The following is a 52,448-nucleotide window of genomic DNA, read 5'->3' on the forward strand; positions in this document are numbered from 1 at the left end:
ACACGATACCACCGACACCGGAACCAAGTGCGATTCCGACTTGCAGAGCCGAGTTATTAAAACTCTGGTGCACGTCTGATGTAACCGGATCACTTTGAATAATATATTCCTGTTGCGCAGGTGCCAATGCCCAACTCAATCCGCCCCAAACCATCATGAAGATGATGAATAATGGAATTGAAAATGTAGAGTAAGGCAGGGCGAATAAACTGATAGCGAACGCACCCAAAATAATTAAAATGCTTTTCTTGGAACCAAGACGTGTTGCCAGTCCGCCACCGAATGCTCCGCCTGCAACTGCAGCTAATCCAAACAGGAAGTAGAACACACTAATCCAATAGGGACTCAGATGCATCGTGGTCTCCAGGAATGGTGTGAAATATGCATACACTGTGTAATGACCAGCCAGCATGAACATCGTTGCCATATGAGCAAAGAAGATCTTTTTATTTGCCAATGCTTTAATTTGAACAGAAAGCGGCTGCACTTCGCCAGTGGGAATCTTCTCAAGGAACTTGGCGATCAATACAATCGAACCAACCGTCAAAAATGAAATACCTAGGAATACAGTTCGCCATCCAAAAGCATTTGTTATGACAATCCCAATCGGTACACCTAGTACAAGTGAAGAACTAATTCCCATATAAATATAACCAAGTGACTTTGCCCGTACTCTAGGCTCGACCATACGCGCTGTAATCGTTAGTGATAGAACAATAACGAGTGCCGCACTGGCAGCTGTCAAAATACGGGCTGCCATCATTAAACCGAAAGTCGGACTAAAATAGGTCAGAACGTTTCCAACTAAAAATACAAAAAGTGTGATTAAATATAATTTCTTGCGCTCTACTTTTGCGGTCAGTGACAATAACACGGGTCCTGCTACCGCGTACACGAGAGCGAATACTGTAATGAGTTGTCCGGCTGTTGCGATTGAAACATTCAGATCATCGGCAATGACAGGCAAAATCCCGCCGACCACCAATTCTACCAGTCCCACCGTAATAGCAGACACTGCCAATAATAAAACACGTAAATCCAAAACAATTCCTCCTACCAGTGTCTCTACACTGTTTTTTTGAATAGAAAAATCCTGATTACAAAAATTACTTTGTAATCAGGATTTAACGGTTCCTGGTAGAGACCCTCGAACCATATTATCGAGGTTATACATGTTGATTCCGTAATGAAATTTTCTATTGTTCAATTTATCATGGAATGTGAAATATGGCAAGCTGGACAGTGAGTAACCTGAAAAACAGATTTTATTAATCGATATAGAAATTACTTTCGTTCTGCCTAGTAGCATGGTTTTAATGGTCTCAAGTTGTAAAAGTCCTCATAATCAAGTATACTTTTCCCGATAAACTTGTGCGAATCATTACAGTGATAAAGGATGGATATACATGACATTTGAAGAAATATTGCCACGTTTGAAGGATGGAGAGAAAGTCATCCGTAGTAACTGGGGCGGAGCGGAATTATACGTGAAGTTAGTAGGAGAGAGCGAGCAGGACGGCAAAAAGTTAAACCCTTATTTCGTGATTGACGTAACCGGTGAAGGGTACACCATGTTCACACCAACTGTTTGTGACTTACTGGCGGAAGATTGGGTAATCGTAGAATAATACATTGAATCGAAGCTCATGAGCCATCATGGGCTTTTTTATATAGGAGGATATTATGAAATTTGAAGAATATACAGGGAAGACAGTTCTAGTGACTGGAGCAGCTTCAGGTATTGGACGAGCACAAGCTATAGCATTTTTAGAAAATGGAGCAAATGTCTTTGCGTTTGATATACAAGAAGGAAATCTCCCGACATTACAAAAAGAGTATCCGTTACAGTTCGCCTATGCGATTGGTAGTGTCAGTGTAAAGGAAGATGTAACACGGGCTGTTCAGGAAGCATGTAACGTGTTTGGTACAATAGATATATTATTAAACACAGCAGGGGTTCTTGACGGTTTTGCAAAAACACTGGATACCGACGAAGCACTTTGGGAAAAAATCATGGACACGAATGTGAAAGGTACATATTTAATGACAAATGAAATATTGCCACAGATGATCGCTCATAAGTCAGGTATTATAATCAATATGGCATCCATTGCGGGCCTCGTGGCAGGTGGTGGCGGGGCAGCCTATACTGCATCCAAACATGCTATTGTCGGGTATACGAAACAACTGGACATGGATTACTGCCGTGAGGGGATTCGTGCGAATGCGATTGCACCAGGAGCGATTCAGACACCGATGAATCAAGCGGATTTTGCAGGAGACGGTGAAATGGCAAAGTGGGTAGCAGAGGAAACACCTGCAGGGCGCTGGGCACAGCCGAGTGAAGTGGCGAACCTAACGTTATATTTAGCCAGTACCGCTGCTGATTATATCCATGGAGTGGTGATTCCGATTGACGGCGGCTGGATTGCGAAATAAAGCTTTTGTATTATAGTGAACTCTGTTATAATACCGAAGCAAGCAAATTCTGTTTGCACTACGGCACTTTTGATTGAGCGATAGGCTCTTTCTTCCTTTGGTCGTAGTTATTACTGGAATAGCAACTAGGCTATTTCATAAAGGAGAAAATAAAATGAGTATGTCTTATGTAAAAGATTCACCTAAGAGTAAAAGTACGGTGAATGAACTGACAAAAACAGCTCTCGTTGCAGCTTTGTATGTGGCGGTGACGTTTGTATTTGCAGTTATCAGTTTTGGCGCAATCCAATTGCGTTTGTCAGAGATGTTCAATTACCTAGCTTTGTATAATAAACGATACGTGATTGGTGTCACGCTAGGTGTCATGTTCGCAAACTTTATGTCCCCCACTTGGATACTGGATGTGCCGATTGGTTCTATGGCTACGTTAGTCGCATTATTAGTATGTCGTGCGCTGACAAAGAAAATTAAAAATGATATCGTCAAAATGGTCATCACTGCTATTGTTTTTGCATTGTCTATGTGCGCCATTGCTGCTCAATTGACAATTTTACTAGGTTTCCCATTCTGGGCTACTTGGCTGACAGCGGGAATCGGTGAGTTATTATCCATGACAATTGGCGGGATTATTATATATTCGTTGAATAAGAAAATAGATTTGTCCAAATAAAAGAGAGAGCATATTCGCAGATTTTGTGAATATGCTCTCTTTATCATTTAAAAATCAAATTTCCGTGAGATTACCACGTCTACGCATCACCTCATAAGTAATTACAGTTCACAAAACAATTCGGAGTTCGTTGTAAATCACTATACAAGTTATGTTAATTGTTATTTCGTGAGACCCCAATCATCTTGCTTGACTAGATTTATTAGCGAAATGGATGTGTCATTACGTTTAAATGCATGCAATGAGGACAATATGAGAGTAATAAGATAATTTCTTGGGAGGAAAGCCAATATGAAAAATGCTGTATTTCTGGATCGAGATGGTGTGATCAATGAAGTGTTAACGCATCGTGTGAAATTTGTGAATGAACCTAACCAATTATATTTTTTGCCTGGAGTAGCAGAGGCGATTAAGCAATTGAATCAAGTATTTGATTACATATTTGTTGTGACGAATCAAGGCGGTGTTGGTCTTGGTTACATGAAAGAATCTACATTGAAATCCATTCATCATCATATGATTGCAGAGCTTGCAAAGGAAGGTGCCATAATTGACAAAGTCGCTTATTGTCCGCATAAGCCGAAGTCTGGTTGTGATTGCCGTAAGCCACATAGTAAGCTGATAGAAAATCTTGCCATGAACTATAATGTAAACTTGTCCACATCTTATATGATAGGCGATACGGATACTGACATTATTGCCGGAAAAAGAGCAGGAACTAAGACCGTCTTCCTAGGTACAACAGATCCAATAGCCGATGCAGTATTTCCAGATTTACTTCATGCCGTTCCCTGGATCATAGACGATATGGCGAAGTGAAAAGTAAAGAAACTATACTTCTCAACTAGTTGGTCAAGCTTTACATATGTAGGCGGACAATCGGTAGAGTGACGAGCCCTATTGCAATCCGCAAAATCACATCGATAGCCAATTGATTGCTATTGCACTAGCTCCGAATGCCGGTAATAAATGCTCCAAAGATATTGATATTTGAAGCATTTTATTATCTGGCATCATCGTCTTCTTTACAAATCAGCATATATAAATTCCGTGTCAACGTTCAAGCTTTTAACATTATAATTCTATAGAATAATACTAGTGATAAAGTATTATAATATGCTATAATTGTTAGAAATAATACGGAAGTGGTGCTAATTACTCTTATTTTGTACGATATACATAATTGATTAGAACTATTATAGAGACAATAGAATACATGTGTACTAGTGAAAGGGGGCTGCTTATGAGGAAGTTAGTAATATTTGTGATGAGTATAGTATTTTTACTCATTATACCTGTAGGATTATGGTTTTTGAAGGACAATCAACCGATGAAAGTGGCTATTATAGATAAATCAGCAGTAGAAAATTTACATACAAAACATCTTGGGGTTAGCTGGGTATTAAACTATTCAAAAGTAAAAGCTTCGCATAACAAACCATTTGATCCTGCGCGGGACTATTATGGCGGATACACAGCAGTAGAAGGAAAGGGTATTTCCGAGTTGAATCCACTACCACAAGATTATGGGAAGAAAGATATTATTTACTTGGCAAATACAGCCAGTTTTGATGAAAATAAATTAGATACGAAAAATTCTGCGCTCGCTACATACGAAGAAAATCATGGTGGACTAAAAGAAATAGAGTGGCAACGAATAGTGAAAAGACTTAATTCGAAGAAGCCTTCCATGTTGATAGCGGAGTATAATTCATTTTCTGCACCTACTTCAGAAAAAGTACGTACACGTGTCGAAGATCGAATGGGCTTGAAGTTCTCTGGTTGGAGAGGTCGTTATATGGAAGAACTGGATCCACAAAAGAATGCAGAGATGGAAAAAATTCTTCCTAAACAATCAGCACAGTGGACATATAGTGGACCTGGTTTTGTGTTAATGAATGATACTTCAGGGGAAGTTCTTGTATTGAGAAAAAATGAAGAGCTTTCAACTGATGATATTCAGCTAACATTTACGGACAACGGTACGAAAAGATTAAATGTCAAGGGTTCACATCGCTTTCATTCCTGGTTCGATATCGTTACGGCGGAGCAAGGCGAATCATTAGCGGTATATGATTGGAATCTTACTGAAAAAGGAAAAAAGACGTTAGATAAGAAAGGAATCCCTACTCAATTCGATGCGGTAATTCGTCATACATCCGGCGTTTCCGAAAGTATGTATTTTTCTGGTGATTTCAGTAGTATGGAAAATGTTCCTTCTATATATCAAGTAAAAGGAATAGCGAACGTCTATAAAGCTATTCAAAGATCTTCTGAGAAAGCATTTTTCTGGTCTGCTTATGTACCGATGATGCAGGGAGCGCTTGCACAGTTCGGACAAGTAGAGGCAATTGATGAGAAGAAGCCAAAGCAAGAAGGAGTACAAATGAATTCACGAATGAATGGTAATCATTTGGAAGTTCTAACCGATGGCAAATGGACTCCGATGATTGTCAAAGGTGTGAATATTGGAATGGGGAAACCAGGAGCATTTCCTGGCGAAGCTGCCATTACAGAAGAAGAGTATTATAAGTGGTTCGAAGCGATTGGCGAGATGAACGCTAATACTATTCGCGTTTATACGCTTCATCCACCTGATTTTTATCACGCATTAAAAGCGTATAATGATGTACATGATACACCTATATATGTCATGCATGGTGTCTGGATCAATGAAGAAAAACTGGAAGAGTCATTAGATGCCTTTGAGAAAGAGAACTTGAAAGACTTCCAAAAAGAAATGGTCCAACTTGTCGATGTCATTCATGGAAATGCTACTGTACCACCGCGTCCAGGTCATGCATCCGGCGTATACGATGCGGATATTTCCCAATGGGTCACAGCATGGATGATCGGCATTGAATGGTATCCATTCATGGTGGAGAATACGAATAAGTTACATGCTGATTTAGGAGAATACAATGGGAAGTATTTTGAAACAAAAGGCGCCGCTGCATTTGAATATTGGCTGGCGGAACAAATGGATATTCTCGTCTCGCATGAAGTGAGTAACTACCAGCAGATTCGACCGATGAGCTTCGTCAATTGGGTCACGACTGATTTGCTGACACACCCATCTGATTCTTCAAATCAAGAAGATATCGTATCTGTTGATCCAAATCTCCTCTACACTAAGGGGGAAATGGACAAGGCTGGTCAATTTGCTTCGTATCATGTGTATCCATACTATCCGGATTTTTTAAACTATGAGAAAAAATATCGTGAGTTTATAGATTTCAGAGGCCAGAAGAATAACTACGCTGGCTATTTAAAAGATTTGCACGAAGCACATCGAATACCGATTCTAATTTCAGAATTTGGGATTCCTGCTTCTAGAGGAAAAGCGCATGAAAATCCATTTGGCTGGAATCAAGGATTTATATCAGAGGACCAGCAAGGAGAAATATTGACGCATTTATATGAAGATATATTGCAAGAGAATTTAATGGGCGCACTAGTATTTTCATGGCAAGATGAGTGGTTTAAACGAACATGGAACACGGCAGAATATGATAATCCAGATCGTCGTCCTTACTGGTCTAACACACAAACGAATGAACAAAAGTTCGGTCTGCTCAGCTTTGATCCGTTGAAAATAAAAGTGGCGGGACATGAAGAAGAATGGACAGGAGAACCGTTGTATAAGAACAAACAAGGTACGCTTGAAAAAATGTATGTAGATCATGACGAAACCTTCTTGTATATTCGGATAGATTACGATGAATCCAAAATAGGTGAAACTGACGTAGTGAATATTCTCTTTGATACGGTGCCAGGACGTGGGAATACACGTGCTAGTAGAATTGAAGATATTCAATTCACTAATGGACTGGAATTCATTGCTAAAATTAACGGTGCCCAATCAAGAATGTTGATTGACCCGCATTATGATCTATTCCACCATGATTACGGTAAGGATGTAGGATATATTCCGAAAAAGGAAATGAAAGATCAAACGAACCAATTCATTCCGATGCAGTACGCGTTAAATCGTAAATACTTTGTGGCGAACGAAAAACGCACGATTCCATTCAGTTCATATGAAACGGGAAAACTTCGAGAAGGAAATGGAGATCCTGACTCAACTGAGTATGATTCGTTGGCAGATTACCATATGCGTGATGGCATGTTGGAGCTGCGTATTCCGTGGATGTTGTTACAAGCGATGGATCCAAGTAGAAAAGAGTTTATCGAGAATTTGTTGGCTGATGGTACCAGAACAAGCATTCACATCGATGAACTATTTATCGGAGCCGTTTTAACATCAGAAGATGGCCAAGTACTGGAGTCATTTCCTCAGCTACATGACATGAAGTTGGATCCAATGAAAAGTTATACATGGGATAATTGGCAAGTTCCTATGTATGAAGAACGATTGAAGAAGTCTTATTATTATTTGCAAGAGGCATTTAAAGCAAAGTGAAATAAAAGTTAGATAAAGAACAGAAGTCTCCATGGAGATTTCTGTTCTTTTTCGTATAGGGAAATTAGATTAGCAGAAACATATAGGTATTTTCAAATGAAATATTCAAAAACACCTACTCTACCACTTGTCAAAATTACATAATATGAGCTGAAAATAACTGAACGTTTCTATAGTTTTATGATATAGTATGGAATGCATTTAAAATTAAAAGAGTCTATTTAACGGAGGAAGTTATGTCGGATCTAAAGTTACCTAATAAAAGATTTAGACCCGAGATAGAAGGGGTACGAACGGTAGCAACATTATTGATCGCAATTTATCATATATGGTTTGGTAGAGTGTCTGGTGGAATCGATGTGTTCTTCGTTATTTCAGGTTATTTGATGACGTTATCCATCATCTCGCGTATAGAACGAACAGGATCAGTAAATTTTATCGAGTATTTTCTGAACTTAGCGAGAAGGTTATTACCCCAAGCGACAGTAGTCTTGATTTTCACTGGAATTTTTGCTGTCATTCTTCTGCCCAAGTTTGAATGGGGAGAAATAATAACGCATATGATGGCTTCCACATTTTATTTTGAAAACTGGCGGCTAGCATTAGATTCTGTTGACTATTTGGCGCAAGATAATATACCTACTCCATTTCAACATTTTTGGTCACTTAGTGTGCAAGGTCAATTTTATCTTATCTGGCCTGTTCTATTTACGTCTATTTATTATATCGCACGAAAGCTTTTGAAAACGCCAGTATACAAGACATTACTTAGTTCGCTTATCATCGTGTTTATATGTTCATTGGCTTTTTCCGTCTATCAAACAAATGTTAACCAGCCTTTTGCATACTTCAATACATTCACACGGATATGGGAATTTAGTATTGGTGGCATTTTTGCTCTACTATCGCCATACTTATTTTTCAATAAAAGATTAAGCGTAGTCTTAGGATGGGTTGGTCTAGCAATTATCGGACTTACTGGATTTTTATTTCCAGTATCAACTATATTCCCTGGCTATTTGGCATTGATTCCTATTAGTGGAGTACTACTAATATTAATTGCCTCGGAAAGTATCACAATATATGGTGTAAATCGATTTTTATCGACAAAGCCTCTGATTTATCTAGGGAGTCTTACATATGGTGTATATTTATGGCATTGGCCGTTGCTGATTTTCTATCGTACGTATATGGAAACAGAAACAGTGCCTATAGGAGATGGGATATTACTGTTAATGGCGACCTTTGTGTTGTCCATGATTTCTACCAAATTATTAGAAAAAACTGTTCAAAAAATAGGTGGAAATCAGAAGAAAGGGAAACTACTCGTCGTATTGTCAACTATGGTAGTACTTGCATGTAGTTCAATATTTTCAATTTCTGCTTATATTGAAAAGGCGACTGCTAATTCGGATCTTGTCCATGAACAAGATTACCCTGGTGCTCAATCAAAAGATTATAATATGAAAAGCGTATCCTATGTAGAACCGATCCCGTCACCTTCAGAAATCAAAACAGATCTTCCGGTATTTTATAATGATTTGGAATGCCAGTCGGCTAATCTAACGGAAGTCAGAAAATGTTCTTATGGTGTATTGGAAGGTTTTGATTTCACGTTGGCGCTCGTTGGTGGTTCACACTCAGGTCATTGGTTCCCGGCTTTAATAGAATTAGCGGAAGAAATGAATTTTAAAATTGATTTATATAGTCATGATGGTTGTCGTTTTACAGACGAAGACCCCAAGGGAAACTTAACGAAAGCTTGCATTCCCTGGAATAGTAATTTAATTGATACGTTAATAGAAGATCCACCTGATTTGGTTTTCACAACAGCGACAGTGAATAAACATCCAAAAGTACCTCGAGGATTTGTGAATCAGTGGAAAAGACTTGAAGGAATTACTACAATTTTTGCGATACGGGATAATCCTCGTATGCAAGAAATCATTCCTGTTTGCCTTGAACAAGCAGACGATCCGTTGGAGTGTTCCGTGCCAAGAGATCAAGCCATTGCGAAGGAAAATCCGTGGGAAGTGACAGAAGGTATTCCATCGAATGTATTTTTCGCAGACTTAACAGACTCTTTTTGTGATGAAACGACTTGTTATCCTATCATTGGAAATATCATTGTCTATCGTGATGATAATCATATTACTGCAGAATATGCAAAAACGTTAGCACCTGCATTAAAAGTGCCTTTGCAGCAAGCATTCGATAACTTAGGAAAAAAACATGCGCAATGATGAGTAATCGGTTTGTCATGGATTTTGTATAGTTCATATAGATATGGGAAAGCTATCATGTAGAAAGAAAACTTCAAGAAGGAGTGTATATGATGGCGAAGAACTATCCAAAACCGAATGATTCTGCAGACAACAAAGAACGATTGAATAAGACGATCAGTAATATGGAAGCAGCAGAAGATGCAATGAAGTTTGCAGAAGGTAAAGAGTTCGAACAAATCAAAAAGAAAAATGAACGCAGAGCAGAAAGGATCGAAGATTTAAAAGAAGAAATTAGTGAAGAAGATAAGTCGCGTATCAATGGTTATTTATAAATAAGTCAATACGACAAAAGGTTGGCCCTCACTTCTAACAGTGGGGGTTTTAGTTGTTTGTCATGGTATATATAAGCAAAAAAGAGGAATCAGTTCAGTGCGCTGTATAGAATAGAAACATCTACAATATTTTAGGGATTTTCTATATAAGGGGAGAATAAAAAATGAAAAGAATAAAAAAGGTTGATGAGTGGCGGGAACTGCTTGAAAAGTCGGATGAGCAACCATTCCTTTTATTTAAATCAAGCATGACATCTGTTAGTAGTTTAGCAGCTAAAAAAGAATTGGATGGACTTCGCACGGAATTGCCTATTTATATCGTCATTACACAAGTGAGTAGAAAGCTTTCGGCGGCCATTGAATCAGATTTAAGTGTTGCGCACGAAGTTCCCCAATTATTGATTTTAAAAGATAAACGAGCTATCTGGCAAGCTACTCATTATCAAATCAAAGAACAAATTTTATTGGATGCAATAAAAGAATACGTCTAAGAAACGGATAAATTTCAAATTAGTATTTCTTAAGACATCCGAAAAGGTGCATGGACGTTTTTAAATACATTGACGATAAATATTAGAATGGAAATCGCTAATGCGCTGCCGCCACCCCACACACAGATTTGAATCAAGATCATGGGCAGGCCGAGTGCTGGCTGTATGATTAACATGCCTATTAATAATACAGGTAATCCGATGTTATAAAGCCAAAAGTGCGATTTGCCTAGTATACTGTTACCTGCTTGAGGATAGATGGTATAAATTACTCCAATCATAGCCGTCGTGAGCCACCCGACCACATTAATATGTGCATGCGTTGCGCCCCATTGAAGTTGAATCGTAGCGTGCATATATAGTCCAAAGCCCACGCCAATTAAGAAATAGATAACTGCTGCTTTAATCCATCTTGCTCCCATCCATAATCAGCTCCTTTACATATAGTACGTTTGCTCTCTATCTATTATGTATTTACTAATACGTGAAATTAAATTGTTCAGTTAAATGAAGCTGTAACGACTGCTTATAGAAAATTAGTAAGTAGCAAAAGGAGATCTTATAATGGGAAGTTTATTTCCGAAAATATATGACATAGCCATGAAACCAGTAGAAGCAACTCGATTTAAAAAAGTTCGAACGGAATTAATCCGTAATGCACAAGGGAAAGTACTAGAGATCGGTTCGGGTACCGGTATCAATTTTCCCTATTATCGACAGGCAAGCCACGTAACAGCGATTGAACCGAATCCGGAGATGAGTAGTAGAGCGATGAGAAGAGGGCGCAATGCGCATGTGCCCATTACTTTATATGAGGCAAATGCAGAAACATTACCATTTGCGGATAACTCATTTGACACGATAATTTCAACTTTAGTATTTTGTACAATACCAGATCCACTACGTGCATTAAAAGAAATCCAACGTGTGAGCAAGCGGGATGCCACGATTTTATTTTTCGAACATGTCAAAATGAAGCAGCCTACTCTTGCGAAAGCACAAGATGTATTAAACCCATTATGGGAAAAAGTCTGCGATGGTTGCCAATTAAATCGAGATACTCTTTCATTGGTTTATGATTCTGGTATATGTGTAGAAGAAATTGAATCACTCTATGGTGGTTTGTTTTTATCTATTAAATGTAAAAAAAGAAGTAGTTACTTTCGAGATGATTCGCACATACACGGCTAAATCAAATGGCTACACAACGAATGTCCTACGGTTGCTATTGCCTGTATTGAAGCTAAAAGGAAGGAAGTGAGAGAATGAAAAAACTAATTATACTCGCCCTAGCAACGGTATTCCTACTCGCTGCATGTGGAAAGAATAAGGTCGATGAATCTGCTGCTGAAGAGTATATTAAGAAATCAAAAGAAACGATCACGTTATTCAATGAAGAGAAGTTTGATGAAATGCGTTCAATGTTTGATGCAACGATGAAAGATGCGTTGACCGTCGAGCAATTACAAGATGTGTCAAACATTGTAAAAGAATCTGGTGAATTCGTTAGCTTTGAAAAAGAGTCTGTCGCTAAAAAAGAGCAATACTTTGTTGCAACGATTGCTACTAAGTACAAAGAAGATAATAGAGTATACACGATTACATTGGATGAACAGCAACGAATCGCAGGGTTTTTCGTGAAATAATGAAAGCAATTGAAAGAACAGGCGACGGGATGCATACCGTCGCTTTTGGTAGCCCTTATCCTGACGGTGGCCCTATTGCGAAGTGGAAATATCTTTCACAGTGGCAGCCTATTGTTGTTGATCGAACGAAATCATTTTCATCCAACTTTTCCTGTGTGCTGTTATATAGGATGTACGCAGAAAAGTAACGGGAATTAAAATGTATGCTGTTTTCCAAGTGTGATACAGGTCAATAAAGGGTAATTGATTACAGAATGAGCAAGAACAGTTGGAGGAGATGGAGTATGGTCAAAGAATATGATTTGCTTGTGATTGGAACAGGCAGTGCAGGTTCTATTGCAGCAACAAAATGCAAGAAAGAAGGCTGGAGCGTTGCCATTATCGATGATCGTCCATTAGGGGGGACATGTTCTCAGCGAGGTTGTGACCCAAAGAAAGTATTGGTAGAGGCTGCTGAACTCATTGACTGGAATGAACGGATGCATGGAAAAGGAATTGAAGAAGATAGCAAAATCAATTGGCCAGAATTAATGGAATTCAAACGAACGTTTACTCGGTCAATACCTAAAGATACGGAAGAAAAATATGAGAAATTAGGAATTGACATGTATCACGGCAAGGCGGTCTTTCAAAGTGAAAACGAGTTGAAAGTCTGCTCGGAAGTATTAAAAGGGAAATATATTTTAATAGCTTCAGGTGCAGAACCTGTGAAATTGAATATCGAAGGTGAAGAATATTTGACGCTGAGCGATGAGTTCATGGAATTAGAGTCACTTCCCAAAAAGATTATTTTTATAGGTGGAGGATTTATTTCATTCGAATTTGCGCATCTTGCCGCGAGGGCAGGATCGGAAGTGCATATTCTGCATAGAAGTGAAAACGCTCTCAAACATTTTGATCAAGATTTGGTAAAAAAGCTGATTGAACGTACTGAAGAAATTGGTGTTCATGTGCATGTGAACACACCCGTAAACGGAATTGAAAAGTGTGGCGATTCATTTGTAGTTAAAGGGGAACAAATGAATCGTCAAGTAGAGTGGAAAGCAGATCTTGTTGTACATGGGGCAGGACGCACACCTGCATTGGATATTGATTTAGAAAAAGGAAATGTACAGCGTGATAAGCAAGGCGTATGTGTCAATGAATACATGCAGAGTGTCAGTAATCCACATGTATATGCAGCTGGAGATGTCGCTTCAAGTGACGCGCCTCCTTTGACACCCGTCGCAACAACGGAATCACATGTTGTCGCTTCGAATCTTCTAAAAGGGAATAATAAAACGGCAGATTATCCAGTCATCCCATCTATTGTATACACTGTCCCCAAATTATCATCGGTTGGAATGAGCGAACAAGAGGCAAAAAACTCCGGTTTAAAAATATATGTAAAATCACAAGATACCACCGAGTGGTTCACATATAAACAGACAAATGAAGGGGCAGCGGCATTTAAAGTAATTATCGACCAAGAGAAAGATGTTGTACTCGGTGCACATTTCTTAGGTGGAGGAGCCGATGAACTGATTAATCTCTTCGCGATGGCTATTCGATTCCAAATTCCGCTCATCGAATTAAAGCAAATGCCATTCGCATATCCCACAGTAGCTTCTGATATTTCGTATATGTTGTAAGTTAATCGTAAAAGCTCTCTATCTGATAATTGGATAGAGAGTTTTTATTCGGCAGTAAATAGACGAATATTTTGTAATGTACTATGAAATTGACTCTTCAAACCTCGCCACGTTATCCTGTAGAATGATACCGATAATAAATAAAAACCTAATGAATTATATAGTAGACGGGAGGAAAAGAGACGATGATCAAGCGGGCATTAACTATCGCTGGTTCTGCTGCACGTGGAGGAGCAGGAATCCAAGCAGATTTGAAAACATTCCAGGAGTTTGATGTATTCGGTACAACAGCAGTCACAGCGATTGTGGCAAGAAACCCACGTACTGGACAAAGTATATTTCCTCAATCTTGGGAAGCGATCGAAGCGCAATTGGTGACGATAGAAGAAGATATCGGTATAGATGCAATGAAGACGGGTATGTTGTTTACAAAAGAAATTATTCTCAATGTAACGAAATGGATTCAGCAATCGGACATTCAACATATAGTAGTAGATCCAGTGATGATCGGAAAGATGGGCTCTGCGTTATTGAAAGACGATGCAATGAAAGCGATGCAAAATCAATTGATTCCTCTTGCCACGATTATTACGCCAAATATGCCTGAAGCTTCTTACTTATTGGGTGGAATGGAGTTGACATCTGTAGTGGATTTAAAAGAGGCTGCACGTCGGTTATTTGAATTTGGACCGAAGTTCGTATTAGTGAAAGGTGGAAGGTTGGATGGACCGGCAGTGGATGTGTTGTATGACGGCGAACAGTTTTACCTACTCGAAGCTCCAAGAATTGATACGCTGAATACGAATGGTGCAGGTTGCAGTTACTCTGCTGCCATTGTGGCAGGTTTGGCAAAGGGACAAACGGTGCAAGCTGCCGTGATTGAAGCGAAGAAGTTCATTACGGCAGGCATTCGCCATTCCCTGACATTCAAACAAGGTGTGGGGCCAACCTATCACGCGGCGTATGGTAAGTACGACGAGATGAGTTGTACGGTAACTATTGAGCGAGCTTGCGTTCAGGAGTGAGCGTAAATAAGAGGATGTTATAGAAGTAGTAACACTTCTATAACATCCTCTTTTGCATCGATTAATTTTGATATTGAACATTGTATAGTGATTGCGGATTAAAGTTCCCGTTGAAACGCTTCGGAACAAAAATTCCATATCCAACGCTATTACAAATAAGTAGTAATCGCATCAATAGGAAGACGCGTAGAACCGTAAGCAGGTGAAGCAGCTTTTCCAAGCGCGATCAGTACTAGTGGCTCGTAGCGTGACTCAAGTTCAAATGACTCAGCAAATTGTTGCTTATCAAACCCACCCATTGGTACAGTATCGAACCCTCTTGCCTTAGCAATCAACATGAGCTGCATAGAAACTAAACCCGCATCAAACGTCGCGATATTACGTCTCACTTCAAGTGGAGCATTCGGATAAGCTGCTTTAGCATTTTGAATCTGAATCTGCACATTCTCTTCATCTATATTTCCTGCAGCTAAATTGGAAAGATAGATCTCATCAATGTTGTGGTACATTTCTGTATCACCGATGACGGCGATAATAGCGGATGCAGTTTCGATTTGTTCTTGATTGAATGAAAAGCGATTGATTTTCTTTTTTAACTCTTGATCTTGTATAACAAGAAAACGCCATGGCTGTAAGTTGCTTGAGGAAGGAGCGGAAATCGCCTCCTCCAGCATAGACGTAATATCGTTTTTATCGATTGTATAGTTCGGATCGAACTTTCTAACAGATTTCCGTGCATGCATCACTTCTAGTAATTCTTCGTAATTTTGTGACATAATGACAAACTCCCTTAAAATATATTGACAACTACTTACTAATAGTAAGTTCTTTATAAGATTACTATTAGTAAGCTTGTTTGTCAAACCTAGATGTGATAAAGTGAAAGGAGTATAGGATTGGGGTTTTGCTAATGAAGAAAAATGAAGAGTTTGTTCAGTCGTTAAATCCTAAAGGTCAAAAAAGCTGCGATAGTTTCCATAACACAATCGAATTTATCGGGAAGCGTTGGATGGGAATTATCATTTATCATTTATTAGACGGACCAAAGAGGTTCTTTGAATTATCGACAGAGATCGAAGGGATATCAGATCGTCTTCTAACGGAGAGATTGCGTGATTTGGAAGCGCATGGCTTGGTCATTAAAAAACAGTCCGATCCAAAGGTTAGGAAAGTCGAGTACGAACTTACACCAAAAGGTAAAGAATTAGAAGATATTATTCAGGCCATTTTTGAGTGGGTAAAGAAAAATGGTTGCTGTTATGAGGAGTGAATGAATTGATTAGAGAACAAGCGAAACACTTTAGCGGGATTCCGTTATCGATATTAGACTTAGCCATGATCAATGAAGGCAGTCATGCAGGACAGTCATTTAAGAACAGTGTAGATCTTGCGCAACATGCAGAAGATTGGGGATTCAATCGTTACTGGTTAGCTGAGCATCATAATATGCCAGGAGTTGCAAGTTCCGCTACATCTATCATCATTGGACATGTAGCCCAGATGACAAAAGATATTCGAGTAGGTTCTGGCGGTGTCATGTTGCCGAACCACGCACCACTGGTCATTGCCGAACAGTTCGGTACACTGGATGCTATGTATCCGGGGCGTATTGATTTGGGGCTAGGCCGTGCACCTGGAAGTGACCAGGCGACGGCGTATGCACTTCGCCGTACATTACAAAGCGGTGGAGAAGACTTCCCACAACAAGTGGAGGAATTACGTACGTACTTTGCAGGTAATCCGACTGATCGCGTTCGAGCATTTCCAGGGGCAGGGCAGAACGTCCCGATTTGGTTGCTAGGTTCAAGCGGCTTTAGTGCTCAATTATCTGCTGAACTCGGTTTGCCATTTTCTTTCGCCAGTCACTTTGCACCGCAGTTTATGATGCAGGCACTGCAAATTTATCATCAAAACTTCCGACCGTCAAAAGATCTTCAAAAGCCTTATGCGATGATGGGCGTTAATTTAATCGCGGCGGATACGGATGAAAAGGCACAATACTTGGCTACATCCATGCAGCAACAGTTCTTAAATATCCGTCAAGGTAAGATGGCGCAATTTACACCTCCAATTGAAGACATTCATGCGGCATGGTCACCATTTGAGCAAGAAGCCGTTGCGCAGCAAAGTGAGGCGCCATCTGTCATTATTGGTAGCCCTGAAACTGTGAAACGAAAGCTAGAAGAGTTCGTGGAAATGACAAAAGCGGATGAGCTGATCATCAGTTCAGGAATCTTCGATCATAAAGAACGACTTCGTTCATATGAAATCCTAAGTGAAATAATGAAGTAAAAGAAAAAACATCCGCCTTGCAGGAAAAAACTGCTTGGCGGATGTTTTTTGTTCTTACTGTGCTTCAATTTCTTGCGTTAGTTTCTCAATTTCATCTATTAACTCACCAATATATGAAATCGTATCGCGCAACGGTTTGTCTGTTGTGATGTCGATTCCCGCCATTTTTGCAAGTTCAGCTGGTTTTTTTGAACCACCTGCACGCAGAGTATTGAGCCAGTCTTCAACAGCTGGTTTTCCTTCTATTAATACGCGTTTTGCCATTTCAGTAGAAATGGTCAATCCTGCACTATATGTGTACGGATATAAGCCCATATAATAGTGAGGTTGACGCATCCAAGTCAGTTCTGCACCATCATTTATTTTCACGCTATCGCCCCAGAATTCTTCGAGTACGCCGCGCTTCAAATCGTTCAAGATAGTTGCATTGACATTTCCGCCTGCATCCACTCGTTCGTACACTTTACGCTGGAACGCTGCTTCAAGTAAATGTGTCACGAAGTTATGGTAATACGTTCGTGCCACAATGGAAGACAGTACCCAACGCTTGAATTTCGGATCAGCGGAATTCTTCAATAAGTGATTGGCCATCAGCATTTCATTCATCGTAGAAGGCGCTTCAATAAAGTACAGTGACGATTCCGAATTAAACAGGTTTTGCGCTCCATGAGCGTAGTGGAAATGACCGGCATGACCTAATTCATGCGCTAGTACAAAGACGTCTTCCATGCTGCCTGTCCAAGAGATCAAGATAAATGAACCGTTGCCATAAGGACTCGCACAAAATGCACCTGTGGATTTCCCTTCATTTTGTGCAAAATCAATCCAGCGTTCGGAATAGGCACGGTTCACCATGTCAAGATAATTATCTCCCATAACAGCAAGCGCATCATTCATATACTTCTTCGATTCCTCCACTGTAATGGAAGGTTCATATAACGGATCAATCGGCATTTTTAAGTCCGCAAACGTTATTTCGTCGAGATTATAAATTTTCTGAAGGAGTTTTGCATACTTTCGCATATGTGGTGCGAGTTCTTCCATAATCACATCGATTTGACGATTATACATAGAACGATCCACGTCTTGTTCCATCAATAAAAAGTCAATAACAGAGTCATACCCACGTAAGTCAGAAGTCGTTTTCTCCATCTGCACATGCATGTCATATGTTTTGGCGGTTGTGTGTTGATATTTACGCAATGTATCGCTGAATGTTTTAAACGCAGCACGTCTTATCAATGTTTTTGGTTCGGACTCCCATTTCCCTTCAAATGAAACATAGCTCAGTGGATAGGTTTTTCCATCTGTAGTGAAGTCAGGGAAGTCGATGTCGGCCATTTTCGTTGTATTATACATCGAATAAGGTGCTTGGAAAGAAGAAGAGAATGCAGCGAGTGTCTTCTCTACTTCAGGATGTAATTGATACGGTTTTTCCCGAATAATTTTATCGAATACAGTTGCATACTCCCCAGACTGTTTACTAGCTTGATGCAAAGTCTCTTCGGAAAGCGCTGTTAACTCACTCATCATGAAGGAAGTTTGGCTGCCGATTTTTGCGGCAATTGAACTCCATTTACTCTCTCTCATTTGCGCCTCATCATTTGTTAAATCCACACTTGCTGTCAGCTCAGCATAACTAGAAATCTTGACGAGCTTTTCTTGTAAACTGCGATAGGCATCCAATGATAGTATAGCCGAAGTTGAATCTATAATCGTGCCTTTATAATTTTTCTCAAAAGCGGTTGCTGCCGTTTCAGCATCTTTTACTGCTTTCTCGTAGTCCTGTTCATTTTCAAATAAGGTTTGTAAATTCCATGTTTCTTGTTCGTTAACTTGTGCACGTTTAGGTAAGCTTTTCGCCAATTTGAATCTCTCCTTCAAGTCGATTATTCGGTTGTCGAATTAATAGTATAATACAATGAATGTTCAGAGTACAAAATTACGGTTTATTGGAAAGTATGAATTCCATTAGCCAATCAACTTGTAAGGGGCCATTGACAACTTCATAATAAAGACGGTCATTGTGGATTAAAACCCCTTCCTCAACCAATACAGTCATACGATTTCCACTCTCATCATGTAGATCGATTGTGAAGAGCGGTTGATCATCAAATAATTCCAATGTATCGGGATCCACCCGCTCATAATCATAGGCTTGAAGAAATTGAAGTAAGCGGTCAACTTCTTCAACTTGGTCTACTTTCCAAGTAACGGCTTGCTCATTTTGCAGACCGGGTTGCCGAAAAGTGATGAATGAATAAGGAGATAAACCATTCAGTTGTTGTTCTTGCAATCGCTCAAAGGGATGGGAGGCAGCTTCGTCGATTGTCTGAATCATGACATAAAATCCTCCGGCCACTAGTAATGCCAAGATCACTCCACGTATTTTCATACTATTCTCCTCCTTCCATAAAATATCGTTTCTCACTAGTATATGAATGTAGTCAGGAAGATACGCACATAACTGGCCGTGCTACGAACGATATTTCGTTTTAGGTCGATATTTCAATATTCGGAATGTATAATAGAGAGACTTCATCTGAAAGGGAGGCAATAAATATGAAAGAATATGTTACACATGCGATTCAGGACAGTTATGCGGATGATTTTTCTTGGTGCTATGGTTGCGGACGACTCAATGAGGAAGGAAATCATTTCCGAACTGGTTGGGAAGGAGAGCAAACCGTTACGTATTCATTACCACCTAAAAAATATACGGCAATTCCAGGATTTGTGTATGGTGGATTTCTTGCTTCATTTATGGATTGCCATGGCACAGGATCTTGTGCACTTGCGCTACATCGAAAAAACGGTCATGAACCTGGAGACGGGTCTGTACCGCCACGCTTTGTGACAGCTTCCTTGCAGATTACATACAGTAAGCCAACTCCACAAGGGAAAGTATTGAAAGCAATTGGAAACGTCACCGAAATTCATCCGAAGAAGTGGAAAGTTGCTGTAGAAATTTATGCTGAAGATGAATTATGCGCCACTGGAGAAGTGGTGGGAGTCGTCATGCCTACTACATTTACAAAGTAAAATAGACAACTAGATAAGGTGTGAACAGATGGTATGAATAACTCATCACAAACTGCCGTAGCGAATCCGGTATTTCCCATCATGATTGCGATTGCGGTCTGTCACTTATTTAACGATACGCTACAGGCAGTGATTCCAGCAATGTTGCCGATTTTGGAAAAAGAATATCAATTTAGTTATAAACAATTAGGCTATATTGTTTTTGCTCTAAATATCGTAGCATCTTTACTACAACCAGTTGTTGGGTATCTTAGTGATCGTAAACCCAAGCCGTTTGCGTTGCCGATTGGTATGACATGTTCTTTAATTGGAATGGTGGGACTCGCATTAGCACCAAGCTATTGGCTGATTATTGTATCTGTTATGTTGCTCGGTTTAGGGTCGGCGGTCTTTCATCCTGAAGGTTCTCGCGTGTCGTTTTTGGCAGCGGGGGACAAGCGCGGACTTTCTCAGTCGATCTATCAAGTAGGAGGTAATTCGGGACAAGCACTTGCACCTTTGATCAGTGCTTTCGTTCTCGTTCCTCTTGGCCAAATAGGGGCAGCCGTTTTTGTATTAGTAGCCGCTGCTGGCATTGCTTTACTAACTCGTATCTCGCTGTGGTATAAGAAACAGCTGAATGAAGAGCGTTTAGGTATGCGGAAGAAAGTATTATTAACAACGATGGAAAGTTTGTCAAAAAGACAAATCACCATTGCGCTAGTATTATTAATGATTATTATATTTGCGCGTTCATTCTATGTGACGAATATTACGAGCTTCTATATTTTCTATTTGATTGAATACTATGGCATGACGATTCAGCATGGCCAGTTGTATATTTTCTTATTCTTAGCTCTAGGCGCCGTCGGAACGTTTTTCGGTGGACCCATGGCAGACAGAATAGGAAGAAAAAAAGTGATCGTCTTATCGCTTGTCGTGCCATTACCACTTAGTGTATTGCTTCCGTTTGCTCCCGTTTGGGGAATCATTTTATTATTACTAACGATCGGATTTTTTATTATGCTGAGTTTTTCTGTCACGGTGATTTACGCGCAAGAACTCGTGCCTTCTAAAATTGGCACGATGGCGGGACTAACTGTAGGATTAGCGTTTGGAATGGGTGCCATCGGTGCAGTTGCGATCGGAACGCTTATTGACTCGATTGGTATTTATCAAACGATGATTATTACGTCATTCTTGCCATTCATTGGTCTGGTTGGATTAGCTTTACCTCGTGATCAAAAGATTACATCAGCTTCATAATAGTAGGATCATCATGAAAAGTAGGTGTGCGGAATGAAAGTAGTCAATAATATGGCGGAATTAATCGGAGAGACTCCGCTAGTAAAAGTACGGACGCTCGGTGAAACTACTGGCGCTGAGGTTTATGTAAAATTGGAGTATTTCAACCCAAGCCGCAGTGTAAAGGATCGCGCGGCTTATCAAATGCTAGTAGAAGCCGAAAAAACGGGTGTACTAAAATCCGGTGCCACAATTATTGAGCCTACGTCAGGCAACACGGGAATTGGCTTGGCCATGAATGCTGCAGCAAAAGGATACCCAGCCATTTTTGTTATGCCGGATAACTCGACGATTGAGCGCATTAACTTAATGAAAGCATATGGAGCGAAGGTTGTCTTAACACCTAGCTCAGAACGTATGCCAGGTGCGATCGCTAAAGCGAATGAAATCTCAGAGTCCATCGAGAATAGTTTTATTCCGATGCAGTTTGAAAATCAAGCAAATCCTGATAGTCATCGCCATACGACGGCTGTAGAAATTATAGAAGCCATGCAATCAATCGATCGTAAATTGACGGCCTTTGTCTGTACGTCAGGAACGGGTGGTACGGTAACAGGAACAGGTGAATCATTAAAAGAACATGATCCAGCTATTACAGTTCATGTAGTTGAACCTGCAGGGTCACCGGTATTATCAGGTGGCAAACCAGGGAAACATAAACTGGTAGGTACAAGTCCTGGATTTATTCCAACTGTATTAAATACCCATGTCTACGATGAAATTTTCCGTATCGAAGATGATGACGCATATACAACCGTCAGACAGTTCGCAAGAGAAGGTGTTTTGCTCGGGCCATCAGGTGGTGCATCTCTCTATGCAGCATTACAAGTGGCTAAACGTTTGACTCCTGAAGATACAGTCGTTTGTATTGCGCCAGATTCTGGTGAACGATATTTATCAAGTGATTTATTTCAATAATATATGCTAAAAAACCTCTTCCCACATCGGGTAGAGGTTTTTTGGCGTAGGATTTCGGAATATACGTGATGGAAAACTATTCCCTATAGTGTTTGTTTTCTTACTTTTAAATAGATTGAAAAAATAATCAGAAAGCCTATTGACAAAACCTACGTAAATGGTAGATTATATATATACAAAACATATAAAGTTAGTAGGGATTAAAACCATAATGAAACGCAAACTACTTACGAGGGGGAATCAACATGTATTTGGAAATTGAAGGCATTGAAAAGAGCTTTCCCCATAAGGAAAAGGGAACGGTCAAAGTACTAGATAATATCAATCTTGAAATAGAAAAAGGACAGTTTGTTTCCATTGTAGGTCCATCAGGTTGTGGAAAGTCCACTATGTTGTATTTGATTGCGGGACTGGAAAAAGCTGATCGTGGGAAGATCAGCATTAACGGAAAAGAAGTGAAAGGTTCAGGATCGGATCGAGTAGTCGTTTTTCAAGAAGCTGGATTATTTCCTTGGTTGACAGTACTCGATAACGTTACATACGGTTTACTTCTAAAGGAGATGTCGAAGAAAGAGGCCGAACAAAAAGCTATTGAAATGCTGAAGATGGTTCATTTAGGGAATTATATCGATTCCTATCCGCATGAATTATCAGGAGGAATGAAACAACGTGTATCCATCGCACGTGCGCTTGTGATGGAGCCCGATATCTTGTTAATGGATGAACCATTTGCCGCGTTGGATGAACAAACGCGCATGGTTCTTCATAAAGAGTTATTGGATATTTGGAGAAAAACGAAAGTAACCGTTCTTTTCATTACACATAATATTCGTGAAGCGGTATTACTATCGCAAAAGATTGTCGTGTTTGCGACACGTCCGGGGAAAATTAAAGCAACTTTCAAATCAAATGATACAAAAGATGGTGTCATGCCGAGTGACGTGACGTTGCAACTGGAAAAGCAAATTTTAGCTGAACTACAAGAAGAAATAGAGAAAGTGTTGAAGGAGGAGATGGGCGATGACTACAGCTTTAAGACGAATAGTGTTTCTCGGGATACTAGTGGCGATATGGGAAGTCACATCTAGGCTATCGGATTTACCCGATTTTATGTTTCCGAGTTTCACACAAGTCATGTCGACGTTGGTTTCTGGTCTCGTCTCCGGTCAAATCCTCATTGCAATCGGTGCAAGTCTTAGCAGATTGTTAATCGGATTCACGATTGCTTCTATACTTGGACTGGTGCTTGGTTATTTGATTTGGCGATACAAAATAGTGGAAGACACACTTGGTTTTCTTGTCACAGCTTTACAGTCTATTCCAAGTATTGTCTGGTTCCCACTTGCGATCATCTGGTTCGGTCTCAATGATTTTGCTATTTTATTTATCGTGACTTTAGGGGCGACTTGGACGATGATCGTTAACGCAACAAGCGGCTTTAAAAACGTACCCGTATTATATCAGCGTGTCGCCAAATCATTAGGATCAAGCGGTTTTCATTTTTTACGGACGGTGATCTTGCCGGCATCCGTACCACAATTGATCTCTGGTTTACGCATCGCTTGGGCATTCTCTTGGCGTGCGCTCATGGCTGGGGAATTACTAGGTGCCAGCGTAGGTCTCGGTCAACTACTAGAATCGGGCCGCGCACTTGGTCAAATGGATTTAGTTATTTCTGTCATGATTATTATCGGTGTGATCGGTACGATTATGGATAATGTTTTATTCTTGCGTTTGGAACGCAGTGTTGAAAGAAAATGGGGAATTCGGGCGTGATACGCTCTAAGAAAAGGGGATCATTATATGAATAAGAAACTATTGGGTGTATTGTTTTCTGTAATAGCCATTGTGGGAGTTTTGTCGGGATGTGGAAAAACAGACGTAGCCAGTGCGGATAAAAATGAAGTAACGATCGGATACTTCCCGAACTTAACACATATCGCAACAATTGTTGGACTGGAGAATAATTATTTCGCAGAAGAGTTCGGTGAAGACATCAAAGTTTCGACGAAGACGGTTAGTAACGGTGGGTTATTCATGGAGGCAATGGCTTCTAATTCCATAGATATCGGAACGGTTGGTCCTGGACCTGTCATCAACTATTATGTAAAAGATCCAAAGTATCATATTGTTTCTGGAGCAGTAAACGGCGGTGCGGTATTAGTAGCCAACGGTAAAAGTGGAGTTAATGAATTAGCTGATCTAGATGGTAAGAGAATTGCGATTCCCGTAATTGGCAGTACGCAAGATGTAATGTTACGTAAAGCGTTGAAAGACGTAGGTTTAAAGGCAAAAGCTAACGGTGGAACAGTGGAGTTTTTCGCCTCTGCACCAGCGGATACAGCGACATTATTTATTCAAGATTCAGTAGACGGCGCAGCAACACAAGAACCATGGGGATATATTTTACAAAATCAGGCGAATGGTAAACTGATTCTTGACTGGGAAGACTTTGCTTGGGGTAAAGAATCTACGAATACAGTTGTCGCAACAAGCGATGCGTTTTTGAAAAACGAAAAACTATCGACTGCTTATTTGACAGCTCACGCAAAAGCAGTTCAATTCATTCGGGATGAGCCAGAAAAAGCACAACAGCTAGTGGTGAAGCATATCAAAGATCTGACTGGAAAAGAAATTGCCCGTGATGAATTAGAAGCGGCGTTCACACGAATCGAAGTTACAACAGATGTAAATGAGGACGTATTGCAAGAGATGGCTGATATCAGTCAAGAGGCAGATTATATCAAGACGAATGAAATTGATGGATTGATTGATTTGGAAGCCATTAAAAAAATTACAGCAAACTAATAGTAAGCGAGTATCCATTGTGGATGCTCGTTTTTTTAATTCCGTTTCGTTTGATAAGTTGCAATAAAACAGGATATGCTAGTATACAGATAGAACATAATTTCGCTAGTTGAAAGGATGAAGACCGTGCTGGCAGATTTATTGAACGAATCAAAACGTACTATCGTCTATACAGGAGCTGGGATGTCGACAGAAAGTGGGCTACCTGATTTCCGTTCCGCTAAAACGGGCATGTGGGAAACAGAAGATCCTGCCAAAGTGGCAAGCATAACTGCTCTCAATCAGCAGGTAGACCAGTTTTTTCAGTTTTATAAACAACGGGTCATAGCGGCAAAAGAAACAGGACCGCATAAAGGGCATGATATTTTAGCTAAGTGGGAAAAGGACGGCCTGATCCATGGAATTATTACGCAAAACGTCGATGGTTTCCATACGATGGCGGGGTCGAAAAACGTTATGGAACTTCATGGGACACTTCGTAATGTCCATTGTGAAACTTGTGGAAAAGTATACGGTAACGAACGCTACGAACAAGATGCGTTTTATTGTGATTGTGGCGGTACGTTGCGTCCATCAGTTGTCTTATTCGGAGAAATGCTGCCCGAAGAAGCATTTATTCAAGCGATTTTTGAAAGTGAGAAAGCTGATCTTTTCATTGTACTAGGTTCATCATTAACCGTTACACCTGCGAATCAATTTCCGCTCATCGCAAAAGAGCAAGGCGCGAAGTTAGTTATTATTAATATGGAACCTACAGAAATGGATCGCTTTGCCGATCTCGTTATCAATGAACGCAAAATTGGAGAAATATTGAATGAAGCAAACCAACAAGTAGATAGGTAGTAATTTGAGATAGAAGAATGAGCGTAATAGACAAGTAATTTTCATACCACTTTTCTAATACGCTACTCTTCTTGTCTCCATTTTTATAGAAGAAGAGAGGGGAAACGACTTGAAAATTTTCCATACAGCAGACTGGCATCTCGGCAAGCTCGTGCAAGGAATCTATATGACAGAAGATCAGCGTTATATTTTACAGACTTTTATAGAAGAAATTAAAAGAGAACAACCGGATGCAATCATTATAGCAGGGGATCTGTATGATCGTGCAATTCCGCCAACTGAAGCGGTAGGTTTGTTGAATGACGTTCTACAGGAGATTGTAATGGATTTGAAAATACCTGTCATCGCTATTGCAGGAAACCACGATAGCCCTAGCCGCCTTCATTTTGGAAGTACGTTCATGAAAGACCAAGGGTTATACATAACAGGAGAATGGTCCCCACACTTGTCACCGGTAAAGCTCCAAGACGAATATGGTGATGTCTATTTTCATTTAATACCCTATGCGGATCCTTCGATTGTCCGTCACTTGCTCGAAGATGAGTCGATTTCCAGTCATCAACAAGCTATGAAGAAAATTATCGAGCGTATAGAGAAGTCTATGGATCAAGGCGCTCGACATGTGTTTGTCGGTCATGCATTCATCACTACGCATGGCGAGAAAGAAGAAAATACTAGTGATGCAGAACGGCCATTATCGATTGGCGGGGCTGAATATGTTTCTTCAGATTTGTTCGAGCCATTTCATTACACAGCCCTTGGTCACTTGCATCAGGCGCATTTTGTAGGCAATGAAACAATTCGTTACTCAGGTTCACCATTAAAGTATTCCATTTCGGAAGAGAATCATCAAAAGGGATACCTCATTGTGGAGCTCGGAGAAAAAGGCGAAGTGGAAATTGAAAAAAAGCTACTGACTCCGCTTCATGATGTGAGAACGGTTGAAGGAACGATGGAAGATCTATTAAAGATGCCTCACAATGAAGACTATGTGTTCGTCAAGCTGCTTGATACGGTGCCAGTCATTCAACCGATGGAGAAAATTCGTTCCGTTTTTCCGAACGCTATGCATGTAGAACGTAAACTTTTTGCTTCTTCGACAGACAGTCTTGGTGGAACAGTGACTGTTGAGAAAAAAGAAGATGACCAAGCAATGTTTGATTCGTTCTTTAAAGAACTTCAAGGCGAAGAAGTAGACGAAGAAACGAAAGAGTTATTCGCTGAAGTTTTGTGGGACGTGATGAAGGAGGAAGACCGTGCATGAAACCAATTATATTAACCATGACAGCATTTGGACCGTATAAAGACAAGGAAATTGTTGATTTTCGTGATTTGAAAGAACATCGTTTATTTGTCATTTCCGGAAAAACGGGTGCAGGGAAAACTACGATCTTTGATGGCATTTGTTTCGCATTATATGGACAGGCAAGCGGAGAGGATCGTACAGATACAAAAGCATTGCGCAGTCAGTTTGCGGATGACGACATGCAGACAACTGTAGAATTGACGTTTGATATCCATAACCGTCGATTCCGTGTCGTGCGTCAAATACCTTACAGAAAAAAAGGCAATAAATCGGATACATTGGGCCGCTGCGAATTATTTGAAGAAAAAGATGAGCGATTCGTTCCGGCGGTAGATCGTCAAATTGTTACGGAGGTAAATGATAAGATTGAACAGTTACTAGGCTTTACGCATGCACAGTTTAGTCAAATCATGATGTTGCCTCAAGGGGAATTTCGCAAATTCTTAACATCCGATACGGGAAATAAGGAAACCATCATGCGGAAAATCTTTAAAACAGAACCGTACCAAAAAATTGTCGAACGGTTAAAAGTGAAAAAAGAAGAAGCGAATGCTGAGTATCTTCGCGAAAAACAGTTGAGTGAAACGATTCTTCATCAAATACCAGCGAAGTTACCTGTACGTGACTCTTTATTATTTACAGAATTAAAATCAGAGTACCCAAACTACCATCAGCTCGTATTAGGTCTTCAACAAGAACATGCATATCATGAAATACAATCTAAAGAAACACATACAGAATATACTAGACTTTATAAAGTTCATAATGAAAAACAACAAGAATTGCATGAAGCCCGTTCAATTAATGAACAATTTTCCAAGCTACTGCAACGCCAAAAAGAACTGGAAGGATTGCAGGCGAAGCAAGCAGAGATGAAAACTCTCGAACAGCAATTGCAGCAAGCAGAACGAGCCGCGAGATTAGAAGATGTAGAACAACAAGTGAAGTCTAATGAAATAGAGTGGCAGAAAAAAGAGCGAAGTCACTCTGAAGCTGTCACATTTCTTGCTGATGCAGAGGAAAAGCTAGTGTCCGCAAAAGCTTCTTATGAACAGGAACTAGCTAAAGAAGCTGAGCGAAACGAAGTAAAAGAACAGGTACTTACGTTGAAAAATTTACTTCCAACCGTATCTGGACTCACCGCGCAACGTCAAGAGTTAGAGTCACTTAACAACACAGTAGATCGAGTAGAGAAATCCTTGCTAGTGAATCAGCAAGCAGCAAAGCGACAAAAAGAATCCATTACTGTGCAGAGAAATGAAATGATTGAATTGGAGACTTCATTAGAAGGATACGAACAGTTAGTGGATCAACTTTCAACTTGCAAAGCCGTCGCAAAGCAAGTGGCTACATACAAGCAACAACTAATACAACGGCAGGAATTTGAGACAGATTTTAACATAGCTAATCAACAAATAGAGCATTATACTGCTGTCTATCAAGACCTTGAGAATCGTTGGATTAATAATCAGGCGGTAGCCCTTGCTGCTTCACTTCATGATGGAGAGTCTTGTCCAGTTTGCGGTAGTATCGACCATCCAGCTAAAGCTGAAGTTGCAGAATCTGAACACGTATCGAAGCAACAATTAGACACGGCTAAGCTAGAGTTAACGAATAAAGTACAGACCTTCCATACTAAGCAGGCGCAATTGCAACAACTCCAGCAACGTATTGAATTAAGTAAAGCTGAATTAGATGAGCAACAAGTAGATTTGAATCGTGATTATCAAGAAGAACAAGCAAATCTGACGGAAGAAGTAGCTGTCCTTAGAAATAAGCGAGAGGTATTGAAGCAAAAGAAAGACCAACAAAACCAAGCGCAGAAGGCCATGGAAGAACTTACCGAAGAAATGAATACATTAGAACAGCAGCGCAATGAATCCAAAGCAGAGCTTGAAACGAAACGTGCTCTCTATAACTATGCGTTAACAAAGGTACCTGAAAATCTACAGGAACTATCCGCATTGCAACAACAAATTACATCTAAAGAAACAGCCAGTCAACAACTTGAAAATGCTTGGAAAACCATCCAACAGAAATTACAAGACGCCTCGACTGAGAAAATAAAATGGGAGTCCCGAGAGATTCTAGAGAAGAAGTCGCTAGCAGATATGAGAGAGAAAGTAGACCAAAGTTCAGCTATCTTTACAAAAAGGTTGACAGAAGAGGGCTTTACCTCGCAAGAAAATTATATGCAAGTGAAACTGCCGCCTTCAAAACGTCAGGCTATCCAGCATCAACTTCAAGTATTTGCCCAAACGCTTCATACGCTACAATCATCCGTAGAAGAACTCAAAAAGACTGTAGAGGGTAAACAGCAAGTGGATTTGGAAGTCATGGAGCACCAGATAGAAGCAATGAAAACACAATACGAAGAAGCGTTTGCGTTGTCCAATCAATCAAAAGCACGAGAACAAGCAGCACAGGATCTGTATACTGAATTGAAAACTAGCAAATCTAAGGAAGCAGAGTTAGAAAGAACTTATGGAAAGATTACGAATTTCTATGATCTAGTCCGTGGTCAAAACCATTTGAAGATTTCCTTTGAGCGCTATATTCAAATCGAGTATTTGGAGCGCATCATTCAAGCCGCGAATATTCGTCTACGTGATCTTTCAAATGGACAGTATGAACTCGTCCGTAGTGATCGTCAGGAAACTAGAGGGAAACAAAGTGGCTTAGGTATAGACGTCCATGACGCGTATACAGGGCAGACGCGAGACGTTAAGACGTTATCAGGCGGTGAAAAATTTAATGCCTCATTATGTTTGGCACTGGGTATGGCGGATGTCATTCAAAGCTTCCAAGGGGCTGTTCGTATGGAGACGATGTTTATTGATGAAGGATTCGGCGCGTTGGATGAAGAGGCTATTCAGAAAGCGATAGATACTCTAATCGCTCTTCAGCAATCGGGAAGAATGATCGGCATCATTTCCCATATCGATGAAATGAAAGAAGCGATCCCTGCGACATTGCAAGTAACCAAGTTAAGAGAGGGTTACAGCAAAACGAACATTGTACTGAGTTGATGTAGCACGGACAGTAGTGAAGCACAGCTAAGCTACTGTGAAATGGAAATCCCCAACTACTACCTATCATTTCTAAGTCGTTTAGTATTTAGCTTCTACGTCTAAACTGATCTCAATCGAGGTCAGTTTTTTCTATTTAAAAATTCTATTGCAGATCTTGATGAATAGTCTGTAAGTTGGCAATATAGACAACAGTTAAATGATTTGACTAGCTGTTGATTTTCTAAATTGGGAAGAGTAATATAAGGGAACGTGATATATTGCATACAAATTAATACGGTTGACTTTGGGAGGAATTTTATACATATGGAGAAGAAACTATCATTTTCATCAAGTCTCGTTATTGGAGTTATGCTATTCGCATTATTTTTTGGAGCAGGCAATTTAATTTTCCCTGCAGAGCTCGGACAGCTCGCTGGAGATCAAACGTGGAAAGCTATGGCCGGTTTTTTATTCACAGGTGTAGGTTTGCCTTTTCTAGGTATTTTAGCTATTGGTTTTTCTGGCAAGAAAGATTTGCAAGACTTGGCAAGTCGGATTCACCCGGTATACGCTGTTCTTTTTACAGCCATACTGTACTTGACGATTGGCCCGTTTTTCGCAGCGCCACGAACAGGAGCTGTGGCATTTGATATTGGTGTGGCTCCATTTTTAAATGGGTTTTCAATTGATCTCGCTCGTTTTTTATTTACATTGGCTTTCTTTGGCATTAGCATGTGGTTATCATTGAACCCTGCTAAAATCGTCGATCGAGTCGGTAAATTTTTGTCACCACTCATTATTATTATATTAATTGGCTTAATTGGAATGACGCTTCTCAGTCCGATGGGAAGTGCGCAAGTATCGCAAGCACCTTATAAAGAAACACCATTCTTTACGGGTTTTCTTGAAGGGTACAATACGATGGATGCATTGGCTTCACTCGTATTCGGCATTATTGTCATCAACGCATTGCGTGCGATGGGCATTACGAATAAAAAGCAAATATTGGCTTCTACGGCTAAGACAGGATTTGTGGCAGCCGGATTTTTAGCCATTATATATATAGGTATTGCTTATCTAGGTGCCACATCGGTTGATCTATTTGGCTATCTTGATGGTGGCGGTTCCGTGTTAAGCGAAACTTCCTCTCATTTATTCGGTACGACGGGACTAGTGTTGCTTGGTGTCGTGATTATGCTTGCCTGTCTTACAACGGCGATTGGGCTACTCACTGCATGTGGAGAGTACTTCCATTCGATCATCCCAAAAATCAGCTATAAACTTTTTGTAGTATTCTTTTCAATATTCTGTTTGGTCGTAGCCAATTTCGGGCTAGCGAATATTATCAATTACTCGCTTCCTGTACTGGTTCTACTGTATCCACTGGCCATGGTATTAATCTTGTTGACGTTTACCGGCCCTTTATTCCATCAATCTCGCTTGGTATATCGAACAGCAACTGTAACGGCATTCCTTGTCAGTTTCGTTGAGGCGCTCGTGAAATTCTACTCACTAGTTGAGAAGACCATGCCGAATTGGCTTGCGACTGTGCATGAGGCCTATACAGTGTACATCCCATACTATACAGAAGGTATCGGCTGGTTAGTTCCTGTCTTGATCACGACTTTCGTAACAGCTATTGTGGCGGTAATAAACAATAAAAGAGTGCAAGATCTCCACGTTATCTCCACTACTGAAAAATCATAAAAAAGGAGTGGATCCGGAATGGCCAGGCCTTGTCGGTTGTCATAAGGTTGGCCGTTAAGAACGACGGATTTCAGTAGGAGGTGCTTCAGCCTCTTCTATAGGAAAAGTCAGCTGTTCTGTGGTCTACTGGTCAAAGTAATCTTCAGATTGCACATAAAAATCGTCCTTTCGTAGAGAGTTTTGGTGACTTTATTCTACTAGAAAGGACGTTTTTTTTTGTAATTTTTTATCCATCATACCGAGTGGATTGGAGTGGAAGGCGGCGACTCGGGGAGGATCAGGCCGACAGGTGAGACACCCAGCGAGCAAAGCGAGGGGTGTGGCTCACCGCGGGCCCTCCCGAACGCGTCCGCCTGTAACGGAAATGAATGGGGGAAAGAGGATTCTTTATTTGTTTCAAAAGAAAGGGCTGCCACAGAAAATCAGTTTTTACTGACTTTCTGGACAGCCCCTTTTCCTATCTATTTATGAATCCGCTTTTTCAATCGAATGAAACTCCTCGATGGCGCGTAACCAATTTTCCCTCATAACTTTGGTAACTTGCTCACCATTACGCTTACTCATTAAATCTATGATCTGGTCATGTTCTTCAATCGACTGCTCCGTCAATATAATGGAATTATGAAAGAAGAGTCTACGCACGTGAGCTTGTAGCGAGACAAGCATCGAGGAAATGTATGGATTATTGGCTGTGTCCACAATGATTTGATGGAACTTTTCATCGGTTTTCAAAGCTTGGAAATAATCTTCTTTTTCAACTGCTAGCGCGAATTTCTTATTCGTTTCTCGCAATTTCTTAATAATACTTTCGGTTAAATTGGGTATGGAAAGTTCAGCCGATAATGCTTGCAGCGCAGCGAGTGGAGGGAGCAAGTCCGAAATAGACTCACGATCTACGTCCGTCACTTGTGTTGCTTTACCTGGAAACATTTGAACAAATCCTTGAACTTCTAATAATTGTAGTGACTCTCGTATAGGCGTACGGCTCACTCCAAGGGCTTCTGCCAATTCAACGTCATTTAGTTTTTCACCGGGCTGTAGAGTTCCATCGATAATCCATTTCTGAAGTTGACTAAATGCATTTTCCTTAGCAGTCTTTCGTATGGGTTGTGCGTGGTTAGTTGGTATAGGCAAATTATCACACCATCTTTCTCCAAAAGTAGTCTTCACACCATGTTTATTTCACTAATTGCTAATATACAATATACTACAACTTTTTCCTGTTGTTTAACAGTATTAAGCATGTTGTAAAATAACGATTAGGAATTACTATAAAATTGAATTAAGATGATATTTAAAAAGTGTTGTGATAAATGCAAAAAGTCCTTGTAGTTTCCACCTAGATTTGATAGATTAATGTCTATACGTGATTTGCTTTTTTAGTAGATTTAATTTTACGAATCTTTAAAAAAAGGTTATTGCAAATCTGGTAATTGTTTGGTATCGTTTACATGTGTACTACAACAAATATTTATTCGAATACGCTGTAATATATTATCAATTCATGTTGGTGATGAAAGCGGTTTCATTGAAACGGGGGGAAAAGGAACTAATTTACTACGTTATATAAAATAGAAAGGGGATTAACTAATGACTAATCAAGTGGCACGTGGGAAATCCACAATGGACTATGAAAAGCTTGTTCAATCAGAAGACTTTAAAGGTCTGGTAAAAAGAAAAAAGACCTTCGCTACACCTTTTGTTATTTTCTTCTTCGCAGCGTACTTTATTCTTCCACTATTAACTGGTTATACAAAAATTTTAGAAAAACCTGCAATTGGTGCAATGACATGGACTTGGGTTTATGCATTCTCCATGTTCATTATGGTATGGGTATTCACGTCCGTATACATGAATAAAGCAAAACACTTTGATGTTGAAGTGGACAAGATTATAGAGAAAAATGTTTTAAAATAAGGGGGTTGTGTTCATGAGTTGGATTTCATATGTTATATTCTTCGCAGTAATCGCGCTGACGCTCTACATTACATATTGGGCGGCAAAGCAAACGACTACGGCAAGTGATTTTTATACTGCTGGTGGTTCATTAACAGGCTGGCAAAATGGTATGGCAATTGCTGGTGACTACTTATCCGCAGCATCTTTCCTAGGTATCGCAGGTGCGATTTCACTTAACGGATTTGATGGCTTCTACTACAGTATTGGTTGGTTAACGGCTTATCTCGTGGTGTTATTCTTAATTGCTGAACCACTACGTAACTTAGGTAAGTTTACGATGGCAGATATGATCGGTGCTCGTTTCGGCGCTAAGAAAGTGCGTGGAGCAGCAGCGTTGAACACAATTACTATCGTAATGTTCTATATGCTTGCACAATTAGTTGGTGCGGGTGCTCTTATTAAATTATTATTCGGCATCGAGTATTGGATGGCAGTTCTAATCGTTGGAACGATGATGTTAATCTACGTTCTATTCGGCGGAATGACTGCGACAAGCTGGGTACAAATCGTCAAGGCTATTCTTTTGATGTTAGGTACAATCATTATTTCCTTCTTGGTTCTTATGAAGTTTAACTTCAATTTCATCGGTATGTTCGAGACAATGAAAACTGCTACTCCACATGGTGAAGCATTCCTTCATTCAGGGGTTGTTTATACAGACACAATTGGACTTATTTCAGTATTAATCGCATTAGTTTTAGGTACTGCTGGACTTCCACACATCTTAATGCGTTTCTTCACGGTTAAAGATGCGAAAACAGCACGTTCTTCCGTTATTTATTCTGTATGGATTATTGGTATCTTCTATGTATTGACGATCTTCCTTGGATTTGGTGCAGCTAAATTCGTTGGATCAGACGCAATCATCGCAGAAAATGCCGCTGGGAACATGGCAGCACCGATGCTTGCTGGAGTTCTTGGAGGAGACGCACTTGAATCCTTCGTTGCAGCTGTTGCTTTCGCGACAATCCTAGCAGTTGTTGCAGGTCTTGTACTTTCAGGTGCTTCTGCAATCGCTCACGATATTTACGGACAAATCTTCAAAAATGGTAATGTAACTGAGAAACAACAAGTTGCAGCAGCTCGTTGGGCTTCTATCGCAATTGGTGTTGCTTCTATCCTTCTTGCACTTGGTTCTGAAAAGTTGAACGTTGCGTTCTTAGTATCACTGGCATTCTGTGTTGCTGCATCCGCAAACGTACCCACTATTCTGTTAACAATTTATTGGAAGAAGTTCAATACGACAGGTGCTGTTGCTTCCATGTTGACAGGATTAATCGTTGCACTAGTTCTGGTTGCAATCAGCCCATCAGTAATGAACCCAGTTGAAGGAGCTACTCTTATCACTGGTAATCCGATCTTCCCATATGCTAACCCGGCTATCGTATCTGTACCTGCAGGATTCCTTGCTGCATTCATTGGTACACTTGTTAGCTCTAAGCGGCATGAGAAAGATGAAGTTTCTTATGCAGAAGTTCGTTTCAAAGCGGAAACTGGCTACAAAGAGCTTGATCTATAATAATTACTTGCTATTCAACTAATGGTTCCCTCTTCTACAAGCACGACAGAAGAGGGAGCCATTTTTTGTTGAAAGGATATTGAATGTAAATATATAGGTACTGATGATATATAGATTTGAATAATATGAAGTGAGATCTCGTAATGGTCAATACGAATAGGAGGTTTTGAAATGCTGAAGATGGTAAAAGATCAGGAATGGTACGATAAAATTCATCAAAATCCGTTATTTATAAACACATCAGAAAAGGAATTTGATCAGTTATTGATTGAATGTAAGCTGAAAATGTATGAAGAAGCGGAGAAATCTAACTATTTCAAAACACCCCAAGAAGGTTTACTCATCGTGTTGAAAGGATCCGCAGAAGTTCAAATAGAAGGACAAGACGGCAGTTCAGTAACATTAGAATTCATTCAAGAAAATGAAGTTATTGGCTTTTCCAATTTTGCTTACTACTTAGGGGAAATGGCCCGACCGCTTGATAAACATCATATTGATATGGTCGTTGCTGAAGGCTCCGTTTGTCTCCAAGTTCCATATGAAGTAATTAAACATCGAATGGACGATCAAAATGTACGAGATTATGTCTTGCGTAAAATGTCGATTCGTTTGGCGAATGTCTATACCTCATTAGGGGAACAAGTCCGTTTGGCTGATGAATATGGTGAGAGTGAACCGTATGTCCGTCGTGTACAGGATTTCATGAGCAGTCCAGTCGTGACAATTCACGCGGAAGCAGAAACGAGAGAAGTAGCGGAGTTGATGATTAAACACTCCATCAGTTCTATTATTGTTACAGATCAGTCGGGTAAATTGCTTGGAATCGTAACGGAAAAAGATCTAGTCGAACGAGTGATAGCGGAAGGAGGTTCTGCGATCGGACTGAAGGCGAAAGATATCATGACGAAAAATCCGCATACGGTTAAGGTTACCGATTATTATTACGAGGCCTTGACGAAATTTTATAAACATGGAATCAAGCATTTGCCAGTAGTCAAAGCAGGGCAGCCTGTAGGAATTGTGACTTTTGCCACGTTGATGACGAAACGCGATCGTAATTCCATGAATATCTTAAAAACCATAGAAGAAGCTTCTTTCGAAAATTTGCCTGTCGTTAAAGCGGCAATTTACGATGTGTTGTCCAATTTAATTCAGGATGAAATTTCAACCATTCATACATTGGAAATCATTACGAAGTTCTATGATCGTCTAGCGAAGCATTGCGTTATGCTGGCCGTACAGTCACTTGAAGATCAAGGGAAAGGGGCGCCACCTGTTGCGTTTGCCTGGTACCAGATGGGCAGTGGCGCACGTGGTGAACAGTTTATGCTAACTGATCAGGATCATTTCCTTGTCTATGAAGATGTGTCGAGAGAGGAATCCGAGCAAGTAGAGAACTATTTCGAACTTCTTGGCAACGAAATTGTCGTTCATCTTGAACAAGCGGGCTATACTAGATGTATCGGATTCATGATGGCGAGTGAATCGCAGTGGCGCGGCACTATGGCAATTTGGCACGAACGTATTCGCCAATGGGCGCTGCGGTCTACGCCTGAACAAATCTTGCTCGGATACAACTTCCTGTCATTCCGATTTCTCTACGGTGAAACTGCTGTCAATGATCGCTTTATCCTAATGGTACAGGATTTGTTGAGGAAATCAGCTACATTTATTTACTATATGGCACAACAGGAAAAAGAGAAACCAATACCACAATTGCAACAAAACTTTTTGAACATTTTCAGGGGACGCAGTAAAGCGGATGTGATCGATATTAAGAAACATGCTCTATTCCCACTTCATCATTGTTTGCAAATTTTAGGGGTCAGTAATGGGATCATCAATGCAACACCTCTCGAGATTATTTCAGCTTTGCAAAAAAAGAGAAAAATCACGAAAGACTTTGCGGAAGAAGTTCGCCATGCATATGAAATATCTTTGAGTATTAGAATTTCCATGTCGTGGGAGAAACATTTACGGGGTGAGAAAATTTCTACAGAAATCGACTTGCGCAAACTGAGAAGATGGGAATTAAACGAATTACGTACAACGTTAGATACGGTCAGAGCACTTCAATCACATTTATTATCAAAACTTTAAGAAAGTGTAGATCAAGGTCCCTGTACAAAATTCGTGCATATTGTACTATAGAAGTAGGGGGCGAAATCATGTTTTGGAAAAAGAAAAAATTAACATATGAATTGCAACAATCGATTCAGCTAAATACGCCGCTGCAAGAAATGAATTTCACAGTGTTTGATACAGAGACTACTGGTTTTGCAATTGGTGCAGACGATCGAATGATTGAGATAGGTGCCGTACAAGTTGAAGGATTTAAAGTTACGGATCATGTATTTCAAACATTTGTGAATCCATCAAGAGATATTCCTCCTGTCATCAGCAAGCTAACCACTATACAGCAGTCACAAGTCGACTATGCACCTATGCCTCTTCCAGCTATCGAAGAATATTTTGCCTTTATAGAAAAACATAAAAGTGCAGGCTGGGTTGGGCACCATGTCAATTTCGATGAAATGGTGATTAAGAAAGAATTAAGCCGTCAGAAATGTACATTTCAAACCCCTACATCATTCGATACGATGCATTTGATTAATTACTTAGATCCTACGGGTGAGCAACAGGACTTGGAAGACTATGCGCGTCTATTCGGCACAGAAGTATTTGAACGACATCGTGCATTAGGCGATGCGTTGACAACGGCACATGTATTTACAGCGTTATTAAGGAAGCTCGATCGTCAAGGTGTAAAAACACTGGCAGATTTACTGCGTATTAAAAATGGTGGAGCACAAAAATTTGTTTCTCAAACGTAAATTCAGTTACCGGGTTCGTCATTCAATGAAACGTGAGTGGCGGGCTCATTTGGTTGTTGTGGTATAGTAGAAATTACAAAGTGGAACAATGGGTGGAGGACGTGGAGATATGAATAAACGTCAAGCGATTTTATTGATCATCATTATTCTGGCTATTGCAGTGTATTGCTGGATATTGTTTTTTGAGTTGCCGAATAAGACTGTGGAAAACGCAACGACATACATAGGGTCATTCAATAGGTACATTGTATAGAAAGGGAGCAGATACATTTGGATATAATTATCATTACAGGTGCATCAAAAGGAATCGGTCAACAATTACTCAGCCAATTTAAAGAAACCGGAGCAACGGTGTATGGTTTGGCGCGGACGAATCCAGATCAGCTACATACGATGTATGAAGTAGATCTCTTAGACTGTGAGAAAGCGACTGCTATCCTCGGAGGAATAGTGGGTCAACATCTTGATGAAGCTAGTTCTTTCACATTGATCAATAACGCGGGTATAGTGGATCCGATTAGTTTGGTAGGTTCATTGGATACTGAAAAAGTGGAGCAGGCAATTAAAGTGAATTTAACGACACCGATTCAATTAATGAATACATTTATCGATTCGTTGAAAGAGTTCAAAGGAACGAAAAAGATCATGAATATCTCTTCCGGAGCAGGCCGCAGTGCGTATGAAGGCTGGGGAATTTATTGTACGACGAAAGCTGGACTTGATCAGTTTTCACGTGTCATTGCACTGGAGCAAAAGATGGCAGACTATCCAACCGGAATTGTTTCCATCGCACCAGGAATTATCGATACGGGGATGCAAGAGGCGATTCGTTCATCATCTGAAGAACAGTTTCCCCATTTGAAAAAGTTCGAGGCTTATAAGAGGGAAGGTCAGTTAAGCTCAGCCGTTGAAGTAGCAGAAAAACTTGTGCGGTTTGTGAACGAAATGGACTTCTTGGAAATAGATCCTATTGCAGATATTCGTAAATTTGATTGAGTAAAAACCCGTTGCCACATTTTGTGTGGCGACGGGTTTTATGATTCTCCGGCTTCTAACTTCCGCACTTCCGTAAAATCTTTCATTTTCTCGAGTGCAAGTAGAAATGGAGGGTTTCTTCTTTGATTTAGCAATTCATAGCGGACGGCATGCACGTCACCTTGGTGTAAAGTCGAAACATAGTCAAGCAATGCATCACGTTCTTCACTGCCACCTTCATGTCCGTCATAGACAGTAATTGTAATGATTCCGGATTTTTTCAGCAAACTTAGCAATGCCTCGATTGCTGCAATCGTAGAGGATGGAGTCGTGATGATGCTAGGATCTTCGCTGTATGGTAAATACCCTAAGTTGAACATAGCACCGCTGATCTCACCCTGTACGTATTGATGAACATTCGCATGGCTATCATGAATGAGTGTAGCGCGATTAGCTAGCTCACCAAGATGTCGCTCCGTTATTTCAAGTGCTTGCTGTTGAATATCAAATGCGAAAACTCGTCCTTCGTCACCAACTAAGTTAGCTAAGAAAAGTGTGTCATTGCCATTCCCGGCGGTCGCATCGACGACTGTATCTCCAGGCTGCACGCGTTCCGTAATTAGCCGTTTCGCAATCGGCAGTACGCGGTGCAGTAATATGTTTGTCACATTATTTCACCTCTTGCAGATGTTTTTTTCCTTGCCAGCTATTGCGTCTTTCCAGTTCTTCATCAATTCCATTCAGTACTTCCCATTTCGTGACGCTCCACATCGGTCCGATTAATAAATCGATTGGGCCGTCACCTGTGATGCGATGCACGATCATTTCGGGAGGCATGATTTCTAGCTGATCAACTACTAAATTGATGTAGGCTTCTTTCGTTAAAAATTCCAGTTTGCCTTTTTCGTATTGTTTTACCATAGGTGTCCCTTTTAATAAATGCAATAGATGAATTTTGATGCCTTGTACATCAAGCTTGGCAACTGCTTGTGCGGTTTCCATCATCATTTCTTCTGTTTCACCAGGTAAGCCGTTAATGATATGGCTACAAATATTAATATTATGCTTACGTAACTTGTCGACACCTTCTTGATAGCATTGGAAATCATGTGCACGGTTGACGAGTTTTGCAGTTGATTCATGTACAGTCTGCAAGCCCAGTTCTACCCATAGATAGGTGCGTTCATTGAGTTCAGCCAAATACTCTACGACGTCGTCAGGCAGGCAGTCAGGACGCGTTGCGATGGATAATGCCACAACGCCTTCTTGTGCCAATGCCGCTTCGAACTTTTCTTTTAGAACGGGAAGAGGCGCGTGTGTATTCGTATAGGCTTGGAAATAGGCCATGTATTTCGCATCTTTCCATTTACGCTGGGATCGTTCTTTAATTTCAGCGAACTGGACTTCAATTGCATCTACGCGATCTCCTGCAAAATCACCTGATCCTGCCACGCTACAAAACGTACAGCCACCATGTGCGACAGTACCGTCACGATTCGGGCAGTCAAACCCTGCGTCAAGCGCAACTTTCGCGATTTTACAACCGAATGTATCCTTCAAATGTCTTGACCATGTATGGTATCGTTTCCCTTCACTTGGAAACGGAAGATTGATTTCATTCATTATGTACAGCTCCTTTACATCAGACATTGTACCACGGAATATACAGTGATATCACTCACCAAACCGCAGGAACTACTTAGTATACGACAAAAAGCAACAGAGAAGGCTTGTATTCAGCTTGCGTTTCGGGTAAACTGAAGAAAATAATGAAGGCCATGATGAGGAATAGTACTTCTTACGCTACTTTTTAGAGAGCAGACGGTTAGTGCAAGTCTGTATTAGTGAGGAACGAACTCACCTTTGAGCCTGTATTGGTGAATACTTGTAACTAATACCGTACTCCGCGTTAAGGATTCAAGTTGGATGGCGTAGTCCGTCAATTTGGGTGGTACCGCGGGAAACTATATAGACTCTCGTCCCTTTATCGAGGGACGGGAGTCTTTTTTTATCTGTACGCACCAATACAAGAAAAGAAATCGAATCATATTGGAGGAGTTTTTGACATGAGTTATAAACACACGCAAATTGAAGAGAAATGGCAAAAGTATTGGAAAGATCACGATACATACAAAATGATTGATGATCCATCCAAGCCTAAATTTTATGCACTGGATATGTTTCCCTATCCGTCAGGCGCGGGTCTGCACGTTGGACATCCGCTTGGCTATATCGCAACAGATATTTTAAGTGCATTTAAACGTAAACAAGGATATAACGTATTGCATCCAATGGGCTGGGATGCGTTCGGATTGCCTGCTGAGCAGTATGCGATTGATACAGGAAATGATCCAGCTGAATTCACTGCGAAGAACATCGCCACATTCAAACGCCAAATGCAAGATCTTGGATTTTCTTATGATTGGTCTCGTGAAATCAATACAACGGATCCAAGCTATTATAAATGGACACAGTGGATTTTCATTCAACTATATAAACGTGGCCTTGCGTATATTGACGAAGTAGCTGTCAACTGGTGCCCAGCACTAGGAACGGTACTGGCGAATGAAGAAGTCATCGACGGATTATCTGAGCGTGGAAATCACCCCGTAGAACGTCGTCCGATGCGCCAATGGGTATTGCGTATTACGGAATACGCAGATCGTCTGTTAGAAGACTTAGATGATTTGGATTGGCCTGAAAGTCTAAAAGATATGCAGCGTAACTGGATCGGTCGTTCTGAAGGTGCTCAATTAAAGTTCGAAATTGCGGACACTGAGCATTCATTCGAAGCGTTCACTACACGCCCCGATACGATTTTTGGTGCGACGTATGCCGTGTTGGCTCCTGAACATAAATTAGTTAGCGCGATCACTACGGATGCGCAGCGTGAAGCGGTAGAGAATTATATTGAGTCAGTAAAATCAAAAAGTGATCTTGAGCGTACAGATTTGGCAAAAGACAAATCGGGCGTATTTACTGGAGCCTATGCTATCAACCCAGCGAGCGGTACAAAAATGCCGATCTGGATCGCGGATTACGTATTGGCTACTTATGGCACAGGTGCGATCATGGCAGTTCCTGCACATGATGAACGCGACTATGAGTTTGCGAAGAAATTCGAATTGCCGATTGTGGAAGTGGTTGCAGGCGGAAACATTGAAGAAGAAGCGTATGCAGGCGAAGGCGAGCACGTCAACTCGGACTTCCTAAATGGTTTAGGGAAAGAAGAAGCTATTTCTAAGTCCATTGAATGGTTCGAAGAAAATGGTACGGGCGAACGCAAAATCACATATCGTCTGCGCGATTGGTTATTCTCCCGTCAACGTTATTGGGGCGAGCCGATTCCTGTCATTCATTGGGAAGATGGCACGATGACGACTGTCGATGAATCGGAATTGCCGTTGATGTTGCCGGTAACCGACAATATCAAACCGAGCGGAACAGGTGAATCACCACTTGCCAATATTACGGAGTGGGTCAATGTCGTCGATCCGAAAACTGGCATGAAAGGTCGTCGTGAAACGAACACAATGCCACAATGGGCAGGAAGCTGCTGGTATTACTTGCGTTATATCGATCCGAATAATGAGGACATGATAATCGATCCAAAATTGGCTGAGCGTTGGTTGCCAGTTGATATCTACGTAGGGGGAGCGGAGCACGCAGTTCTGCATTTATTGTATGCTCGTTTCTGGCATAAAGTATTGTACGATATCGGTGTTGTCCAAACGAAAGAGCCGTTCCAAAAGCTCTTCAACCAAGGGATGATCTTAGGCGAAGGACATGTGAAAATGTCCAAGTCGTTAGGTAACGTCATCAATCCAGATGATATCGTGCATTCACACGGTGCAGACACATTACGTATTTATGAAATGTTCATGGGACCACTTGATGCATCGAAAGAATGGTCTACAAATGGTCTAGACGGATCTCGTCGTTTCCTTGATCGCATTTGGCGTCTACTCGTCAATGAAGACGATACATTGACAGATAAATTGACGGACGAAACAGGCGGACCTCTAGAGAAAGTCTATAATCAGACAGTCAAAAAAGTGACCGAAGATTACGAAGGCATGCGCAATAACACTGCGATTTCTCAATTGATGGTCTTCATCAATGAAAGCTATAAGGCCGAGAAGTTGCCAAAAGCATATATTGAAGGATTCCTTTTATTAATTTCACCTATCACGCCTCACTTGGCTGAAGAGCTATGGTCGAAACTCGGTCACACGGACACGATTGCCTATGCACAGTGGCCGACATTTGATGAAACAAAATTATCGGATGACACAGTGGAAGTGGCGGTACAGATCAACGGTAAGATTCGTGCGAAAATCACTGTAGCGAAAGATAGCTCGAAGGAAGAGTTAGAGCAAGTGGCTTTGGCAAACGAAGACGTGAAGCAGTGGATGGAAGGTAAGGAATTAAAGAAGATCATTGCGATTCCTGGACGCCTTGTCAATATTGTAGCGGGTTAATGAAATGCAAAAAGCCGGTTGGAGATTTTTCTCCGACCGGCTTTTTCGTTTTATTCCATGCGTTTTGCGATCAACTTGTTGGATTATGTGCTCTATTGTGTGGGTTCAGCGCTCAATGTGGCGCGCTAACCGCTCTATGGGACGGGGTAATCGCTCAAAGCGGCGCGCTAACCGCTCTATGGGACGGGGTAAGCGCTCAATGCGACACGCTAACCGCTCTATGGGACGGGGTAAGCGCTCAAAGCGACACGCTAACCGCTCTATGGGATGGGGTGAGCGCTCAATGTGGCACGTTAACCGCTCTATGGGACGGGGTAATCGCTCAAAGCGGCGCGCTAACCGCTCTATGGGACGGGGTAAGCGCTCTAAGCGGCACGCTAACCGCTCAATCGCACGTGTCAACCGCTCTATACGATTATTCCGTTCGGCTCAATAATCCCGCATTCATTCCCGCCAGACGTCCTGTCACAAGAGCGGCAGTAATATTATAGCCGCCCGTATATCCGTGGATATCTAAAATTTCTCCACAGAAGAACAATCCTATTTTTTTACGTGAAGCCATCGTCTTTGGTTCTACTTCTTTTACTGAAACACCGCCGCCCGTAACGAAAGCCTTCTCGATCGGTTGCGTACCTGTAATGTGTACAGGGAATGTCTTAAGGAGCTTTGCGAGTGTACGTATAGCCTCACGCTTAATATCTAGGCCGATTTCGGTTTCCTCGATTTCTGCTTTTTTCAATAAAAATAGCAACCATCGTTCAGGCACGAGACCTTTTAATGAAGTTTTCACTTGCTTTTTGGGTTCGTCTTTTAAAATGTTCGCGATGGTTTGTGTCAATTGTTCTTCATGTTGATCAGGTATTGAATCAATTTGCAGCAAGACGGGCTGTTTGCCGTTCTTCATCTGCTCTTTGACAACATATTGGCTGCAACGTAAAATCGCAGGGCCACTTAATCCGAAATGGGTGAAGAGCATGTCCATTTGATGGGTAACAAGCGTTTTGCCTTTTTTATTTATTACAGACACTTTCACGTCACGTAACGCAAGTCCTTGTAAATCTTTTGAGACAATAAATGGTTCGCGTGACAGCAACGGAACTTCGGTCGGGTACAATGTCGTTACGGTGTGGCCCGCTCGTTCAGCCCAGGGGTATCCATCACCAGTGCTGCCTGTTTGTGGAACGGCTTTGCCGCCAACTGCAACGACTACTGCATGAGCGCGTATTTCTTCACCGTCTTCTAAGCGAACGCCGAGAACCTTTACGTCATCCATTATTAATTTCTGTACTCGACTTTCCAATCGTATGTCCACGCCTAGTTCATCCATCTGATTCAATAGGGCGTTTACGACGTCTTTTGATTTATTTGAAACGGGAAACATCCGTCCGTGATCTTCTTCTTTTAACGGAACGCCAAGACCTTCGAAGTAGTGGATGATATCCTGGTTGTTAAAGACGGAGAATGGTCCATATAAAAACTTCCCGTTTCCCGGGATATGTTTAATAATTTCTTCTTGTGATAGTCGATTTGTGACGTTGCAGCGACCACCGCCTGAAATGGCTAGTTTGTTGCCGAGTTTCCGTCCTTTCTCAATCAATAAAACCCGTTTTTTTTGTTCGGCGGCTGCAATGGAGGCCATTAAACCTGAAGGTCCGCCACCAATTACGATAACATCATACATTGTAGAACCACTCTTTCATTTCATTTTGTCTTTCATTATACACTATATGGGCTTGGTTGCTTTTTGATTTGGACTGTAGATAAAGATTGTGCAAAAGCGTGTCGAGGGGTAAACTATACAAGAATCTCTTTAGGAATGGAAGGAATCAATTATGGCATCAAATTTATTGAAAGGCACGGCCATTTTAACGATTGGCTTATTTTTATCGAAGGCACTCGGCTTACTCTATGTAATCCCGTTTTATGCAATCGTTGGAGAAAAGAGTGTCGGTCTCTATCAATATGCATACATACCTTATAATCTAGCGCTAGCAGTAGCAGTATCTGGGGCTCCGCTGGCAATATCGAAATTCGTCTCGAAGTATAATGCACTAGGCGATTATGCGACCGGCAGGAAATTAATGAAATCGGGTATGCTTGTCATGTCGATTACGGGCTTCCTATCATTTCTTGCATTGTTTTTACTTGCGAATCCTATTGCGCAACTTGTCATTAAAAGTGATGAACAGATTTTCACCGTACAGGATATCACAACCGTTATCCGATGGGTCAGCTTTGCGCTGCTTGCTGTTCCGTTGCTCAGTATTGGACGCGGTTTTTTACAAGGCTATCAAAAGTTCGAACCGACTTCTGTTTCCCAATTAATTGAACAGATTGTACGAATTGTTGTTGTGCTCGTTGGAGCTTTCCTAGTCGTCAACGTACTGGATTTATCACCAAAAATCGCTGTGCAGTTTGCAGTGTTTGCTGCATTTATCGGAGCGCTCGCTGGTTTATGGAGTCTCTACTATTACTGGAAAAGATATCAGGATGAATTTGATTATTTATTATCAAATAGTCCGCCAGCGAGTTCAGTGTCGTTAAAACAAATTTATACAGAAGTCCTCGCGTACGTCCTGCCATTTGTATTGGTCGGTACGATTAATCCGATTTATCAATTTGTCGACATGATTACATTCAACGGCGCTATGAAATCAATCGGACTTTCAAGTGTTTCCGATTTATATTTAACAAAACTGAACTTTTTAACACATAAGATCGTGATGATTCCCGTGATGGTCGCGACAGGATTTTCTATGGCGCTCATCTCGATTATCACGAAAGATTATACGTCTAACAATGAAAAGGGCATCACACGGTCACTCGATCAAACGTATCAGATCATGCTGTTCTTAACGATTCCAATGGTCATTGGGTTAATGGTCTTAAGCAGTGAAGTCTATCAATTCTTATATGCGTATGATGTGGCAGGAGCAAGTGTTTTAGCATCCTACGCACCGGTAGCGATTCTATTTGCGATGTTCACCGTAACGGCTGCCATCTTGCAAGGAATTGATCATCATAAATGGATCGTCTTCACTTCATTGCTCGGGTTGCTAGTGAAAATGCTGATCAACATTCCACTCATTAAAATGTTTGAAGTGAACGGCGCAATTATAGCCACCGCAATTGGCTACTCGGTAGCGGTGTGTATCAATTTATTCGTCATCAAAAAAGCATTGAATTATAAATCTGAAATGGTTATCAGACGCTTGTTTTTAATATTGGCTTTCAACGCAGTGATGTTTGCTGGCGTTTGGCTGACGAATAAAGGATTAAACATGGTACACATTCCAGTAGGACGTTGGCAAGCTTTGTTGTATGTCATGATTGGATCAGGCGTCGGAATGGTGATTTACGGATTCTTGGCTATCAAATCAGGACTTGCACAGCAATTATTTGGAGATCGTCTAACACGTATTATGAGACGCTTTGGACTTGGAGGTTAATCAATGAGACTCGATAAATTATTATCAAATACAGGTTATGGTTCACGTAAAGAAGTTCGACAACTGTTGAAAAAAGGAATGATTCGGGTCAATGGGGCAGTGATGAAAGATCCTGCCCAGCACGTGGATCCAAATTCAGACGCGATTTCATTGCTCGGTGAAGAAGTCGTCTATAGAGAATTCATCTACTTGATGATGCATAAACCGCCTGGCGTCTTATCTGCGACAGAAGACAACCGGGATCAAACAGTCGTGGATTTGCTTGGAAATGAAGAACGCCATTTTGAGCCGTTTCCCGTAGGTCGTTTGGATAAGGATACAGAAGGGTTATTGCTGCTGACGAATGACGGGAAGCTTGCACATAATTTATTATCACCGAAGAAAGAAGTGCCGAAAACGTATTATGCGAGAGTGGCTGGAATGGTAACGGAAGAAGATACCGAAGCTTTTGCGCGTGGAGTGATTTTAGACGATGCGTATGAAACGAAGCCAGGCATTCTCCACATATTGCATGCTGCTGAAGAGTCGGAGATTGAACTGACGATTACAGAAGGCAAGTTTCATCAAGTGAAGCGGATGTTTGAAGCGGTAGGGAAAAAAGTGGTGTATTTGAAGCGTTTAACCATGGGGCCGCTTGAATTAGATCCGGATTTAGAACTAGGGGAATACCGTGAGCTAACAGAAGCGGAATTGCTGCAATTAAAAGAGCTAGATCGTTCCAAGCAAAAAGGCTGATGCAAAAGCGTCAGCCTTTTTTGCGTTGTAAATGTGTATATAGGAGGCTAAATCAGGAAGATAATTTCACTTTCTTGGAAGTCGTCGTCCATTCGCCGCGGACTGAGCTCTTAATCAATTCATTGTACTCGAGAACGTTTAAGTCACGTTGAGCAGTGCGGGGTGAAATATTGAATTCATCCGCCACGGCCTCCGTTGTTACTTTTCCGTTATCTCGAATGAACAGATAGACATCTTTGATACGAATTAACATGCGATCGGTAGCTGGGTTCATCTAAGAAACCACTCCTTCATCTTCATATTTTCACGCCAACCTTGCAAAAGAAGACTGTTGGGGTATTCTTTGACATTATCTTTCCTGATCTGCTCCTTATGGTTACGCTATGCCAGAATAGTAAGTGAATGATTCTGACAATAGTAGTATAACGTATTTTACGTAAAAGCGCACATGTTTTCGCTTATACTTTTGAATAAATTAGAATACATAGATTACTAGTTACCGAGTTAGCGTTAGTTTGTAGACAACTAGAAAAAGGGTATTCACTCTTTTAAGGTCTAATTGATTTTATTCGATAAACATGTGAAAATAGAAAAAGAAGAAACTGGCGGTAATTTGGCTTGAGGTTTCATATAAGAAGGGTGGCGGTTGTGTGATCTATTTCAAAGATGGGGAATTCCTAACAGAAGATAAAATGAATGTATCCGTGAATGATCGTGGTTATGTATTTGGCGATGGCGTCTATGAAGTCATTAAAGTATATGATGGCGCATTGTACACAGCGAAAGAGCATTTAGAGAGATTACTTGAGAGTGCAGAAAAAATACGTGTGGGCCTGTCGTATACAATCGATGAGCTACTCGAGATCGTACAGAAGCTACAGTCTGATAATCAAATATCTGTTGGACATATTTATATACAAGTCACACGCGGTGTTGCGCCACGTGCACATCATTTCCCAGAAAACAGTGTGCCAGTCATGATTGGCTATGCCGTAGAAAATGCACGTCCTATGCAATTTCTTCAACAAGGTGCTGCTATGAAGTCTGTTGAAGATATGCGCTGGCTTCGCTGCGATATAAAAAGTTTAAATCTGCTTGGTAATGTCATGGCGAAACAAGAGGCGTTTGATCATGGATGTCAAGAGGCACTGTTTGTACGAGACGGATTGGTGCGTGAAGGCTCATCCTCCAATGCATTCGGTATAAAAGATGGTATCCTTTATACACATCCTGCCAATCATTTCATTCTTAATGGAATAACTCGTCGTGTCGTATTACAGATAGCGGAAAATTTAGCTATTCCGGTGAAAGAAGAAGCATTTACACTACCGCAAGCGTTAGAAATGGATGAGTTTTTCTATACATCTACAAATGCTGAAATCACACCGGTTGTGACGATTGATCAACAACCTATCGGACAAGGAGTTCCAGGGCCGTTGACGAGAAAGTTACAAGTAGCATTTGAGGCGCAAATTCCTAAGTTAGTCGTGTCTGGTAATTATAAGGAAAGAGAATCAAATGGCCCAGCTAGTTAAACTTGCGGATTATATTTCTCGGTACGAGAATGACTTAGCTCGCTATCCGACACAATTCATCCGCCTGAAACGTTATCAATGGAAACGTATTAAAAATCAATGGGAGCACGGTGTTGATTTATATGCGGAGCAAGCGGCTACTTTATCGGAAGATGTGCAACAGAGTTCAAAGTGGTATACGCTGTTATTCAAGAAATGGCGTAAACAAACAGATGGGGAATTGACCCATGAACTTGCTGTTTCAGAAGAAAGGGTAGAAGATCGTGAGAATGATATGGATTTTCAGGCTTCGATTTCGAGTCAGCCTTCAAATGTTGAACAGTTAAAAAAAGCCTATCGTGATCAATTGTTTCAATTCCAATTAAAATGGGCAAGTTCCACATTGCATGACCGATCCCGCGTAGATCCGAAGTATTACTCTGATCCCCTGTTGAAGCAACTGACACTGCGTTTACCTGATAGCTTCTTGTTGCTTTATTATCCGATCGTCAAAGTCAATAAAGCACCTGTCGAGTTGGATATCATCTTGTTAGCTCCTACTACATGCTATTGCATCACGGTGCTCGAAGATGAAAGAATGGCTGCGTACATAGGTAGTGGCGAAAGGTTTTGGCTGAAGAAGTTCGGTGAAGAAGAAGTGAAGGTGCTGAATCCAACGATAGCGCTCAGTAGAATGGAGAAAGTGGTTTCATCATTCTTCAGAGCGGCGAAAGTGGAAATACCAATCAAGAAGCTAATTGTTTCCAGAAATGGCTATATTGATTATCCGGGCACTCCATTTGAAGTGACAACCATTGATCGCAAAACATATGAGCAATGGCTGACAAGGTTATGCAGTAATCCGAGTCCCATGAAACATACGCAATTTAAAGCTGCACAAGCACTATTGGATCATGCACAAACTACAGCGATGAGTCGATTGTTTGATGCGGAAGAAGTAGTGGAAGAGCAATAGAATAGAAATTACTGAAAAAGAGAGAGTGTACTGATTATGCGTTTACGAAATAAGCCTTGGGCTAAAGATTTTATGGCAGAACATCCGGATGTTTTGATTTTGGATCCGGAAGGCAAAAAAGGTCGTTGGACTGAAGAGTTCGGAAACGATGCGCCAATCCATATTGAAGTGGGTACAGGGAAAGGTCAGTTTGTCATTGGAATGGCATTGGCGAATCCAGAGGTTAACTATATTGGCATCGAACATTTCGATAATGTAATCGTATCCGCGTTAGAGAAAGCGATTGAAGCGGAAAAGCCTGCTAATCTTCGTTTGATGCGTGTCAATGGAGAAGAGTTGGAGTCCATTTTTGCGGATTCAGAAATTAATCGTGTGTACTTAAACTTTTCTGATCCATGGCCAAAAGATCGCCATGAAAAGCGTCGTTTGACACATCCAAACTTTTTAGCGAAATATGAAGGTGTTTTGAAAACGAATGGAGAAATTCACTTTAAGACAGATAATCGTTCGCTGTTTGAATATTCTCTTGTCTCCATGACGGACTATGGTATGAAATTACGATCCGTTTCACTCGATTTACACGCAAACATGCCTGAAGATAATGTGTTAACCGAGTACGAAGAGAAGTTTTCGAGTAAAGGTCAGCCGATTTATCGTCTGGAAGCACAATTTCAAAGCTAATTCTACTAGGTAAGATGTAGAAAACTGTTGGACATTGTACTTTTCTGCTGAAGCTTGAGAGCTCAGTGGAAAAGTACAATGTCTATATAACAGTTACTAAAGGAATGTAGGGAGGAATTATTTTGGATCAACTAACTTTTCATGATATGAAACTAACGTGGTTAGACGGTGGCGTAAACTTTTTGGACGGTGGTGCGATGTTCGGTGTCGTTCCGAAAGCGCTATGGTCAAGACGCTATGAAGCAGATGAAAACAATTTGATTGAACTACGAACAGACCCAATCCTCATTCAATATCAAGGTAAAAATTATTTGATTGATTCCGGTATCGGAAAAGGTAAATTGAACGACAAGCAAAAGCGTAACCTAGGTGTACGTACTGAAACGCGTGTGGAGGAATGTTTAAAAGAACTTGACATGACGCCCGACGATATCGATGTCGTGTTAATGTCCCATCTTCATAATGACCACGCGGCCGGTTTGACGCAGTGGGAAAATGATCAGCTAGTGTCTGTATTTAAGAATGCCAAGATCTATACTTCGCAAGTTGAGTGGGATGAAATGAGAGAACCCAATATTCGCTCGCGCAATACGTATTGGAAAGAAAACTGGGAGCCGATTCAAGACCAGGTGGCGACGTTTGAAGAGGAGATTGAAGTCGTACCAGGGATTAAGATGATTCACACGGGTGGCCATAGTGATGGGCATTGTGTAATTAAGCTCGAGCAAGGCGGCGAGACGTTAATTCATATGGCGGATATTATGCCGACGCATGCGCATTCGAATCCTTTGTGGGTACTTGCTTATGACGATTATCCAATGGACTCGATTTTTGCAAAAGAGCGCTTGATGAAGGAAGCGCTTCCAAATGAGTATGGGTTTATTTTCTACCATGATGCGGTGTATCGCATGGTGAAGTTTAGTGAAGATGGCAAGACGATTGTAGATAGCTTGCCTCGTACTCGGTGAGGGATTAAGTTCGAGTTCAAGTGATTTAGTGAGGGGAGTGGGAGTGCGCAGTTGATCGACGTTCCAGGCGGACGCTTTCCCGAGGGCGTGGCTTGAGCTTCCTCGTGCGCTTCGCTTCTGCGGGATCTCAAGGCGCACGCTGATCCTCCGGGAGCATTCCTGTTTGTTTAGTGGAGCCCTATTGAAATAGAAAAGTCCCCTTGGTATGATTCGGGGGTGTCAAGGCATTGAGGGCTTGACCCCTAATTACAACCAAGGAGGACT

48 protein-coding genes, 1 riboswitch and 1 other annotated feature (1 of these 50 only partly in view) are annotated in these 52,448 nt (G+C 40.9%); of the genes, 38 read left to right on the forward strand and 10 right to left on the reverse strand.

Annotated elements, in window-relative coordinates; all coding sequences use genetic code 11:
- Window positions 1–1,042, reverse strand: partial view of an MFS transporter gene (locus CSV73_RS07700; RefSeq protein WP_099627093.1) — the 5' portion only. Its footprint begins 122 nt before the window's first position; the window shows 1,042 of its 1,164 coding nt (coding positions 1–1,042); its start codon is at window positions 1,040–1,042; the stop codon falls past the left edge of the window.
- A 52-nt stretch (window positions 1,043–1,094) separates the two neighbouring features.
- Window positions 1,095–1,194: riboswitch (purine riboswitch) on the reverse strand.
- 212 nt (window positions 1,195–1,406) lie between these two features.
- Here CSV73_RS07700 and CSV73_RS07705 point away from each other — a divergent pair.
- From CSV73_RS07705 to CSV73_RS07740, 8 genes are all read left to right on the forward strand, one after another.
- Window positions 1,407–1,628: a DUF2829 domain-containing protein gene (locus CSV73_RS07705; protein WP_085131309.1), complete on the forward strand. Its 222-nt coding sequence runs from the start codon at window positions 1,407–1,409 to the stop codon at window positions 1,626–1,628.
- A gap of 55 nt (window positions 1,629–1,683) precedes the next feature.
- Window positions 1,684–2,439 (forward strand): 3-oxoacyl-ACP reductase, encoded by a 756-nt coding sequence (locus CSV73_RS07710; RefSeq protein WP_099627094.1) that lies wholly within the window; start codon window positions 1,684–1,686, stop codon window positions 2,437–2,439.
- Window positions 2,440–2,593: 154 nt separating this feature from the next.
- Window positions 2,594–3,109 carry a QueT transporter family protein gene (locus CSV73_RS07715; protein WP_099627095.1) on the forward strand — a complete coding sequence of 172 codons (516 nt, stop codon included), beginning with the start codon at window positions 2,594–2,596 and terminating at the stop codon, window positions 3,107–3,109.
- Window positions 3,110–3,400: 291 nt separating this feature from the next.
- Window positions 3,401–3,928, forward strand: coding sequence for a D-glycero-alpha-D-manno-heptose-1,7-bisphosphate 7-phosphatase (locus CSV73_RS07720; protein ID WP_085131307.1), 528 nt, complete (start codon window positions 3,401–3,403; stop codon window positions 3,926–3,928).
- Window positions 3,929–4,352: 424 nt separating this feature from the next.
- Window positions 4,353–7,532 carry a hypothetical protein gene (locus tag CSV73_RS07725; RefSeq protein ID WP_099627096.1) on the forward strand — a complete coding sequence of 1,060 codons (3,180 nt, stop codon included), beginning with the start codon at window positions 4,353–4,355 and terminating at the stop codon, window positions 7,530–7,532.
- 236 nt (window positions 7,533–7,768) lie between these two features.
- Complete coding sequence (locus CSV73_RS07730) at window positions 7,769–9,775, forward strand: acyltransferase family protein (protein WP_099627097.1); 2,007 nt, start codon at window positions 7,769–7,771, stop codon at window positions 9,773–9,775.
- Window positions 9,776–9,867: 92 nt separating this feature from the next.
- The gene (locus CSV73_RS07735) at window positions 9,868–10,089 is read left to right on the forward strand and encodes a small, acid-soluble spore protein tlp (protein WP_099627098.1); all 222 of its coding nucleotides are present in this window, start codon (window positions 9,868–9,870) and stop codon (window positions 10,087–10,089) included.
- Window positions 10,090–10,253: 164 nt separating this feature from the next.
- A complete protein-coding gene (locus tag CSV73_RS07740) occupies window positions 10,254–10,580 on the forward strand; it encodes a monothiol bacilliredoxin BrxC family protein (RefSeq protein ID WP_085131303.1) in 327 nt (108 codons plus the stop codon).
- Window positions 10,581–10,609: 29 nt separating this feature from the next.
- On the opposite strand, the gene CSV73_RS07745 is transcribed toward CSV73_RS07740, so the two are convergent.
- Entirely contained in the window at window positions 10,610–11,002 is a 393-nt protein-coding gene (locus tag CSV73_RS07745; protein WP_099627099.1) for a hypothetical protein, read from the reverse strand.
- Between the two features lie 142 nt (window positions 11,003–11,144).
- On the opposite strand from CSV73_RS07745, the gene CSV73_RS07750 reads away from it, so the two are divergent.
- From CSV73_RS07750 to thiD, 5 genes are all read left to right on the forward strand, one after another.
- Window positions 11,145–11,771, forward strand: a complete 627-nt coding sequence (locus tag CSV73_RS07750) for a class I SAM-dependent methyltransferase (RefSeq protein ID WP_099627100.1) — start codon at window positions 11,145–11,147, stop codon at window positions 11,769–11,771.
- A gap of 74 nt (window positions 11,772–11,845) precedes the next feature.
- Window positions 11,846–12,226: a DUF3887 domain-containing protein gene (locus tag CSV73_RS07755; RefSeq protein WP_085131300.1), complete on the forward strand. Its 381-nt coding sequence runs from the start codon at window positions 11,846–11,848 to the stop codon at window positions 12,224–12,226.
- Entirely contained in the window at window positions 12,226–12,414 is a 189-nt protein-coding gene (locus CSV73_RS07760; protein WP_099627101.1) for a hypothetical protein, read from the forward strand. The genes CSV73_RS07755 and CSV73_RS07760 overlap by 1 nt, the downstream gene beginning before the upstream one ends.
- A gap of 96 nt (window positions 12,415–12,510) precedes the next feature.
- Complete coding sequence (locus CSV73_RS07765) at window positions 12,511–13,857, forward strand: dihydrolipoyl dehydrogenase family protein (RefSeq protein WP_085131299.1); 1,347 nt, start codon at window positions 12,511–12,513, stop codon at window positions 13,855–13,857.
- Window positions 13,858–14,042: 185 nt separating this feature from the next.
- Window positions 14,043–14,882, forward strand: a complete 840-nt coding sequence (gene thiD / locus CSV73_RS07770; protein ID WP_099627102.1) for a bifunctional hydroxymethylpyrimidine kinase/phosphomethylpyrimidine kinase — start codon at window positions 14,043–14,045, stop codon at window positions 14,880–14,882.
- 149 nt (window positions 14,883–15,031) lie between these two features.
- Here the strand turns inward: thiD and CSV73_RS07775 are convergent, their stop codons facing one another.
- On the reverse strand, window positions 15,032–15,658 hold the full coding sequence (locus CSV73_RS07775; RefSeq protein ID WP_099627103.1) for a nitroreductase family protein: 627 nt from the start codon (window positions 15,656–15,658) through the stop codon (window positions 15,032–15,034).
- 134 nt (window positions 15,659–15,792) lie between these two features.
- Here CSV73_RS07775 and CSV73_RS07780 point away from each other — a divergent pair, with 134 nt between their 5' ends.
- Both CSV73_RS07780 and CSV73_RS07785 read left to right on the forward strand, forming a co-directional pair.
- Window positions 15,793–16,152, forward strand: coding sequence for a winged helix-turn-helix transcriptional regulator (locus tag CSV73_RS07780; protein ID WP_085131296.1), 360 nt, complete (start codon window positions 15,793–15,795; stop codon window positions 16,150–16,152).
- Entirely contained in the window at window positions 16,149–17,174 is a 1,026-nt protein-coding gene (locus CSV73_RS07785; protein ID WP_085131295.1) for an LLM class flavin-dependent oxidoreductase, read from the forward strand. The genes CSV73_RS07780 and CSV73_RS07785 overlap by 4 nt, the downstream gene beginning before the upstream one ends.
- 54 nt (window positions 17,175–17,228) lie before the next feature.
- On the opposite strand, the gene pepF is transcribed toward CSV73_RS07785, so the two are convergent.
- Window positions 17,229–19,040: an oligoendopeptidase F gene (pepF, locus tag CSV73_RS07790; protein WP_099627104.1), complete on the reverse strand. Its 1,812-nt coding sequence runs from the start codon at window positions 19,038–19,040 to the stop codon at window positions 17,229–17,231.
- A gap of 76 nt (window positions 19,041–19,116) precedes the next feature.
- Window positions 19,117–19,569 carry a hypothetical protein gene (locus CSV73_RS07795; RefSeq protein ID WP_099627105.1) on the reverse strand — a complete coding sequence of 151 codons (453 nt, stop codon included), beginning with the start codon at window positions 19,567–19,569 and terminating at the stop codon, window positions 19,117–19,119.
- 167 nt (window positions 19,570–19,736) lie between these two features.
- On the opposite strand from CSV73_RS07795, the gene CSV73_RS07800 reads away from it, so the two are divergent.
- From CSV73_RS07800 to brnQ, 10 genes are all read left to right on the forward strand, one after another.
- Window positions 19,737–20,216 (forward strand): PaaI family thioesterase, encoded by a 480-nt coding sequence (locus CSV73_RS07800; protein WP_085131292.1) that lies wholly within the window; start codon window positions 19,737–19,739, stop codon window positions 20,214–20,216.
- A gap of 33 nt (window positions 20,217–20,249) precedes the next feature.
- Window positions 20,250–21,461 (forward strand): MFS transporter, encoded by a 1,212-nt coding sequence (locus CSV73_RS07805; protein WP_099627106.1) that lies wholly within the window; start codon window positions 20,250–20,252, stop codon window positions 21,459–21,461.
- 33 nt (window positions 21,462–21,494) lie between these two features.
- Entirely contained in the window at window positions 21,495–22,418 is a 924-nt protein-coding gene (gene cysK, locus CSV73_RS07810) for a cysteine synthase A (RefSeq protein ID WP_099627107.1), read from the forward strand.
- Window positions 22,419–22,663: 245 nt separating this feature from the next.
- Entirely contained in the window at window positions 22,664–23,506 is an 843-nt protein-coding gene (locus CSV73_RS07815) for an ABC transporter ATP-binding protein (RefSeq protein ID WP_099627108.1), read from the forward strand.
- Window positions 23,439–24,194 (forward strand): ABC transporter permease, encoded by a 756-nt coding sequence (locus tag CSV73_RS07820; RefSeq protein ID WP_085131288.1) that lies wholly within the window; start codon window positions 23,439–23,441, stop codon window positions 24,192–24,194. The genes CSV73_RS07815 and CSV73_RS07820 overlap by 68 nt, the downstream gene beginning before the upstream one ends.
- A gap of 27 nt (window positions 24,195–24,221) precedes the next feature.
- The gene (locus CSV73_RS07825; protein ID WP_099627109.1) at window positions 24,222–25,226 is read left to right on the forward strand and encodes an aliphatic sulfonate ABC transporter substrate-binding protein; all 1,005 of its coding nucleotides are present in this window, start codon (window positions 24,222–24,224) and stop codon (window positions 25,224–25,226) included.
- A gap of 126 nt (window positions 25,227–25,352) precedes the next feature.
- Window positions 25,353–26,069, forward strand: coding sequence for an NAD-dependent deacylase (locus CSV73_RS07830; RefSeq protein ID WP_085131286.1), 717 nt, complete (start codon window positions 25,353–25,355; stop codon window positions 26,067–26,069).
- A 109-nt stretch (window positions 26,070–26,178) separates the two neighbouring features.
- Window positions 26,179–27,333: an exonuclease SbcCD subunit D gene (locus CSV73_RS07835; protein ID WP_099627110.1), complete on the forward strand. Its 1,155-nt coding sequence runs from the start codon at window positions 26,179–26,181 to the stop codon at window positions 27,331–27,333.
- On the forward strand, window positions 27,330–30,404 hold the full coding sequence (locus CSV73_RS07840; RefSeq protein WP_099627111.1) for an AAA family ATPase: 3,075 nt from the start codon (window positions 27,330–27,332) through the stop codon (window positions 30,402–30,404). The genes CSV73_RS07835 and CSV73_RS07840 overlap by 4 nt, the downstream gene beginning before the upstream one ends.
- A 306-nt stretch (window positions 30,405–30,710) precedes the next feature.
- A complete protein-coding gene (brnQ, locus tag CSV73_RS07845; protein WP_085131283.1) occupies window positions 30,711–32,093 on the forward strand; it encodes a branched-chain amino acid transport system II carrier protein in 1,383 nt (460 codons plus the stop codon).
- A 465-nt stretch (window positions 32,094–32,558) separates the two neighbouring features.
- Here the strand turns inward: brnQ and CSV73_RS07855 are convergent, their stop codons facing one another.
- Window positions 32,559–33,227 (reverse strand): GntR family transcriptional regulator, encoded by a 669-nt coding sequence (locus tag CSV73_RS07855; protein WP_099627113.1) that lies wholly within the window; start codon window positions 33,225–33,227, stop codon window positions 32,559–32,561.
- A gap of 456 nt (window positions 33,228–33,683) precedes the next feature.
- Here CSV73_RS07855 and CSV73_RS07860 point away from each other — a divergent pair, with 456 nt between their 5' ends.
- The 6 genes from CSV73_RS07860 to CSV73_RS07880 all read left to right on the forward strand — a co-directional run bounded on the left by CSV73_RS07860 (window position 33,684) and on the right by CSV73_RS07880 (window position 39,401).
- Window positions 33,684–34,010, forward strand: coding sequence for a DUF485 domain-containing protein (locus tag CSV73_RS07860; protein WP_085131280.1), 327 nt, complete (start codon window positions 33,684–33,686; stop codon window positions 34,008–34,010).
- A gap of 13 nt (window positions 34,011–34,023) precedes the next feature.
- Entirely contained in the window at window positions 34,024–35,571 is a 1,548-nt protein-coding gene (locus tag CSV73_RS07865) for a solute symporter family protein (protein ID WP_085131279.1), read from the forward strand.
- Window positions 35,572–35,742: 171 nt separating this feature from the next.
- Window positions 35,743–37,671 (forward strand): DUF294 nucleotidyltransferase-like domain-containing protein, encoded by a 1,929-nt coding sequence (locus CSV73_RS07870; RefSeq protein WP_085131278.1) that lies wholly within the window; start codon window positions 35,743–35,745, stop codon window positions 37,669–37,671.
- Window positions 37,672–37,739: 68 nt separating this feature from the next.
- Window positions 37,740–38,405 carry a 3'-5' exonuclease gene (locus CSV73_RS07875; protein ID WP_099627114.1) on the forward strand — a complete coding sequence of 222 codons (666 nt, stop codon included), beginning with the start codon at window positions 37,740–37,742 and terminating at the stop codon, window positions 38,403–38,405.
- Between the two features lie 109 nt (window positions 38,406–38,514).
- Window positions 38,515–38,658, forward strand: a complete 144-nt coding sequence (locus tag CSV73_RS16455) for a hypothetical protein (RefSeq protein ID WP_158232310.1) — start codon at window positions 38,515–38,517, stop codon at window positions 38,656–38,658.
- A gap of 17 nt (window positions 38,659–38,675) precedes the next feature.
- Window positions 38,676–39,401, forward strand: coding sequence for an SDR family NAD(P)-dependent oxidoreductase (locus CSV73_RS07880; protein WP_085131276.1), 726 nt, complete (start codon window positions 38,676–38,678; stop codon window positions 39,399–39,401).
- Between the two features lie 38 nt (window positions 39,402–39,439).
- Here the strand turns inward: CSV73_RS07880 and mnmM are convergent, their stop codons facing one another.
- Together mnmM and mnmL are read right to left on the reverse strand one after the other, a co-directional pair.
- Window positions 39,440–40,039 (reverse strand): tRNA 5-(aminomethyl)-2-thiouridylate-methyltransferase MnmM, encoded by a 600-nt coding sequence (gene mnmM, locus CSV73_RS07885; protein WP_085133544.1) that lies wholly within the window; start codon window positions 40,037–40,039, stop codon window positions 39,440–39,442.
- Window positions 40,040–40,049: 10 nt separating this feature from the next.
- Window positions 40,050–41,003 carry a tRNA modification radical SAM protein MnmL/YtqA gene (gene mnmL, locus CSV73_RS07890; RefSeq protein WP_085131275.1) on the reverse strand — a complete coding sequence of 318 codons (954 nt, stop codon included), beginning with the start codon at window positions 41,001–41,003 and terminating at the stop codon, window positions 40,050–40,052.
- Window positions 41,004–41,149: 146 nt separating this feature from the next.
- Window positions 41,150–41,367, forward strand: a binding site (T-box leader).
- Between the two features lie 79 nt (window positions 41,368–41,446).
- Between mnmL and leuS the strand changes: the two genes are divergently transcribed.
- Complete coding sequence (gene leuS, locus CSV73_RS07895; protein WP_099627115.1) at window positions 41,447–43,861, forward strand: leucine--tRNA ligase; 2,415 nt, start codon at window positions 41,447–41,449, stop codon at window positions 43,859–43,861.
- A gap of 415 nt (window positions 43,862–44,276) precedes the next feature.
- On the opposite strand, the gene CSV73_RS07900 is transcribed toward leuS, so the two are convergent.
- The gene (locus tag CSV73_RS07900; RefSeq protein ID WP_099627116.1) at window positions 44,277–45,542 is read right to left on the reverse strand and encodes a BaiN/RdsA family NAD(P)/FAD-dependent oxidoreductase; all 1,266 of its coding nucleotides are present in this window, start codon (window positions 45,540–45,542) and stop codon (window positions 44,277–44,279) included.
- A 151-nt stretch (window positions 45,543–45,693) separates the two neighbouring features.
- On the opposite strand from CSV73_RS07900, the gene CSV73_RS07905 reads away from it, so the two are divergent.
- Window positions 45,694–47,310 (forward strand): putative polysaccharide biosynthesis protein, encoded by a 1,617-nt coding sequence (locus CSV73_RS07905; protein WP_085131272.1) that lies wholly within the window; start codon window positions 45,694–45,696, stop codon window positions 47,308–47,310.
- Between the two features lie 3 nt (window positions 47,311–47,313).
- Window positions 47,314–48,045 carry a pseudouridine synthase gene (locus tag CSV73_RS07910; protein WP_099627117.1) on the forward strand — a complete coding sequence of 244 codons (732 nt, stop codon included), beginning with the start codon at window positions 47,314–47,316 and terminating at the stop codon, window positions 48,043–48,045.
- Between the two features lie 52 nt (window positions 48,046–48,097).
- Here CSV73_RS07910 and CSV73_RS07915 read toward each other — a convergent pair whose 3' ends face one another.
- Window positions 48,098–48,319 (reverse strand): DeoR family transcriptional regulator, encoded by a 222-nt coding sequence (locus CSV73_RS07915; protein ID WP_085131270.1) that lies wholly within the window; start codon window positions 48,317–48,319, stop codon window positions 48,098–48,100.
- 376 nt (window positions 48,320–48,695) lie between these two features.
- On the opposite strand from CSV73_RS07915, the gene dat reads away from it, so the two are divergent.
- The 4 genes from dat to CSV73_RS07935 all read left to right on the forward strand — a co-directional run bounded on the left by dat (window position 48,696) and on the right by CSV73_RS07935 (window position 52,184).
- The gene (gene dat / locus CSV73_RS07920) at window positions 48,696–49,580 is read left to right on the forward strand and encodes a D-amino-acid transaminase (RefSeq protein ID WP_099627118.1); all 885 of its coding nucleotides are present in this window, start codon (window positions 48,696–48,698) and stop codon (window positions 49,578–49,580) included.
- Window positions 49,564–50,535: a nuclease-related domain-containing protein gene (locus CSV73_RS07925; RefSeq protein ID WP_099627119.1), complete on the forward strand. Its 972-nt coding sequence runs from the start codon at window positions 49,564–49,566 to the stop codon at window positions 50,533–50,535. Before dat ends, CSV73_RS07925 begins: the two co-directional genes overlap by 17 nt.
- Window positions 50,536–50,571: 36 nt before the next feature.
- Entirely contained in the window at window positions 50,572–51,216 is a 645-nt protein-coding gene (gene trmB, locus CSV73_RS07930; RefSeq protein ID WP_099627120.1) for a tRNA (guanosine(46)-N7)-methyltransferase TrmB, read from the forward strand.
- Window positions 51,217–51,338: 122 nt separating this feature from the next.
- Window positions 51,339–52,184 (forward strand): YtnP family quorum-quenching lactonase, encoded by an 846-nt coding sequence (locus CSV73_RS07935; protein ID WP_099627121.1) that lies wholly within the window; start codon window positions 51,339–51,341, stop codon window positions 52,182–52,184.
- Window positions 52,185–52,448 lie beyond the last annotated feature (264 nt).

Origin of the sequence: Sporosarcina sp. P1 (assembly GCF_002743155.1) — a bacterium.
Taxonomy (GTDB): Bacteria; Bacillota; Bacilli; order Bacillales_A; family Planococcaceae; genus Sporosarcina; species Sporosarcina ureae_B.

Coding starts and splice junctions, on each gene's coding strand:
- CSV73_RS07705 (WP_085131309.1), top strand. CDS start 1,407: ATGACATTTGAAGAAATATTGCCACGTTTGAAGGATGGAGAGAAAGTC.
- CSV73_RS07710 (WP_099627094.1), top strand. CDS start 1,684: ATGAAATTTGAAGAATATACAGGGAAGACAGTTCTAGTGACTGGAGCA.
- CSV73_RS07715 (WP_099627095.1), top strand. CDS start 2,594: ATGAGTATGTCTTATGTAAAAGATTCACCTAAGAGTAAAAGTACGGTG.
- CSV73_RS07720 (WP_085131307.1), top strand. CDS start 3,401: ATGAAAAATGCTGTATTTCTGGATCGAGATGGTGTGATCAATGAAGTG.
- CSV73_RS07725 (WP_099627096.1), top strand. CDS start 4,353: ATGAGGAAGTTAGTAATATTTGTGATGAGTATAGTATTTTTACTCATT.
- CSV73_RS07730 (WP_099627097.1), top strand. CDS start 7,769: ATGTCGGATCTAAAGTTACCTAATAAAAGATTTAGACCCGAGATAGAA.
- CSV73_RS07735 (WP_099627098.1), top strand. CDS start 9,868: ATGGCGAAGAACTATCCAAAACCGAATGATTCTGCAGACAACAAAGAA.
- CSV73_RS07740 (WP_085131303.1), top strand. CDS start 10,254: ATGAAAAGAATAAAAAAGGTTGATGAGTGGCGGGAACTGCTTGAAAAG.
- CSV73_RS07745 (WP_099627099.1), bottom strand. CDS start 11,002: ATGGGAGCAAGATGGATTAAAGCAGCAGTTATCTATTTCTTAATTGGC.
- CSV73_RS07750 (WP_099627100.1), top strand. CDS start 11,145: ATGGGAAGTTTATTTCCGAAAATATATGACATAGCCATGAAACCAGTA.
- CSV73_RS07755 (WP_085131300.1), top strand. CDS start 11,846: ATGAAAAAACTAATTATACTCGCCCTAGCAACGGTATTCCTACTCGCT.
- CSV73_RS07760 (WP_099627101.1), top strand. CDS start 12,226: ATGAAAGCAATTGAAAGAACAGGCGACGGGATGCATACCGTCGCTTTT.
- CSV73_RS07765 (WP_085131299.1), top strand. CDS start 12,511: ATGGTCAAAGAATATGATTTGCTTGTGATTGGAACAGGCAGTGCAGGT.
- thiD (WP_099627102.1), top strand. CDS start 14,043: ATGATCAAGCGGGCATTAACTATCGCTGGTTCTGCTGCACGTGGAGGA.
- CSV73_RS07775 (WP_099627103.1), bottom strand. CDS start 15,658: ATGTCACAAAATTACGAAGAATTACTAGAAGTGATGCATGCACGGAAA.
- CSV73_RS07780 (WP_085131296.1), top strand. CDS start 15,793: ATGAAGAAAAATGAAGAGTTTGTTCAGTCGTTAAATCCTAAAGGTCAA.
- CSV73_RS07795 (WP_099627105.1), bottom strand. CDS start 19,569: ATGAAAATACGTGGAGTGATCTTGGCATTACTAGTGGCCGGAGGATTT.
- CSV73_RS07800 (WP_085131292.1), top strand. CDS start 19,737: ATGAAAGAATATGTTACACATGCGATTCAGGACAGTTATGCGGATGAT.
- CSV73_RS07805 (WP_099627106.1), top strand. CDS start 20,250: ATGAATAACTCATCACAAACTGCCGTAGCGAATCCGGTATTTCCCATC.
- cysK (WP_099627107.1), top strand. CDS start 21,495: ATGAAAGTAGTCAATAATATGGCGGAATTAATCGGAGAGACTCCGCTA.
- CSV73_RS07815 (WP_099627108.1), top strand. CDS start 22,664: ATGTATTTGGAAATTGAAGGCATTGAAAAGAGCTTTCCCCATAAGGAA.
- CSV73_RS07820 (WP_085131288.1), top strand. CDS start 23,439: ATGACTACAGCTTTAAGACGAATAGTGTTTCTCGGGATACTAGTGGCG.
- CSV73_RS07825 (WP_099627109.1), top strand. CDS start 24,222: ATGAATAAGAAACTATTGGGTGTATTGTTTTCTGTAATAGCCATTGTG.
- CSV73_RS07840 (WP_099627111.1), top strand. CDS start 27,330: ATGAAACCAATTATATTAACCATGACAGCATTTGGACCGTATAAAGAC.
- brnQ (WP_085131283.1), top strand. CDS start 30,711: ATGGAGAAGAAACTATCATTTTCATCAAGTCTCGTTATTGGAGTTATG.
- CSV73_RS07860 (WP_085131280.1), top strand. CDS start 33,684: ATGACTAATCAAGTGGCACGTGGGAAATCCACAATGGACTATGAAAAG.
- CSV73_RS07865 (WP_085131279.1), top strand. CDS start 34,024: ATGAGTTGGATTTCATATGTTATATTCTTCGCAGTAATCGCGCTGACG.
- CSV73_RS07870 (WP_085131278.1), top strand. CDS start 35,743: ATGCTGAAGATGGTAAAAGATCAGGAATGGTACGATAAAATTCATCAA.
- CSV73_RS07875 (WP_099627114.1), top strand. CDS start 37,740: ATGTTTTGGAAAAAGAAAAAATTAACATATGAATTGCAACAATCGATT.
- CSV73_RS16455 (WP_158232310.1), top strand. CDS start 38,515: ATGAATAAACGTCAAGCGATTTTATTGATCATCATTATTCTGGCTATT.
- mnmL (WP_085131275.1), bottom strand. CDS start 41,003: ATGAATGAAATCAATCTTCCGTTTCCAAGTGAAGGGAAACGATACCAT.
- leuS (WP_099627115.1), top strand. CDS start 41,447: ATGAGTTATAAACACACGCAAATTGAAGAGAAATGGCAAAAGTATTGG.
- CSV73_RS07900 (WP_099627116.1), bottom strand. CDS start 45,542: ATGTATGATGTTATCGTAATTGGTGGCGGACCTTCAGGTTTAATGGCC.
- CSV73_RS07905 (WP_085131272.1), top strand. CDS start 45,694: ATGGCATCAAATTTATTGAAAGGCACGGCCATTTTAACGATTGGCTTA.
- CSV73_RS07910 (WP_099627117.1), top strand. CDS start 47,314: ATGAGACTCGATAAATTATTATCAAATACAGGTTATGGTTCACGTAAA.
- CSV73_RS07915 (WP_085131270.1), bottom strand. CDS start 48,319: ATGAACCCAGCTACCGATCGCATGTTAATTCGTATCAAAGATGTCTAT.
- CSV73_RS07925 (WP_099627119.1), top strand. CDS start 49,564: ATGGCCCAGCTAGTTAAACTTGCGGATTATATTTCTCGGTACGAGAAT.
- trmB (WP_099627120.1), top strand. CDS start 50,572: ATGCGTTTACGAAATAAGCCTTGGGCTAAAGATTTTATGGCAGAACAT.